This window comes from Acidovorax sp. 22279, assembly GCF_052045435.1.
In the GTDB taxonomy this organism is placed as follows: Bacteria; Pseudomonadota; Gammaproteobacteria; order Burkholderiales; family Burkholderiaceae_C; genus Acidovorax; species Acidovorax delafieldii.
This window is the reverse complement of the sequence record NZ_JBQEOV010000018.1, coordinates 55554-112779: the sequence shown is the minus strand read 5'-3', so window position 1 is coordinate 112779 and position 57226 is coordinate 55554. Positions and strand designations below refer to the sequence as shown.

51 protein-coding genes (2 of these 51 only partly in view) are annotated in these 57226 nt (G+C 63.1%); 37 read left to right on the top strand and 14 right to left on the bottom strand.

Translation table 11 applies throughout. The features are described 5' to 3' along the window. The 3 genes from ACTJKQ_RS20900 to ACTJKQ_RS20890 form a co-directional block, all read right to left on the bottom strand. Positions 1 to 213, bottom strand: partial view of an NAD(P)H-hydrate dehydratase gene (locus tag ACTJKQ_RS20900; RefSeq protein ID WP_440597953.1) — the 5' portion only. Its footprint begins 1317 nt before the window's first position; 213 of the gene's 1530 nt are visible here — the first part of the coding sequence; it begins with the start codon at positions 211 to 213; its stop codon lies beyond the left edge, outside the window. 100 nt (positions 214 to 313) lie between these two features. Then, complete coding sequence (locus ACTJKQ_RS20895; protein WP_440597952.1) at positions 314 to 1546, bottom strand: FAD-dependent oxidoreductase; 1233 nt, start codon at positions 1544 to 1546, stop codon at positions 314 to 316. 52 nt (positions 1547 to 1598) lie between these two features. Continuing rightward, positions 1599 to 2954, bottom strand: coding sequence for an amidase (locus ACTJKQ_RS20890; protein ID WP_440597951.1), 1356 nt, complete (start codon positions 2952 to 2954; stop codon positions 1599 to 1601). A 187-nt stretch (positions 2955 to 3141) separates the two neighbouring features. Here ACTJKQ_RS20890 and rpsB point away from each other — a divergent pair, with 187 nt between their 5' ends. The 20 genes from rpsB (at position 3142) to ACTJKQ_RS20790 (ending at position 24056) form a co-directional block, all read left to right on the top strand. Then, entirely contained in the window at positions 3142 to 3894 is a 753-nt protein-coding gene (gene rpsB, locus ACTJKQ_RS20885; protein WP_056067188.1) for a 30S ribosomal protein S2, read from the top strand. A gap of 106 nt (positions 3895 to 4000) precedes the next feature. Beyond that, on the top strand, positions 4001 to 4927 hold the full coding sequence (tsf, locus tag ACTJKQ_RS20880) for a translation elongation factor Ts (protein ID WP_015013552.1): 927 nt from the start codon (positions 4001 to 4003) through the stop codon (positions 4925 to 4927). Between the two features lie 56 nt (positions 4928 to 4983). Next, entirely contained in the window at positions 4984 to 5706 is a 723-nt protein-coding gene (gene pyrH, locus ACTJKQ_RS20875) for a UMP kinase (protein ID WP_008906712.1), read from the top strand. A 49-nt stretch (positions 5707 to 5755) separates the two neighbouring features. Continuing rightward, complete coding sequence (gene frr, locus ACTJKQ_RS20870) at positions 5756 to 6316, top strand: ribosome recycling factor (protein ID WP_056067192.1); 561 nt, start codon at positions 5756 to 5758, stop codon at positions 6314 to 6316. 23 nt (positions 6317 to 6339) lie between these two features. Then, the gene (uppS, locus tag ACTJKQ_RS20865) at positions 6340 to 7071 is read left to right on the top strand and encodes a polyprenyl diphosphate synthase (RefSeq protein WP_056067194.1); all 732 of its coding nucleotides are present in this window, start codon (positions 6340 to 6342) and stop codon (positions 7069 to 7071) included. Positions 7072 to 7098: 27 nt separating this feature from the next. Then, complete coding sequence (locus ACTJKQ_RS20860; RefSeq protein ID WP_440597950.1) at positions 7099 to 7953, top strand: phosphatidate cytidylyltransferase; 855 nt, start codon at positions 7099 to 7101, stop codon at positions 7951 to 7953. Next, the gene (gene ispC / locus ACTJKQ_RS20855) at positions 7953 to 9131 is read left to right on the top strand and encodes a 1-deoxy-D-xylulose-5-phosphate reductoisomerase (RefSeq protein WP_395458284.1); all 1179 of its coding nucleotides are present in this window, start codon (positions 7953 to 7955) and stop codon (positions 9129 to 9131) included. Before ACTJKQ_RS20860 ends, ispC begins: the two co-directional genes overlap by 1 nt. A 29-nt stretch (positions 9132 to 9160) precedes the next feature. After that, the gene (gene rseP / locus ACTJKQ_RS20850) at positions 9161 to 10525 is read left to right on the top strand and encodes an RIP metalloprotease RseP (protein ID WP_146872335.1); all 1365 of its coding nucleotides are present in this window, start codon (positions 9161 to 9163) and stop codon (positions 10523 to 10525) included. A gap of 45 nt (positions 10526 to 10570) precedes the next feature. Then, positions 10571 to 12868: an outer membrane protein assembly factor BamA gene (bamA, locus tag ACTJKQ_RS20845; RefSeq protein WP_440597949.1), complete on the top strand. Its 2298-nt coding sequence runs from the start codon at positions 10571 to 10573 to the stop codon at positions 12866 to 12868. Next, a complete protein-coding gene (locus tag ACTJKQ_RS20840) occupies positions 12868 to 13389 on the top strand; it encodes an OmpH family outer membrane protein (protein WP_056067203.1) in 522 nt (173 codons plus the stop codon). The genes bamA and ACTJKQ_RS20840 overlap by 1 nt, the downstream gene beginning before the upstream one ends. A 24-nt stretch (positions 13390 to 13413) precedes the next feature. Beyond that, positions 13414 to 14397 (top strand): UDP-3-O-(3-hydroxymyristoyl)glucosamine N-acyltransferase, encoded by a 984-nt coding sequence (lpxD, locus tag ACTJKQ_RS20835; protein WP_440597948.1) that lies wholly within the window; start codon positions 13414 to 13416, stop codon positions 14395 to 14397. Positions 14398 to 14413: 16 nt separating this feature from the next. Continuing rightward, positions 14414 to 14854 carry a 3-hydroxyacyl-ACP dehydratase FabZ gene (gene fabZ / locus ACTJKQ_RS20830; RefSeq protein ID WP_056067207.1) on the top strand — a complete coding sequence of 147 codons (441 nt, stop codon included), beginning with the start codon at positions 14414 to 14416 and terminating at the stop codon, positions 14852 to 14854. 21 nt (positions 14855 to 14875) lie between these two features. After that, positions 14876 to 15664: an acyl-ACP--UDP-N-acetylglucosamine O-acyltransferase gene (gene lpxA, locus ACTJKQ_RS20825; protein ID WP_056743616.1), complete on the top strand. Its 789-nt coding sequence runs from the start codon at positions 14876 to 14878 to the stop codon at positions 15662 to 15664. A gap of 10 nt (positions 15665 to 15674) precedes the next feature. Beyond that, positions 15675 to 16838 (top strand): lipid-A-disaccharide synthase, encoded by a 1164-nt coding sequence (gene lpxB / locus ACTJKQ_RS20820; protein ID WP_260666978.1) that lies wholly within the window; start codon positions 15675 to 15677, stop codon positions 16836 to 16838. Then, on the top strand, positions 16804 to 17436 hold the full coding sequence (gene rnhB, locus ACTJKQ_RS20815; RefSeq protein WP_056067211.1) for a ribonuclease HII: 633 nt from the start codon (positions 16804 to 16806) through the stop codon (positions 17434 to 17436). Before lpxB ends, rnhB begins: the two co-directional genes overlap by 35 nt. Before the next feature lie 20 nt (positions 17437 to 17456). Beyond that, positions 17457 to 18230 (top strand): TrmH family RNA methyltransferase, encoded by a 774-nt coding sequence (locus tag ACTJKQ_RS20810; RefSeq protein WP_440597947.1) that lies wholly within the window; start codon positions 17457 to 17459, stop codon positions 18228 to 18230. 265 nt (positions 18231 to 18495) lie between these two features. Further along, positions 18496 to 19659, top strand: coding sequence for a glutamine-hydrolyzing carbamoyl-phosphate synthase small subunit (carA, locus tag ACTJKQ_RS20805; RefSeq protein WP_056067215.1), 1164 nt, complete (start codon positions 18496 to 18498; stop codon positions 19657 to 19659). Then, positions 19659 to 22904 carry a carbamoyl-phosphate synthase large subunit gene (gene carB / locus ACTJKQ_RS20800; protein ID WP_116749504.1) on the top strand — a complete coding sequence of 1082 codons (3246 nt, stop codon included), beginning with the start codon at positions 19659 to 19661 and terminating at the stop codon, positions 22902 to 22904. Before carA ends, carB begins: the two co-directional genes overlap by 1 nt. A 200-nt stretch (positions 22905 to 23104) precedes the next feature. After that, positions 23105 to 23581, top strand: coding sequence for a transcription elongation factor GreA (gene greA, locus ACTJKQ_RS20795; protein WP_056067220.1), 477 nt, complete (start codon positions 23105 to 23107; stop codon positions 23579 to 23581). Positions 23582 to 23609: 28 nt separating this feature from the next. Beyond that, on the top strand, positions 23610 to 24056 hold the full coding sequence (locus tag ACTJKQ_RS20790; RefSeq protein WP_288852765.1) for a DUF4149 domain-containing protein: 447 nt from the start codon (positions 23610 to 23612) through the stop codon (positions 24054 to 24056). A gap of 79 nt (positions 24057 to 24135) precedes the next feature. On the opposite strand, the gene ACTJKQ_RS20785 is transcribed toward ACTJKQ_RS20790, so the two are convergent. Then, positions 24136 to 24867, bottom strand: coding sequence for a glycosyltransferase (locus ACTJKQ_RS20785; protein ID WP_369882150.1), 732 nt, complete (start codon positions 24865 to 24867; stop codon positions 24136 to 24138). A 44-nt stretch (positions 24868 to 24911) separates the two neighbouring features. Then, entirely contained in the window at positions 24912 to 25385 is a 474-nt protein-coding gene (locus ACTJKQ_RS20780) for a YhbY family RNA-binding protein (RefSeq protein ID WP_056067223.1), read from the bottom strand. 105 nt (positions 25386 to 25490) lie between these two features. Between ACTJKQ_RS20780 and ACTJKQ_RS20775 the strand changes: the two genes are divergently transcribed. The 4 genes from ACTJKQ_RS20775 to glmM all read left to right on the top strand — a co-directional run bounded on the left by ACTJKQ_RS20775 (position 25491) and on the right by glmM (position 30626). Then, on the top strand, positions 25491 to 26156 hold the full coding sequence (locus tag ACTJKQ_RS20775; RefSeq protein ID WP_056067225.1) for an RlmE family RNA methyltransferase: 666 nt from the start codon (positions 25491 to 25493) through the stop codon (positions 26154 to 26156). A gap of 171 nt (positions 26157 to 26327) precedes the next feature. Further along, on the top strand, positions 26328 to 28247 hold the full coding sequence (gene ftsH / locus ACTJKQ_RS20770) for an ATP-dependent zinc metalloprotease FtsH (RefSeq protein WP_056067227.1): 1920 nt from the start codon (positions 26328 to 26330) through the stop codon (positions 28245 to 28247). A gap of 123 nt (positions 28248 to 28370) precedes the next feature. Next, on the top strand, positions 28371 to 29201 hold the full coding sequence (folP, locus tag ACTJKQ_RS20765; protein WP_056743713.1) for a dihydropteroate synthase: 831 nt from the start codon (positions 28371 to 28373) through the stop codon (positions 29199 to 29201). Between the two features lie 90 nt (positions 29202 to 29291). Beyond that, positions 29292 to 30626 carry a phosphoglucosamine mutase gene (gene glmM / locus ACTJKQ_RS20760; protein WP_116749507.1) on the top strand — a complete coding sequence of 445 codons (1335 nt, stop codon included), beginning with the start codon at positions 29292 to 29294 and terminating at the stop codon, positions 30624 to 30626. A gap of 62 nt (positions 30627 to 30688) precedes the next feature. Here the strand turns inward: glmM and ACTJKQ_RS20755 are convergent, their stop codons facing one another. Together ACTJKQ_RS20755 and ACTJKQ_RS20750 are read right to left on the bottom strand one after the other, a co-directional pair. Then, positions 30689 to 32920, bottom strand: a complete 2232-nt coding sequence (locus tag ACTJKQ_RS20755) for a sensor domain-containing protein (protein ID WP_121943257.1) — start codon at positions 32918 to 32920, stop codon at positions 30689 to 30691. A gap of 188 nt (positions 32921 to 33108) precedes the next feature. Beyond that, a complete protein-coding gene (locus ACTJKQ_RS20750; protein ID WP_440597946.1) occupies positions 33109 to 36060 on the bottom strand; it encodes a bifunctional diguanylate cyclase/phosphodiesterase in 2952 nt (983 codons plus the stop codon). A gap of 196 nt (positions 36061 to 36256) precedes the next feature. Between ACTJKQ_RS20750 and ACTJKQ_RS20745 the strand changes: the two genes are divergently transcribed. The 5 genes from ACTJKQ_RS20745 to sixA all read left to right on the top strand — a co-directional run bounded on the left by ACTJKQ_RS20745 (position 36257) and on the right by sixA (position 41753). Continuing rightward, a complete protein-coding gene (locus tag ACTJKQ_RS20745) occupies positions 36257 to 37096 on the top strand; it encodes a GNAT family N-acetyltransferase (RefSeq protein WP_056067235.1) in 840 nt (279 codons plus the stop codon). 3 nt (positions 37097 to 37099) lie between these two features. Beyond that, positions 37100 to 37969 carry a UDP-2,3-diacylglucosamine diphosphatase gene (locus ACTJKQ_RS20740; RefSeq protein WP_440597945.1) on the top strand — a complete coding sequence of 290 codons (870 nt, stop codon included), beginning with the start codon at positions 37100 to 37102 and terminating at the stop codon, positions 37967 to 37969. After that, a complete protein-coding gene (locus ACTJKQ_RS20735; protein WP_440597944.1) occupies positions 37966 to 39057 on the top strand; it encodes a glycosyltransferase family 4 protein in 1092 nt (363 codons plus the stop codon). The genes ACTJKQ_RS20740 and ACTJKQ_RS20735 overlap by 4 nt, the downstream gene beginning before the upstream one ends. 174 nt (positions 39058 to 39231) lie before the next feature. Then, positions 39232 to 41292 carry a polyphosphate kinase 1 gene (gene ppk1, locus ACTJKQ_RS20730; RefSeq protein WP_440597943.1) on the top strand — a complete coding sequence of 687 codons (2061 nt, stop codon included), beginning with the start codon at positions 39232 to 39234 and terminating at the stop codon, positions 41290 to 41292. Then, positions 41289 to 41753: a phosphohistidine phosphatase SixA gene (gene sixA / locus ACTJKQ_RS20725; protein ID WP_056067241.1), complete on the top strand. Its 465-nt coding sequence runs from the start codon at positions 41289 to 41291 to the stop codon at positions 41751 to 41753. Before ppk1 ends, sixA begins: the two co-directional genes overlap by 4 nt. A gap of 64 nt (positions 41754 to 41817) precedes the next feature. Here the strand turns inward: sixA and ACTJKQ_RS20720 are convergent, their stop codons facing one another. Beyond that, a complete protein-coding gene (locus ACTJKQ_RS20720; protein WP_056067243.1) occupies positions 41818 to 42345 on the bottom strand; it encodes a hypothetical protein in 528 nt (175 codons plus the stop codon). 52 nt (positions 42346 to 42397) lie between these two features. Then, a complete protein-coding gene (locus tag ACTJKQ_RS20715; RefSeq protein ID WP_440597942.1) occupies positions 42398 to 43876 on the bottom strand; it encodes a Ppx/GppA phosphatase family protein in 1479 nt (492 codons plus the stop codon). Between the two features lie 264 nt (positions 43877 to 44140). On the opposite strand from ACTJKQ_RS20715, the gene pstS reads away from it, so the two are divergent. From pstS to phoR, 7 genes are all read left to right on the top strand, one after another. Continuing rightward, positions 44141 to 45163 (top strand): phosphate ABC transporter substrate-binding protein PstS, encoded by a 1023-nt coding sequence (pstS, locus tag ACTJKQ_RS20710; RefSeq protein ID WP_260666986.1) that lies wholly within the window; start codon positions 44141 to 44143, stop codon positions 45161 to 45163. A gap of 109 nt (positions 45164 to 45272) precedes the next feature. Beyond that, positions 45273 to 46262 (top strand): phosphate ABC transporter permease subunit PstC, encoded by a 990-nt coding sequence (gene pstC, locus ACTJKQ_RS20705; protein WP_369804293.1) that lies wholly within the window; start codon positions 45273 to 45275, stop codon positions 46260 to 46262. A 41-nt stretch (positions 46263 to 46303) separates the two neighbouring features. After that, positions 46304 to 47158 (top strand): phosphate ABC transporter permease PstA, encoded by an 855-nt coding sequence (gene pstA / locus ACTJKQ_RS20700; protein WP_056067253.1) that lies wholly within the window; start codon positions 46304 to 46306, stop codon positions 47156 to 47158. A 67-nt stretch (positions 47159 to 47225) separates the two neighbouring features. Next, positions 47226 to 48008 (top strand): phosphate ABC transporter ATP-binding protein PstB, encoded by a 783-nt coding sequence (pstB, locus tag ACTJKQ_RS20695; protein ID WP_056067255.1) that lies wholly within the window; start codon positions 47226 to 47228, stop codon positions 48006 to 48008. 11 nt (positions 48009 to 48019) lie between these two features. After that, the gene (gene phoU, locus ACTJKQ_RS20690) at positions 48020 to 48721 is read left to right on the top strand and encodes a phosphate signaling complex protein PhoU (RefSeq protein WP_010457902.1); all 702 of its coding nucleotides are present in this window, start codon (positions 48020 to 48022) and stop codon (positions 48719 to 48721) included. Positions 48722 to 48742: 21 nt separating this feature from the next. Further along, on the top strand, positions 48743 to 49450 hold the full coding sequence (phoB, locus tag ACTJKQ_RS20685) for a phosphate regulon transcriptional regulator PhoB (RefSeq protein WP_015013590.1): 708 nt from the start codon (positions 48743 to 48745) through the stop codon (positions 49448 to 49450). 154 nt (positions 49451 to 49604) lie between these two features. Further along, entirely contained in the window at positions 49605 to 50948 is a 1344-nt protein-coding gene (phoR, locus tag ACTJKQ_RS20680; RefSeq protein WP_440597941.1) for a phosphate regulon sensor histidine kinase PhoR, read from the top strand. Here phoR and ACTJKQ_RS20675 read toward each other — a convergent pair. From ACTJKQ_RS20675 to trxA, 5 genes are all read right to left on the bottom strand, one after another. Beyond that, complete coding sequence (locus ACTJKQ_RS20675; protein WP_440597940.1) at positions 50902 to 52269, bottom strand: MATE family efflux transporter; 1368 nt, start codon at positions 52267 to 52269, stop codon at positions 50902 to 50904. The two genes, phoR and ACTJKQ_RS20675, sit on opposite strands and share 47 nt — an antisense overlap. Beyond that, positions 52269 to 53969, bottom strand: a complete 1701-nt coding sequence (locus tag ACTJKQ_RS20670) for a hypothetical protein (protein WP_440597939.1) — start codon at positions 53967 to 53969, stop codon at positions 52269 to 52271. Before ACTJKQ_RS20670 ends, ACTJKQ_RS20675 begins: the two co-directional genes overlap by 1 nt. 109 nt (positions 53970 to 54078) lie before the next feature. After that, positions 54079 to 54333, bottom strand: a complete 255-nt coding sequence (locus tag ACTJKQ_RS20665) for a type B 50S ribosomal protein L31 (protein ID WP_015013594.1) — start codon at positions 54331 to 54333, stop codon at positions 54079 to 54081. 92 nt (positions 54334 to 54425) lie between these two features. Then, a complete protein-coding gene (gene rho / locus ACTJKQ_RS20660) occupies positions 54426 to 55688 on the bottom strand; it encodes a transcription termination factor Rho (protein ID WP_056067265.1) in 1263 nt (420 codons plus the stop codon). 277 nt (positions 55689 to 55965) lie between these two features. Beyond that, entirely contained in the window at positions 55966 to 56298 is a 333-nt protein-coding gene (trxA, locus tag ACTJKQ_RS20655) for a thioredoxin TrxA (RefSeq protein WP_008906761.1), read from the bottom strand. A 110-nt stretch (positions 56299 to 56408) separates the two neighbouring features. Between trxA and ACTJKQ_RS20650 the strand changes: the two genes are divergently transcribed. Continuing rightward, a protein-coding gene (locus ACTJKQ_RS20650; protein ID WP_440597938.1) for a PD-(D/E)XK nuclease family protein crosses the window boundary here: on the top strand, positions 56409 to 57226 show its 5' portion. It continues 1801 nt past the right edge of the window; the window shows 818 of its 2619 coding nt (coding positions 1-818); the start codon lies at positions 56409 to 56411; its stop codon lies beyond the right edge, outside the window.

Here is a 57226-nt window from a genome sequence, read left to right as displayed (position 1 = left end):
CTCCAACCCGTCACCCCCGTTGTTACCGGGGCCGCAGGCAATCCACACGGTGCGTGCGTGGGGTGCCAGCGCCTGGGCCAGTTGCGCGATGGCCAGGCCGGCGCGCTGCATGAGCGTGTGCGGGGGCAGGGCGGCTGCCGCCGCTTTTTCCAGGCGGCGTGTGGCGGCCGCGTTGAACAGGGGATAAGGCTGGTGGGCGGTGATGCGGTGCATGGGCTGCAGGGGGCAAGGGCTGCTGCCAGCGGCAGCGCGCCTGCCATTGTGCGCCGATGCCCCGTGCGGGCAAAGCGCAGGCGGGCCTGTGAACAGGCTCTTAGAACCGCCGCATGCCCAGCCCGTCCAGCGACACCTCAGGTTCCCGCTGCGCGATCAGGTCGGCCAGTGCCCGCGCGCTGCCGCAGGCCAGGGCCCAGCCGCCAGCGCCATGGCCGGTGTTGAGCCACAGACCCGGCACGCCGCTGGCGCCCACCACCGGGGCAGCGTCGGGCAGCATGGTGCGGGCACCTCGCCAGATCTGCAGGTTGGATGAGAGCTGCGCGCCCCCGGGGAACCAGTCGTTCAGCGTGCGGTACAGGCGCTGCAGTGTGGGGGTGTGGTGCTCGGCATCGGCCCCGGCCAGTTCAGCGCCACCGGCAATGCGCACGCGCTGGCCCAGGCGGGTGATGGAGATTTGCTGGCCCGCATCCACCACGCTGGCGCGGGGGGCGTGGGTGGAATCGCGCAGTGGGGCGCTCACGGAGTAGCCGTACACAGCCGCCATGGGCAGCCCCAGGCCCAGTGCGGGCAGCAGCGTGGCCGATGCCATGCCGGCGCACAGCACCACGGCATCAAAGCGTCGCAGGTCCGTTTCGCCCTGCAGCACCACGCCCGTGGAGCTGGTGCCGACGCGGTCTACGCGGGTGTTGAACACAAACTGCACCCCCGCACCCTGGATGCCCTGGCGCAGCAACTGTGCAAACAGACGGCAGTTGCCGGCGCGTGCATCGGGCAGGTGGATCGCGCCGGCCAGCGGGGCTTCGGGCGAGAGGCCAGGCTCGATCTGGCGCGCCACATCGGCGTCGATCTCACGCAGGGCCACGCCGCTGTCGCGCAGCACTTGCAGCGCGGGTTGCAGGCGGGTGCGGTCTTCTTCGGTGCGCAGCAGCACCAGGCGGCCGTCGCTGGCTTCAAAGTCCAGCTCATGCTGGTTCGCAATGGCCTGCAGTCGAGCTTGGCTGTATTGCGCCAGGCGTTCGACCGCGGCGGCCGGGGCGCTGTGGCTGCGCGCGGTGCTGCGCCAGCGCCGCAGCCAGGCCCAGTTGGCGCGGGTCAGGCCGCCAGCCAGCCGCAGGGTGGCCTGTGTCCCCATCAGTCGCAGCGGCTGGCCGAAGCCCGGCAGCGCCCAGGGGCTGAGCAGGTGGGGCGCTAGCAGCCCGGCGGTGGCAAAGCTGGCCTCTTCGGCGGCCGCACTGCGTTGTTCAAACACCGTGACTTCGTGGCCGTCGCTGGCCAGTTCGTACGCGGTGGTGACGCCGACAATGCCGGCGCCCACGATAGCAATCTTCATGAATTTGGGTGTTTTTGGCTTGTAGCGCTAGTGAATCATGCGCTGGTAGCTATTATTTTTGTAGTGTTTGCTCGATCTGCAGGCTGATGTTGAGCACCGTGTCATCCCTGAGCGCCCCGTGCCAGACCATCAGCCCGACCGGGAGTTCCCCTTGCACGTGGCAGGGGAGCGACAGCGCACAGCCGTCCAGCAGATTGACCACACTGGTGTTGCGCAGCAGCAGGTTGTTGACGCGGAAGAACTCGGCATCGCGGGCGGCGTCCCGGGCCTTGTCCACGCCATCTGCGGGGGCAACATCGGACAGCGGTGGCGCCAGGATGGGCACGGTGGGGGACAGCAGGGCGTCGTACGGCTCCATGTCGGCGATCATGCGTGCAATCCATTGCTGGCGCGCCTGCAGCAGGTCGATGTATTCCCAGGCCATCAGCGTGGCCCCTTTTTCGATGCGCATGCGCACTCGGGGGTCGTAGCGGTCGCCTGCGCGCTGCAGCAGCTCGCGGTGCCAGGCGTAGGCTTCGGGGGCGGCAAAGCCGTAGGCGGGCTGCTCCAGCACGGCGGGCAATGCGATGGTGTCGATCTGTGCGCCCGCTTGGCGCAAAGCTTCCACACTGCGCTCAAAGGCGCGCGCCACGGGGGCGTCGAGCCTGTCCAGGAAGAGGGTGGACGGCACCGCCAGCCGGTATTGGGACAGCGGCGCCAGGCTGCGCGTCACGCGCCGGGCGGCCAGCACCTCGTGCGCCACGATGGCGTCGCGCACGGTGCGCGTCATGGCGCAGGCGGTGTCCAGGGTGGTGGACAGCGGCACGGCGCCGGCGGTAGGCACCTGCCGGGCGGTGTTCTTGAAGCCCACGATGCCGTTGAGCGCTGCAGGAATGCGGATAGACCCACCGGTGTCCGATCCCAGCCCGATGAACGCCGCGCCAGTGGCCACCGATACCCCGGCGCCGGACGAAGACCCGCCGGGCACGCGGGGCGCGCCGGGCAGGGCTCCAAAGCGAGCATCCCAGGCAGCAGGCGTGCCGTAGTGGGGGTTGACGCCCACGCCAGAGAACGCGAACTCCACCATGTTGGTGCGGCCGATCAGGCTGGCGCCCGCTGCGCGCAGGCGGGCCACGGCCGGGCAGTCCTCGGCTGCTGCGGGAGCGTCTGCGAGCGCGGTAGAGCCCGCCGGGGTGGGTTGGCCGGCCACGTCAAACAAGTCCTTCACCGACACCGCCAGCCCGGCCAGGGGCAACTGGGCCACACCCGGCTGCACCGCCGCGGTGCGTGCCTCGTCAAAGAGCGTGCGCACAAAGCTGTGGGTGTTGGATGCGGCCTGGGCGGCGTCGATGCAGCGCTCGAGCTCGGCGGGCGCGGTGGTGGCGCCGTCCCGCAGTTGCTCACGGGTGGCGATCAGGTCAGGGAGCATGGGTGTGCTAGAATCTTTGGGTTTTGCTGGGAGCAGTAGCGCAGTGGTGCAAGGTTTGCACAACCGGCGTGGCCGCTGCGGCAAGACCAATCGCAAAGCAGCCCTGTCAAGGTGTTGCAGTGTTCGTGAGGATCACGGCACTGCAAATATTGGGGCTGATTTTAGACCTAACCTTTGGAGTATTTTTATGTCCGTTACCATGCGCGAAATGCTGGAAGCCGGTGTCCACTTCGGTCACCAAACCCGCTTCTGGAACCCCAAGATGGCCCCCTACATCTTCGGCCATCGCAACAAGATTCACATCATCAACCTGGAAAAGTCGCTGCCACTGTTCCAGGAAGCCCAAAAGTTCGCCAAGCAACTGGCTGCCAACCGCGGCACGATCCTGATGGTCGGCACGAAGCGCCAAGCCCGTGAAATCCTGGCCACCGAAGCGCAACGCGCTGGTGTGCCTTTCGTGGACCAGCGCTGGCTGGGCGGCATGCTGACGAACTTCAAGACCGTGAAGACTTCGATCAAGCGCCTCAAGGACATGAAGGCTCAGCAAGAAGCTGGCCTCGAGAACCTGAGCAAGAAGGAGCAACTGACGTTCTCCCGCGAAATCGAAAAGCTCGAAAAGGACATCGGCGGCATCCAGGACATGGCTGCTCTGCCCGACGCCATCTTCATCATCGACGTGGGTTTCCACAAGATCGCCGTGGCCGAAGCCAAGAAGCTGGGCATCCCGCTGATCGGTGTGGTTGATACCAACCACTCGCCCGAAGGCATCGACTACGTGATCCCTGGTAACGACGACTCGGCAAAGGCCGTGACGCTGTACGCCCGTGGCATCGCTGACGCGATCATCGAAGGCCGTGCCAACGCCGTGAATGAAGTCGTGAAGGCTGCAACCGCCGAGAGCACCGACGAATTCGTGGAAGTGCAAGAAGCCGCTGCCTAATAGCCCGGCTGCGCGATCCGTCGCGAACAAAAGCGGGGCCCCTGGTGAGCCCCCTTTTTTTTAGCCCGAATCTGAACTGACTGAACTGAATACTGAAGGAATAAAGATGGCTGCAATTACCGCAAGCATGGTGGCTGAACTGCGTGGCAAAACCGACGCCCCCATGATGGAATGCAAGAAGGCGCTGACCGAAGCCGACGGCGACATGGCCAAGGCAGAAGAGCTGCTGCGCGTCAAGCTGGGCACCAAGGCTGGCAAGGCCGCATCGCGCGTGACTGCTGAAGGCGTGGTCGCCAGCTACATCGACGGCACCACGGGTGCTCTGGTCGAAGTCAACAGCGAAACCGACTTCGTTTCCAAGAACGACAGCTTCATTGCCATGGCCAACGCCGCTGCCAAACTGGTGGCACTGCACAACCCCGCCACGGTGGAGGCCCTGGGTGCACTGCCCTACGAGCAAGACAGCTTCGGCCCCACGCTGGAAGATGTGCGCAAGGGCCTGATCGGCAAGATCGGCGAAAACATGTCGTTCCGCCGGTTCAAGCGCTTCAGCGGCTCCAACCTGGCAGCCTACCTGCACGGCTCGCGCATCGGTGTGGTCGTCGAGTTCGACGGTGACGCCACCGCCGCCAAGGACGTTGCCATGCACGTGGCCGCCATGAAGCCCGTGGCCCTGACCAGCGCCGACGTGCCTGCCGACCTGATCGCCAAGGAGCGCTCGGTCGCCGAAGGCAAGGCTGACGAAGCCAACAAGGAACTCGTGGCTGCCGGCAAGCCTGCACAAAGCGCTGAAATCACGGCCAAGCGCATCGACGGCGCGGTGCAGAAGTACCTCAAGGAAGTCTCTCTGGCCGACCAGGTCTTCGTGAAGGCTGCCGACGGCAAGCAAACCGTGGCCCAGATGCTCAAGGCTGCCAACACCAACGTGAAGGGCTTCACCCTGTACGTGGTGGGCGAAGGCATTGAGAAGAAGGTGGACGACTTTGCTGCCGAAGTGGCTGCCCAGGTGGCTGCTGCCAAGGCTGCTGCCTGATCGTTCCCTGTAACCACCCCACCAAAGCCTCGTACCACTTACTGGAGAAATTTCCCATGTCCAACGCTGCACCAGCCCACAAGCGCATTTTGCTCAAGCTGTCTGGTGAGGCGCTGATGGGGGATGACGCCTTCGGTATCAACCGCGCCACCATCGTGCGCATGGTCGAGGAGATCGCCGAAGTGACCCGCCTGGGTGTCCAGGTGGCCGTGGTGATCGGTGGGGGCAATATTTTCCGTGGTGTCGCCGGGGGCTCGGTCGGTATGGACCGTGCCACCGCAGACTACATGGGCATGCTGGCCACCGTGATGAACGCCCTGGCCTTGGCCGACGCCATGGACAAGCAGGGCCTGGTGGCCCGTGTGATGTCCGCCATTGCCATCGAGCAGGTGGTCGAGCCCTATGTGCGCCCCAAGGCGCTGCAGTATCTTGAAGAGGGCAAGGTCGTGGTCTTCGCGGCCGGTACGGGCAACCCGTTTTTCACCACCGACACAGCAGCTGCCCTGCGTGGCGCGGAAATTGGCGCCGAACTGGTGCTCAAGGCCACCAAGGTGGACGGCGTTTATACTGCCGACCCCCAGAAGGATCCCACGGCGACGCGCTACACCAAGCTCAGCTTTGACGAGGCCATGTCCCGCAATCTGGGCATCATGGACGCGACTGCCTTCGCCCTGTGCCGTGACCAAAAGCTGCCCGTGAAGGTGTTCTCCATCATCAAACACGGCGCCTTGAAGCGCGTGGTGATGGGCGAAGACGAAGGTACGCTGGTTTACGCTTGATCACGATGGAAAGGCCTGCATCGCATGCAGGTCGGCCCGAGGAGAAAACATGACGATTGCCGACATCAAGAAGACTGCTGAAACCAAGATGGACCAGTCCATCACCGCGTTCAAGAACAACCTGCAGAAGATTCGCACCGGTCGTGCCAATCCGGCCCTGCTGGATACTGTGCAGGTCGAGTATTACGGCTCCCTGGTTCCGCTGAGCCAGGTGGCCAACGTGGCGCTGATCGATTCGCGCACCATCAGCGTGCAGCCCTGGGAAAAGGGCATGGGCGCCAAGATTGAAAAGGCCATCCGCGAAAGCGACCTGGGCTTGAACCCGGCTTCCATGGGCGACCTGATCCGCGTGCCCATGCCCCCCATGAGCGAAGAGCGCCGCAAGGAAATGACAAAGCTCGCGCGCAACGAGGGCGAGAGCGCCAAGATCGCCGTGCGCAACCTGCGCCGTGATGCCAACGAATCCGTCAAAAAACTGGTCAAGGACAAGCTGGCGTCCGAAGACGACCAGAAGCGCGCCGAAACGGAAGTGCAAAAGTTCACCGACAAGCACATCGCCGAGATCGACGCGCTGGTGGCCGCCAAAGAGCAGGAAATCATGGCGGTTTGAGCCCCCAGGGCTTGAACATTCCCATGTCTGTATCTCCGGTGGTGCCACACCACATTGCCATCGTCATGGATGGCAACGGCCGCTGGGCTACGCGTCGCTTTTTGCCGCGTCTGGCCGGCCACAAGCAAGGGGTTGACTCACTTCGCCGCTGCGCACGCGCTTGCGTGCAGCGCGGCGTTGGTGTGCTCACGGTGTTTGCGTTCTCTTCCGAAAACTGGAACCGCCCCGCCGACGAGGTCTCCGGCCTCATGGAGCTGCTGGCGATGGCGCTGGCGCGCGAGGTGCCCCAGCTCAAGAAAGACGGCGTGCGTCTTCATTTTGTGGGCGAACGTGGCAGCCTTTCGCCCAAGGTGCGAGACGGCCTGGGTCAGGCAGAAGCCGCCACGGCGGACAACACCCGCCTGGTGCTCAACGTCTGCTTCAACTACGGAGGCCGCTGGGACATCGCGCAGGCGGCTGCATCGCTGGCTGCCCGTGGCGAGCCCATCACCGAGGCCAGTCTGCACAATGCGATGGGATTGGCCCACGTGCCCGACCCCGACCTCGTGATCCGCACCGGGGGAGAAATGCGGATCAGCAACTTTTTGCTCTGGCAATCGGCATACTCCGAGTTCTTCTTCAGCGACCGACTGTGGCCCGATTTCGATGAGTCCGCCCTGGACGAGGCCATCGACGCCTTCAGCCGCCGCGAGCGCCGTTTTGGCAAAACCTCTGAACAGATTCTGTCCGCGCATCCTGATCCGATGCCGGGTTGAGAACCTGAACAGGTTCTGAAAGCCCCCATGCTTCAACAGCGCGTCATCACAGCCCTTGTTCTGCTGGCCATCTTGTTGCCCGCGCTTTTCTACGCCAACACCATACCGTTCACGCTGGTCGTGCTGGTTCTGATGGCTGCCGGGGCTTGGGAATGGGGTCGTCTGAGCGGCTTTGGCCAAGCAGGCTCCGTGGCGGTGGGTGTGGCCTGTGTGGCCTTGTGCGCCGGGTCGTGGGCGCTGGGCTGGGTCGATCGCCCGTTGACTGCCCTGTGGGTGGTGGGCGGCGGGCTGTGGGTCCTGGCGGCTGCCTGGCTGCTCAAGGCCGGAGTGCCCGGCTGGCCCCGCATACCAGCCGGTGTGCGTCTCGTGGCTGGCGTGCTTGCCTTATGGCTCGCGTGGCTGGCCGTGGTGCAGGCCCGCAATGTGGGCATCAATTTTTTGCTGTCGGTGCTGCTGCTGGTGTGGGTGGCCGACATCTTTGCCTACTTTGCGGGGCGCGCATTCGGATTGCGGTTTACCAAGGGCAAGCTGGCGCCCTCGATCAGTCCCGGCAAGAGCTGGGAAGGTGTCTGGGGCGGCCTGGCAGGGGTGATGGTGATGGCTTTGGTTTGGGCGGCAGCGGATGCCCACTGGCAGGCGTCAGTGCCCAGTTTTTACAGCCGCATGGCGCAGCAGGGCTGGTGGTTGCTGGTGATTGCGGCGTTGTTCATGGTGGCCATGAGCGTGTCGGGTGACCTGGTGGAGTCGCTCATCAAGCGCAGTGCCGGTGTCAAGGACAGCAGTGGCCTTTTGCCCGGACACGGCGGCGTGCTTGACCGCGTGGATGCCTTGCTGCCCACACTGCCCCTGGCCATGATGCTCACGAGCCTGACGACCCCATGATGAAACAACGACTCACCGTTCTCGGCTCCACCGGCTCCATTGGGACCAGCACGCTGGATGTGGTGGCACGCCACCCGGAGCGCTTCGAGGTGTTTGCCCTCAGCGCTGCGACGCAAGTGGATCTGCTGCTGCAACAATGCGCGCAGTTTCGCCCTCGCTACGCGGTGATGGCCAGCGCATCCCATGCGGCGAAGCTGGCAGAAAAATTGCAGGCCAATAGCCTCCCGACACAAGTGATACAAGCGCAAGATGCTCTTGAAATCATAGCGTCCCATGATGAGGTCGACGCCGTAATGGCGGCTATCGTGGGGGCTGCCGGTCTGGCTCCGTGTCTGGCTGCGGCGCGCGCGGGCAAACGATTGCTGTTGGCCAACAAGGAGGCCCTGGTGGTGGGTGGCGGGCTGTTCATGCAGACCGTGCGCGACGGCGGTGCCACACTGCTGCCTATCGACAGCGAACACTCTGCGATCTTCCAGTGCCTGCCAGAAGACCCTGCCACTTGGTCTGACCGGGTGGACAGCATCCTGCTCACAGCCTCGGGCGGTCCCTTCCGCCAGCGGGATCCGGCCACGTTGGCGCAGATCACCCCTGACCAGGCCTGTGCGCATCCCAACTTCTCGATGGGACGCAAGATTTCCGTGGATTCGGCCACGATGATGAACAAGGCCTTGGAGGTCATTGAGGCGCGTTGGCTGTTTGATCTGCACCCAGACCAGATCAAGGTGGTCATCCACCCGCAGCAGATCATCCATTCGATGGTTCAGTTCAAGGACGCCTCCATCCTTGCACAGCTGGGTACGCCCGACATGCGAGTGCCCATTGCCTGCGGCCTGTCCTGGCCCGAGCGCATTACCAGCGGGGCCAGCAAGCTGGATTTCTCGACCCTGAGCGCCCTCGCGTTTGAAGACGCGGACGCCATTCGCTTCCCGGGCCTGCACCTGTCCTGGCAGGCGCTGAAGGCGGCCGAGGGGACCACTGCCGTGCTGAATGCGGCCAACGAGGTGGCGGTGGGCGCCTTTTTGTCGGGTCGGCTGCGTTTTGACCATATTCATGCGGTCAACCTTGCAACTTTGGATGCAGTTTCGCCCTCCAAGCCCGATTCGCTCGCCGCGTTGCTGGATCTGGACACCCAGGCCCGCCATGCGGCTGAACATGTGGCGGGCCGTCTGGCTGCCTGACTGCCGGCCCACTCAGGAACCAACCATCCATGCTGCTTACTATCGCTGCCTTCATCGTCGCCCTCGGTCTTTTGATCGCAGTGCACGAATACGGGCACTACCGCGTGGCGGTGGCCTGTGGGGTCAAGGTATTGCGGTTCTCTGTGGGTTTCGGCAAGCCGCTATTGCGCTGGCAGCCCCAGGGGTCTCCCACGGAGTTTGTGCTGGGAGCCTTCCCATTGGGGGGCTATGTGCGCATGCTGGACGAGCGAGAGGCACCCGTTGCCGCAGAGGAGCGGCATCTGGCCTTCAACACCCAGCCCCTGCGCTCGCGAGCAGCCATCGTTGCGGCTGGGCCCATCGCCAATTTGTTATTGGCAGTGCTGCTGTATTCGGTGGTGAACTGGAACGGTGTCGAGGAGCCCCGAGCCATTCTGGCAAGCCCGGTCGCAGGCTCTGTCGCACACAGTGCCGGTTTGCGGGGCGGTGAACTGGTAGAGCAAGCCGCGTTGGGGGCAGAAGACCTGGAGCCAGTTCGTTCGTTTGAAGACCTGCGGTGGCTGCTGACCCGCGGTGCGCTTGAGGGGCTGAACGTGCGTCTTGACGTCCAGTCCGCCCATGGTGCGGGCCATCGTGAGGTTGTGCTCGACATGTCCCGGATCGACAGCCGTGAGGCTGATGCCCAGCTGTTTCGCAAGGTCGGCATCCTGGGACCTTGGACCCGCCCTGTGTTGGGCGAGGTCATGGCGCAAAGCGCGGCTGAGCGCTCTGGCCTGCGCCAAGGTGATGTGGTGCTCAAGGTGGGGCAGACCGATGTGGTGGATGGGCAGCAACTGCGCGAGTTGATCCGGCAGTCTGTGCGGGGGAACGAGCCATTGGCGCAGCCTTGGCGCGTTGAGCGCGGTGGTCAGGTGATGACACTGGACGTGTTGCCCGAGGCTGTGACCGAACCGGCTAATACGGTGGGGCGCATTGGCGCCTACGTGGGAGCTGCACCAGAATTTGTCACGGTGGACTACGGGCTGGTCGATGGTCTGTGGGGTGGTGTGGTGAAGACCTGGGATGTGTCGCTGCTGACCCTGCGCATGATGGGTCGCATGGTGATCGGCGAGGCGTCGCTCAAGAACCTCAGTGGCCCCTTGACCATTGCCGACTACGCAGGCCGCTCAGCCAGCATGGGGCTGACGCAGTACCTCATCTTTCTTGCTCTGATCAGTGTGAGCCTGGGGGTGCTGAACCTGCTTCCGCTGCCAGTCTTGGACGGTGGGCACCTGATGTATTATCTTTGGGAGGGTGTCACGGGCAGGGGTGTGTCGGACGCATGGATGGAGCGATTGCAGCGTGGAGGCGTTGCTGTCCTGCTTGTCATGATGTCCATAGCTCTGTTCAACGATATCACCCGGCTCTTTGGCTAACACTTTTGCCGCGCTTGCCCTGCAATTGCGGCTCCCGCTTCATTCATGAAAAAACACATCAATCGCCTGGGCGTGCGTACCGCATCGGCCGTTGCAGCCATGATTTTTGCCGCCAATGCGGCATGGGCTCTGGAGCCATTCAAGGTGCAGGACATTCGCGTGGAGGGCTTGCAGCGTGTGGAGCCGGGTACCGTGTTTGCATCCATGCCCCTGCGGGTGGGTGACGACTACAACGACGAAAAAGGCGCCGCAGCAATTCGTGCGCTGTTCGGTCTGGGACTCTTCAAGGATGTGCGCCTGGAGGCCAGCGGCAACGTTCTGGTGGTGGTGGTCGAAGAGCGCCCCACTGTCGCCGACGTGGACTTTGCCGGTGCCCGTGAATTCGACAAAGATGCGCTCAAAAAAGCCATGCGCGAAGTGGGCCTGACGGAAGGGCGTCCTTATGACAAGGCGCTCACCGACCGCGCCGAACAAGAGCTCAAGCGCCAGTACATCAACAAGAGCCTGTACGGCGCGGAGGTGGTGACCACGGTCACACCCATCGAGCGCAACCGCGTGAACCTGACCTTCACGATCACGGAAGGTGAGCCCGCACGCATCAAGGAAGTGCGCATCGTGGGCAACAAGGCGTTCAGTGAATCGACGCTCAAGGGCCTGTTCGACCAGGACACGGGAGGCTGGCTGAGCTGGTACACCAAGTCCGATCGCTACTCGCGCACCAAGCTCAACGCCGACCTTGAAACCCTGCGCTCGTATTACCTGCAGCGCGGCTACCTAGAGTTCCGTGTGGACTCGACGCAGGTCGCCATCTCGCCGGACAAGCAGGACATCTCCATCACTGTCAATGTGACGGAAGGCGAACGGTATGTGGTGTCGGGCGTGAAACTCGAAGGCAACTATCTGGACCGCGAGGACGAGTTCAAGTCGCTGGTGACCATTCGCCCAGGTGAGCCCTACAACGCGGACCAGGTGACTGAGACCACCAAGGCGTTTTCCGAGTACTTTGCCCGCTTTGGTTTTGCATTTGCCCGCGTGGAGGCTGTGCCCGAAATTGATCGTGAGAACAATCGCGTCAATTTTGTGCTGCAAGCCGAACCAGCACGCCGCGCCTACGTGCGCCGTATCAACGTCAGTGGCAACAACCGCACGCGTGACGAAGTCATTCGCCGTGAGTTCCGCCAGTACGAAGCCTCCTGGTACGACGGCGACAAGATCCGCCTGTCCCGCGACCGCGTGGACCGTCTGGGCTTCTTCACGGAAGTGAACGTGGAAACCCAGGAAGTGCCCGGCTCGCCCGACCAGGTCGATCTGGTGATCAACGTGGCAGAAAAGCCCACCGGCTCGTTGCAACTGGGCGTGGGTTTTTCCAGCGCCGAAAAGGCGTCTCTCTCGTTCGGTATCAAGCAGGAAAACATCTTTGGCTCGGGCAACTACCTGGGCATCGACGTCAACACGAGCAAGTACCGGCGCACACTGGTGTTCAGCACCACCAACCCGTACTTCACGCCCGAAGGCATCTCGCGCACGCTCGATGTGTACTACCGCACCGACAAGCCCTATGAAGACCAGGGGGGCAATTACCAGCTGGTAACCACCGGGACCTCCGTGCGTTTTGGCGTGCCTTTCAGTGAGACCGACACGGTGTTCTTTGGCGGTGGGCTGGAGCAGACCCGCATCAAGCCCGGCACGAACATCCCGGCCACCTACCTGTTTTACGCAGACAAGTTCGGCTACAACAGCACCTCGATTCCGTTGACTGTGGGCTGGTCCCGTGACGACCGGGACAGCGCCTTGGCGCCCAACTCCGGCCGTTACCAGCGCCTCAATTCCGAATGGTCTGTGGCGGGCGATGCCCGCTACGTGCGGGCCAACTATCAGTACCAGCAATACATCCCCCTCAACAAGCGCTTCACCATTGCGTTCAACGGCGAGGCCGGTTATGGCAAGGGCTTGAACGGCCGTCCGTTCCCGGTATTCAAGAACTTCTACTCGGGTGGTCTGGGCTCGGTGCGTGGTTTCGACCAGGGCACCCTGGGACCACGTGATGTGACCGGGGCCTCGTTGGGTGGGCCCAAGAAGATCACGCTGAACACCGAGCTGATTGCTCCTTTCCCGGGTGCTGGCAATGACCGGACCCTGCGTGTGTTCACGTTCCTGGACGTGGGCAATGTGTACGGCGAGAACGACAAAGTTACCTTCAGTGACATGCGTGCCTCCGTGGGCCTGGGGCTGAGCTGGATTTCGCCGCTCGGTCCCTTGCGTTTGGCGTTTGCGCAGCCAGTGCGCAAGTTCGCCGGCGATAGAATCCAGAAACTGCAATTCCAGATTGGAACGTCTTTCTAATGAAATCCTTTTCTCGCCATCTCTCTGTGGCCTTGCTGCTCGGCACCGTTGCCATCGCAGCCCCTGCACAAGCGCAAGAGTTCAAAGCCGGTTTCGTCAACACCGATCGCATCTTCCGAGAAGCCACCACAGCCAAGGCTGCGCAGGCCAAGCTGGAGCAGGAGTTCTCCCGTCGCGAGAAAGAACTGGTGGATCTGGGCAACACCCTGAAGACTGCCAGCGACAAGTTTGAGCGTGAAGCACCCACCATGGCGGAGAGCCAACGCACCGCGCGCCAGCGCCAGCTGGTGGACCAGGACCGCGACTTCCAGCGCAAGCGCCGTGAATTCCAGGAAGACCTGAGCGCCCGCAAGAACGAAGAGCTGTCGCAAGTGCTGGAACGCGCCAACAAGGTGGTCAAGCAGGTGGCCGAGGCCGAAAAATACGACGTGATCCTGCAAGAGGCCGTCTACATCAATCCCAAGCACGACATCACCGACAAGGTGATCAAGGCCCTGAATGCCGCTGCTGCTGCAAAGTAAGCCGCTGCGCAAGACAGGTGGCGCGTGAGCAGCTTGCTTCTCGGGCACATTGTTGATGCGCTCGGTGGTTCGCTGGAAGGGGGCGCGCGGGAAACCGTCATCGCCCGCATTGCGCCACTGGAGGTCGCGGGCCCGGGAGACCTCAGTTTCCTGAGCAATCCCCGCTACCAACAGCAACTGGCCGCCTCCCGGGCGGCCTGTGTCATTGTGGCGCCTGCCATGCGCGACGCCGCATTGGCACGGGGCGCCTGCATCGTGGCCGACAACCCCTACGTGTACTTCGCCCGCGCTACCCAGTTGTGGCGGCAGCGCAATACGCTCGCGCGGTCGTCCGGTGTGCACCCCAGCGCAGTGGTTGATCCCTCGGCGCAGGTCCACCCCTCGGCCACCATCGGTCCACTGTGCGTGATTGAGCGGGGGGCCTCAGTGGGCGCAGATACCGTGCTCAAGTCGCGCGTCACCGTGGGCGAGGGCTGCAGCATCGGCGCGCGTTGCATCGTCCATGCGGGTGTGGTGATCGGCGCCGATGGTTTCGGTTTTGCGCCGGAAAACGGGCAGTGGGTCAAGATCGAGCAACTGGGTGCCGTGCGCATTGGAGATGACGTCGAGATTGGCGCCAACACCTGCATCGACCGGGGTGCGCTGCAGGACACGGTGATCGAAGACGGCGTGAAGCTCGACAACCTGATCCAGATCGGGCACAACGTGCGCATCGGCAAGCACTCGGCCATGGCTGGGTGTGTAGGCGTGGCGGGCAGCGCCACCATCGGGGCGCATTGCACGGTGGGCGGTGGTGCCATCGTGTTGGGGCACCTGGAGCTGGCTGACAACGTGCACATCTCGGCCGCGACGGTGGTCACCCGATCTCTCACGCGGCCTGGCCAGTACACCGGCATGTTCCCCATCGACGACAATGCGCGCTGGGAAAAAAACGCTGCCACACTCAAACAATTGCACAGCCTGCGCGAGCGCATCAAGGCGCTGGAGCTGGCCCTCAAGGCAGCATGAACGGAAGAACAACTCGATGATGGATATTCACGCAATTCTCAAACAACTGCCCCACCGCTACCCGTTTTTGCTGGTGGACAAGGTGATCGAGTTAGAGAGCAACACCCGCATCAAGGCCATCAAGAACGTCACGTTCAACGAGCCCTATTTCATGGGGCATTTCCCTGGCCGTCCGGTGATGCCGGGCGTGTTGATCCTGGAAGCACTGGCCCAAGCTGCGGGCCTGCTGGCGTTCGATGCCATGGGCAAGGTGCCCGATGAAAACAACATTTACTACTTTGTCGGTATCGATGGCGCGCGGTTCAAGCGCCCTGTGGAGCCCGGCGACCAGTTGATCCTGACCATCACCATCGACCGCGTGCGCGGTGGCATCTGGAAGTTCAAGGGCGTGGCGAGCGTGGGCGAAGAGGTGGCCTGCGAGGCCGAACTCATGTGCACCATGCGCAACGTCGGTTGACCGGTTCAGGCCTGTTGGATCGTGAGCAATATTCACCCCACAGCCATTGTTGCGGACGGCGCCCGCCTGGACCCTACGGTCACGGTGGGGCCCTACACGGTCATTGGCGAGCATGTGTCCATCGGCGCGGGCACCACAGTTGGCGCGCATTGCGTGATCGATGGGCGCACCACGATTGGCGCTGACAACCGCATTTTCCAGTTCAACTCCATCGGCGCCATCCCGCAGGACAAGAAGTACGCAGGCGAGCCGACCGAGCTGGTCATCGGTGACCGCAACACCATCCGCGAATTCTGCACGCTGAACCTGGGCGTGCCCCAGGCCGGCGGCATCACCACTGTGGGCCATGACAACTGGATCATGGCGTACACCCACATCGCGCACGATTGCCATGTGGGCAACCACACCACGCTGGCGAACAACACCACGCTGGCAGGGCATGTGCACCTGGGCGACTGGGTAACGGTGGGCGGACTCACGGGCATTCACCAGTTCGTCAAGATTGGTGCGCACGCCATGGTGGGCTTTGCCAGCGCAGTGTCGCAGGACGTGCCGCCTTTCATGCTGGTGGATGGCAACCCCTTGGCCGTGCGCGGTTACAACGTGGTGGGGCTGCGCCGCCGTGGCTTTTCGGCCGAGCGCATTGCCGCGGTCAAGCAGATGCACAAGCTGATTTATCGGCAGGGCCTGACGCTGGAGGCCGCGCGTGCCGCTATTGCAGAGTTGGCGCAGTCCGCACCGCAGGCCGGTGACGATGCGGCGATGATGGAGCGGTTCCTGGCCGACGCCACGCGCGGCATTGCGCGCTGAGGGCTTGGCGATGGCAGATTCCCCCCGCGTCGCCATGGTGGCGGGCGAGACGTCGGGCGACTTGCTGGCGGGCTTGCTCATCGATGGCATGCAGGCGCATTGGCCCGGGCTGCAATCCAGCGGCATTGGCGGGCCGCAGATGGCGCGCCGCGGTTTTACTGCCTGGTGGCCCAGCGACAAGCTGGCAGTGCACGGCTACAGCATGGAGGTTCTGCGCCGGTTGCGCGAGCTGCTGGGCATTCGCAAACAACTGCGCGAACGCCTGCTCAAGGACCGCCCCGACGTGTTCATCGGCGTGGACGCTCCCGATTTCAACCTGGGACTGGAGGCCGATTTACGCGCTGCGGGCATCAAGACCGTGCATTTCGTGTGCCCGTCCATCTGGGCCTGGCGTGCGGATCGCGTCGACAAGATCCGCCGCAGCGCGGACCATGTGCTGTGCATCTTCCCGTTTGAGCCAGAGCTGCTCGCGCAGCACGGCATTGCCGCCACCTACGTAGGTCACCCGCTGGCGGGCGTGATTCCCATGGTGCCGGACCGTGCAGCAGCGCGTGCGCAATTGGGCCTGAAGGATGAGGACGAAGTCCTGGCCATCCTGCCTGGGAGCCGCTCCTCCGAGATCCAGTACATTGCCCAGCCATTCTTTGAGGCTGCAGCGCTAGTACTTCAAGCGCGACCAGCTATTAAATTGATAGTGCCTGCAGTGCCCGCACTGCGTGATCGCATCGAGCAGTTGGCGCGCGCGTGCGGTCTGGGCGATGCCTTGCAAATCACCACGGGCCAGTCGCACACGGTGCTCGCAGCGTGTGATGCCACGTTGATTGCCAGCGGCACCGCGACGCTGGAGGCCGCGCTCTTCAAGCGGCCCATGGTCATCGGCTACCACATGCACCCGCTCAGCTGGTGGCTCATGCGCCGCAAGCAGTTGCAACCCTGGGTGGGTCTGCCCAACATCCTATGCCGCGAGTTTGTGGTGCCCGAGCTGATCCAGGACGCCGCTACGCCCCAGGCGCTTTGCGCAGCCACGCTGGACTGGCTGGACGCAAAGCGCCAAGATCCCCGAAAAATTGCAGCCCTGGAGCAGCGCTTTACGGCGCTGCACGAGAGCCTGCTGCGCAACACCCCCCAACTGGCTGCCGATGCGATCCAGAAAATCCTCGCTCCCGCTGCCTGAGCAGGCCTGCCTGCCCTGGCACCCGCCCGGCCTCGTGGCTGGCGTGGATGAGGCTGGCCGTGGCCCCCTGGCCGGGCCGGTGGTGGCGGCGGCCGTGATCCTGGACGACCTGCACCCCATTGCTGGCCTGGCCGATTCCAAGAAACTCACGGCCGTGCGGCGCGAGAAGCTCTACGACGAGATCCGCGCCAAGGCCCTGTGCTGCAGCATTGCCGAGGCCAGCGTGGAAGAGATTGACCAGCTCAACATCCTGCAGGCCACGCTGCTGGCCATGCGCCGTGCCGTCATGGGGCTGCGGCTCAAACCGGCCATGGTGCTGGTGGATGGCAACCGGCTGCCCGTGCTGGACGTTCCTGCGGAGGCCATCGTCAAGGGCGATGCGCTGGTGCCTGCCATCTCGGCGGCCTCCATCCTCGCCAAGGTGCACCGCGACCGCTGGTGCGCGCAGGTGCATGACGAGTTTCCGCAGTACGGCTTTGCCGGCCACAAGGGGTACGGTACGGCCGTGCACATGGCAGCCTTGCGCGAGCACGGTGCCTGCATTTACCACCGGCGCTCGTTTGCGCCGGTGGCCCAGAACCTGCGCGCCGGATCATGACCGCGCGCTGAAAATTTGCCATGACCTCCTCGTCCGTGACCGCCATCCATTCCCGCGATAACACCTTCGTCAAGGATTTGCGCCGTTTGGCCCAGGATACGACGGCGTACCGCAAGCAGGGCCGTGTCTGGCTTGAAGGCGATCATTTGTGCCGCGCTGCGCTCGCACGGGGGCTGCGGGCATCGGTGGCGGTGTTTTCGGAGTCTTTTTGGCCGCAAGCGAAGGTGGAATATGCTGGTGCAGCTACAAAATTCATAGTCCTTGCCGATACACTGTTTGCGGACGTGAGCGGGCTGGAGTCGCCCGCCGCGATGGGCTTCATCCTGGACCTGCCCGCACCGGCGTCACTCCGTCCCGATGCCGCCACCGTGGTGCTGGACAGGGTGCAGGACGCGGGCAATGTGGGCTCCATCCTGCGCAGCGCCTCGGCGTTCGGGTTCCGCCAGGTGGCCGCCATCAAGGGAAGTGCCGCGCTGTGGTCGCCCAAGGTCTTGCGGGCTGGCATGGGGGCGCATTTCGCGCTGGACCTGATCGAGGGGCTGGCGCTGGATGATCTTGCCGCGCTGCAGGTGCCGCTGCTGGTCACCAGCTCGCATGCGGGCGACTTCCTGCATCGTGCTGCCTTGCCCTGGCCCTGCGCCTGGGTGATGGGCCACGAAGGGCAGGGCGTCAGCCCGGCTCTGGAAGATAGGGCTTCGTTGCGCATCCGCATCGCCCAGCCCGGTGGCGAGGAGTCGCTGAACGTGGCGGCGGCTGCGGCCATCTGCCTGCACGCGAGCGGAGCAGGGCGCTGAGCCTGCCCGCGCCCGCCGCGGTGCCATGGGCGCTCGGGGTGAGTCTTGGTCCTGCAGCTCATAGACGTTGGTATCAGGGTTATGCAAGGCGTGCATTGCGGAGGTGTCAGCGACGGAAGGTATAATCGGGAGCTTTTCTCGCAACAGCGTCGCCCGACCGCACCCAAAGCAACAACCCATCTGAGAGCAGCCATTGGCACCATCGCGCTTCGAGTGTGCGAGTGGTCTGCAGGCGCCGGGCGACCGTAACCATCCGGAGAACCCAGTGCTTTTGTCTCTCAAGGGAAACTTCCCGCCCGCCATCCTGGCGCTCGCAGACGGCACGGTCTTTATCGGTAACTCGATCGGTGCCACCGGCACCACGGTCGGTGAAGTGGTGTTCAACACCGCCATCACCGGCTACCAGGAAATCCTCACCGACCCCAGCTACTGCCAGCAGATCGTCACCCTGACGTATCCGCACATCGGCAATTACGGCGTCAATGCGGAAGACATCGAAGCCGACAAGGTCCATGCTGCAGGCCTGATCATCAAAGACCTGCCTCTTCTGGCCAGCAACTTCCGATCCACCGAAACGCTTTCGCAGTACCTCGTGCGCGAGAAGACGGTGGCCATTGCCAACATCGACACCCGCAAACTCACCCGCCTGCTGCGCGACAAGGGCGCGCAGAACGGCGCCATCCTGGGCCTGGCGGCTGGTGAGGCTGTGACGCAGGCGCGCATCGACGAAGCCCTGGCGGCTGCCAAGGCCGCGCCCAGCATGAAGGGTCTGGACCTCGCCCAGGTGGTGACCACCCCTGCGACCTATACCTGGGACCAGACCGAGTGGAAGCTGGGCGAAGGCTATGGCACACAGGCTGCCCCGCGCTTCCACGTGGTGGCATACGACTTCGGCGTCAAGAAGAACATCCTGCGCATGCTGGCCGAACGTGGCTGCAAGCTCACCGTGGTGCCCGCCAAGACGCCCGCGGCCGACGTGCTGGCCATGAAGCCGGACGGTGTGTTCCTGTCCAACGGCCCTGGCGACCCAGAGCCCTGCGACTACGCCATCGAAGCCACCCGCCAGATCGTTGATGCAGGCGTGCCCACCTTCGGCATCTGTCTGGGCCACCAGATCATGGCACTGGCCAGCGGCGCCAAGACCTTCAAGATGGACAACAGCCACCATGGTGCCAACCACCCGGTGAAGGACCTGGACAACGGCCGCGTGAGCATCACCAGCCAAAACCACGGCTTTGCCGTGGACATGGCCTCGCTGCCCGCCACGCTGCGCCCCACGCACATCAGCCTGTTCGACGGCACGCTGCAAGGGCTTGAGCGCACCGACAAGCCTGCGTTCTGCTTCCAGGGCCACCCCGAGGCATCGCCCGGCCCGCACGACATCGCCTACCTGTTTGACCGCTTCACCGCGCTGATGGAGAAGAAATAATGCCAAAGCGCACAGACCTCAAATCGATCCTCATCATTGGTGCTGGCCCGATCATCATCGGCCAGGCCTGCGAGTTCGACTACTCCGGCGTGCAGGCCTGCAAGGCCCTGCGTGAAGAAGGCTACAAGGTCATCCTGATCAACAGCAACCCTGCCACGATCATGACCGACCCGGCCACCGCCGACGTCACCTACATCGAGCCCATCACCTGGCAGACGGTCGAGAAGATCATTGCCAAGGAACGCCCCGACGCCATCCTGCCCACCATGGGCGGCCAGACTGCGCTGAACTGCGCGCTGGACCTGTGGCGCAACGGCGTGCTCGACAAGTACAAGGTCGAGTTGATCGGCGCCACACCCGAAGCCATCGACAAGGCCGAAGACCGCCTAAAGTTCAAGGACGCCATGACCAAGATCGGTCTGGGCTCCGCGCGCTCCGGCATCGCCCACAGCATGGACGAAGCCTGGGCCGTGCAAAAGACCGTGGGTTTCCCCACCGTGATCCGCCCCAGCTTCACGCTGGGCGGTACCGGCGGCGGCATTGCGTACAACCCCGAAGAGTTCGAGACCATCTGCAAGCGCGGCCTGGAAGCCTCGCCCACCAACGAGTTGCTGATTGAAGAGTCGCTGCTCGGCTGGAAGGAGTACGAGATGGAAGTGGTCCGCGACAAGGCGGACAACTGCATCATCATCTGCTCCATCGAGAACCTGGACCCGATGGGCGTGCACACAGGGGACTCGATCACGGTGGCCCCCGCGCAGACGCTGACCGACAAGGAATATCAGATCATGCGCAACGCGTCGCTCGCGGTGCTGCGCGAGATTGGCGTGGACACGGGCGGCTCGAACGTGCAGTTCTCGGTCAACCCGAAGGACGGCCGCATGATCGTTATCGAGATGAACCCGCGCGTGTCGCGTTCGTCGGCGCTGGCCTCCAAGGCCACGGGCTTCCCGATTGCCAAGGTCGCGGCCAAGCTGGCCGTGGGCTACACGCTCGATGAGCTCAAGAACGAAATCACCGGCGGCGCCACGCCTGCCTCGTTCGAGCCTTCGATCGACTACGTGGTCACCAAGATCCCACGTTTTGCGTTCGAGAAATTCCCGACGGCCGACAGCCGCCTGACCACCCAGATGAAGTCTGTGGGCGAGGTCATGGCCATGGGCCGCACCTTCCAGGAGTCCTTCCAGAAAGCCCTGCGCGGTCTGGAAGTGGGCGTGGATGGCATGAACGAAAAGACCCAGGACCGCGAAGTGCTCGAAAAGGAACTGGGCGAGCCCGGTCCCGAGCGCATCTGGTACGTGGGCGACGCGTTTGCCATGGGCCTGTCGGTGGACGAGGTGTACGACCTCACCAAGATCGACAAGTGGTTCCTGGTGCAGATCGAAGAGATCGTGAAAATCGAACTCGAACTCGACCAGCTGGCCGCCGACAAGGGTGATGCGGCATTGGCTACGCTGGATGCCGACACGCTGCGCACGCTCAAGAAGAAGGGTTTCTCCGACCGCCGCCTGGCCAAACTGCTCAAGACCACCGAGAAATCGGTGCGCGAAGCACGCCGCGCGCTGAACGTTCGCCCCGTGTACAAGCGCGTGGACACCTGCGCTGCCGAGTTCGCCACCAACACGGCCTACATGTATTCGACCTACGAGGAAGAGTGCGAAGCTGCGCCGACGGACAAGAAAAAGATCATGGTGCTGGGCGGTGGCCCGAACCGCATCGGCCAGGGCATCGAGTTCGACTACTGCTGCGTGCATGCCGCACTGGCCATGCGCGAGGATGGCTACGAAACCATCATGGTCAACTGCAACCCTGAAACGGTTTCGACCGACTACGACACCTCCGACCGCCTGTACTTCGAGCCGCTGACGCTGGAAGACGTGCTCGAGATCGTGGACAAGGAAAAGCCACACGGTGTGATCGTGCAGTACGGTGGCCAGACGCCGCTCAAGCTGGCACTGGGCCTGGAAGCCGAAGGCGTGCCGATCATCGGCACCAGCCCCGACATGATCGACGCGGCCGAAGACCGCGAGCGTTTCCAGAAGCTGCTGGGCGACCTGGGCCTGCGCCAGCCGCCCAATGCCACGGCGCGTACCGAAGCCGAGGCTTTGGAAAAGGCCGCCACGCTGGGTTACCCCCTGGTGGTGCGTCCTAGCTACGTGCTGGGCGGCCGCGCGATGGAAATCGTGCACGAGCAGCGCGACCTGGAGCGCTACATGCGCGAGGCCGTCAAGGTGAGCAACGACTCGCCCGTGCTGCTGGACCGCTTCCTGAACGACGCCATCGAGTGCGATGTGGATTGCCTGCGCGACCCCGAAGGCAAGACCTTCATCGGTGGCGTGATGGAGCACATCGAACAAGCCGGCGTGCATTCGGGCGACTCGGCCTGCTCGCTGCCGCCGTACTACCTCAAGCAAGCCACGGTGGACGAGCTCAAGCGCCAGTCTGCTGCCATGGCCGAAGGCCTGAACGTGGTGGGCCTGATGAACGTGCAGTTCGCCATTCAGGAAGTGGATGGCAAGGACGTCATCTACGTGCTGGAGGTCAACCCCCGCGCCTCGCGCACGGTGCCGTTTGTCTCCAAGGCCACCGGCATCCAGCTGGCCAAGGTCGCAGCGCGCTGCATGGCGGGCCAGTCGCTGGCTTCGCAGGGCATCACCAAGGAAGTGACACCGCCTTACTTCAGCGTGAAGGAAGCCGTGTTCCCCTTCGTCAAGTTCCCGGGCGTGGACACCATCCTCGGCCCCGAGATGAAGTCCACCGGCGAGGTGATGGGCGTGGGCAAGACCTTTGGGGAAGCGTTCGTGAAGAGCCAGCTGGGCGCGGGCACCAAGCTGCCGACGTCGGGCAAGGTGTTCCTCACCGTGAAGAACAATGACAAGCCCCGTGCGGTGGACATTGCTCGCCAGCTGGTGGCGCTCGGCTTCGACCTGGTGGCGACCAAGGGCACCGCTGCGGCCATCGCCGAGGCGGGCGTCCCGGTAGTGGTGGTCAACAAGGTCACGGAAGGCCGTCCGCACATCGTGGACATGATCAAGAACAATGAGATTGTCATGGTCATCAACACGGTGGAAGAGCGCCGCAATGCGATTGCAGACTCTCGCGCGATCCGCACCTCGTCGCTGCTGGCCCGCGTGACCACCTTCACCACCATCTTTGGTGCCGAGGCGGCCGTCGAGGGCATGAAGTACCTCGACAAACTCGACGTGTATTCCGTGCAGGAACTGCACGCTCAACTGGCTGCCTGACCGGGTTTTTGCGGTGGCTTTTGCCACCGCAAACACGGCATAATTGCAGCCGACTAACACCGCCGCGCGGCAACGTGCGGCGGTTTCCTTTTGTAGATGTGCCACGTGCACCCGCCAGTGTTTTGCGGGGCGCAGCGTGGCGACAGATCGGTGGAAGTGCATTGCACTTTCACCGTTTTGACTTGTGGAGACTCAATCTCATGGCCACCATTCCAATTACCAAGCGCGGCGCCGAAATGCTCAAGGAAGAGCTGCACCGACTCAAGACCGTGGAGCGTCCCGCTGTGATCTCGGCCATTGCCGAAGCGCGTGCGCAGGGCGACCTGAGTGAAAACGCCGATTACGACGCCGCCAAGGACCGCCAGGGCTTTATCGAAGGCCGCATTCAGGAGATCGAGGGCAAGCTCTCGGTGGCCCAGGTCATCGACCCCAGCGCGGTGGATGGTGGCGGCAAGGTGGTGTTTGGTGCCACGGTCGAACTGGAGGACGAAGAGTCGGGCGACACGGTGAAATACCAGATCGTCGGGGAAGACGAGGCGGACCTCAAGCGAGGCCTGATCAATATTTCCAGCCCCATCGCGCGTGCCCTCATTGGCAAGGAGGAGGGCGACACCGCTGAGGTGCAGGCCCCCGGTGGCATCCGCCGCTATGAAGTGGTGGCGGTCAGCTACCAGTGATGGTGTGATGGCAGCTATGTGGCTGGGCATGCGCCCGCGACTTCCCGTTCTGGTGGCGGCCTTGTGGTGGGGCAGTCTCACCACCATCGGCTTTCTGGTGGTGCCGCTGTTGTTCGCCTATCTGCCATCCCCTTCCCTGGCGGGACAGATGGCGGCCCGGCTGTTTGCGGCGCAAACCTGGGTGGCTGTGGTGTGCTGTGTGGTGCTGCTGCTGCTGTCCAGACCTCGGCATGGGGTGACCCAATATCCGTGGGCACGCGCTGCCATGCTGTTCGTTCTGGGCGGCCTGCTGCTGGCGTTGCTCAACCAGTTTGGTGTGGCGCCCCGCATTGTGGCCCGGCAGGACTTGCGTCTGTGGCACAGCGTGGGGACAGTGATGTACGCGGTGCAATGGGGCTGCGCCTTGGCAGTATTCTGGCAAACGCTTCGGCCAGGATCGCACACGGCAGTGGAAGAGCGGTCCGCCAGCGATTGACGGTCAGGCAAGCGACTCGCTGACAGACCTACTGCGGCGTAGACTTTTCTCTTGAGGGCAAGCCTGCCCGCCGCCGCGCCTATTCGTGCCAGTGTTCCGCCACCCAGGTAGCTGGGCGGATGTAGCGGAACCGGCGGTTGCGTCTCCCCGCCAGCGCATCCGGGGGATTGCATTCCCCGTGAAAAATCACGATGCGTGCGCCGTCGGGCACAAACGGAGCGCGCCAGTAATTGGTGGGCCACGGCGGTATCCCGTGGTACTTGAAACTGGGGCACCATGCAGCGGGCCAGTATTGCAGCTTGCCCTGCTTGTGCAAGAAGTCGGACAGGTAGGCCTGTTCGTTGCGAAACTGTGCGCGGATCTCCGCGAAGTGTTCGCGAAAATACGCCAGCACATCAGGATGGGCGCCAAGCTCGAAGCGGTAGACCGACGAGTTTCCCGTGATGCGCCATGGGCGTTTGTAGTCGTGAATGATCAGGAATTCGCCGGGCTGGGTGAAAAAATCATCCAGGCTGCCGGTGACGACCACATCCACGTCCAGAAACAGGGCGGTGCCCCGCAGGCCATGCAAGTCTGCGCTGAACGTGGCCAGCTTGGTCCAGCCCCGCTCGGGAATGCCGGGCGGTAGATCCAGTGCAGGAATGGGCAGGCATTGCACTTCGCTACGGATTCCGGTGCTGTCATCGGTGAGGCAGACAAAACGGAAGTCTCCGCTCAGATGCCGGCGCACCATGGCGTACAGCCGGTTGACGTATTCGGGGCCGTATTTCGTGCCCCATTTCATGCAGAGGATGTGGCGCGTCGGCGCCATGCCGGCAGGTGCTGCAATGGTTGCAGATGCTGCTTCAGCGGTCATCAGTCAGCCTGGCGCTTCTTGATGGATTTTTGCTTGGGCTTGGCGCGCTTGATTTGGCCGCCTGACGTGAGGCGCTGGTTGCCGAGCACACGCAACTGCTTGATCTCGGGGCGCTGACCACCCCGTTTGCTGTACTTCAGCACCTTGACATCGCGTGGGCCGGGCATCCGGTCTTCGTCGATGGTTCGCTCTTTGACAGGCTGGGGTCGCCATAGCACCAGCAGTTTGCCGATGTGCTGAATGGGTGCAGCGTTGAGTTCGGCGGTCAGCTCCTGGTACATCAGCTCGCGCGCCACGCGGTCGTCGTTGAAAACACGCACCTTGATCAGGCCATGGGCGTTGAGGGCGGCGTCGATTTCCTTCTTCACGGCAGGGGTGAGGCCATCGCCGCCGATCAGGACCACGGGGTCCAAGTGGTGGGCATTGGCGCGTTGTTCCCGGCGCTCGGCAGGAGTCAGTTGAATTTGGGGCATACCCGTATTATGTCTGCGGCCCGTGGTGGGGTGACTCCACCTCCCAAGTGCGGCAAGGCTTTCAAGTCACCAGCTACAGCGATTGTCGAGAGACAATACCGCCATATGAAAGTCAAAACTCAGAGCAAGAAGGTGAACAAGGCGTGGCTTAACGACCACGTGAACGACACCTATGTCAAATTGGCACAGAAGGAGGGTTACCGCGCCCGTGCCGCCTACAAGCTCAAGGAGATTGACGAGCAACTGGGCCTCATTAAGCCTGGTTATACGGTGGTCGACCTGGGCTCCACACCGGGGGCGTGGAGCCAGTATCTGCGCAGGCGCATGTCGCCCGCTGGCGCCGCTGCGGGGCAACTCAACGGGGTGATCATTGCGCTGGACATTCTGCCCATGGACCCCATTGAAGGCGTTACCTACTTGAACGGAGACTTTCGCGAGCCTGAGGTGCTGGAGCGCTTGGAGCAGGCGCTCGACGGCCGGGTGGTGGACGTGGTGGTGTCTGACATGGCGCCCAACCTGTCGGGTATCGAGTCGGCCGATGCAGCACGGATTGCGCATTTGGTGGAGTTGGCTGTGGATTTTGCGTGCAACCATTTGAAACCGGAAGGCGCCCTGGTGGTCAAGCTGTTCCATGGCAGCGGATACAGCGATCTGGTCACCCTGTTCAAGCAGACCTTCAAGGTCGTCAAACCCTTGAAACCCAAGGCGTCGCGCGACAAGTCGTCAGAAACCTTCCTGGTGGGCATGGGGCTGAAAAAGCAGCCTGTCTAGACTTGCCTCAGGTCAAGAATCCGTGAACTTTGGCTGCAAAGCCCGTGCTGATTCCATGGGCGTGAGGGGGAATAGAGCTGGTCCCGTGGCTTGAAAGACCTAAAATGGGCCGCACATGCGTGCCATGACGGCAGTGTGTCCGTTTTCTGTTCCCTGCAACTGGAGCCCCGCTTGAACAATCAGTGGTTTTCAAAAATTGCCGTATGGCTGGTCATTGCCATGGTGCTGTTCACGGTGTTCAAGCAGTTTGACACTCGCAGCGGCGCCAGTGCAGGCCACGTCGGGTATTCCGAGTTTCTGGACGAAGTCCGCAACAACCGCATCAAAAGCGCCACCATTCCCGAAGGGCTGAGCGGTGGCGAGATTGTTGCGGTCACCACCGATGATCGCAAGATCCGCACAAACGCTTCGGTGCTGGACCGTGGTCTGGTGGGTGACCTGCTGAATCACAACGTCAAGTTCGACGTGAAGCCTCGTGAGGAAGGCTCCTTGCTCATGACCCTCTTGGTCAGCTGGGGGCCAATGTTGCTGTTGATTGGCGTGTGGGTGTACTTCATGCGCCAGATGCAAGGTGGCGGCAAGGGCGGCGCCTTCAGCTTTGGCAAGAGCAAGGCTCGCATGCTTGACGAGAACAACAACCAGGTCACGTTCGCTGACGTGGCCGGCTGCGACGAGGCCAAGGAAGAAGTCAAGGAAGTGGTGGACTTCCTCAAAGACCCGCAAAAGTTCCAGAAGCTCGGCGGCCGTATTCCCCGTGGCCTGCTGCTGGTGGGGCCTCCCGGTACTGGCAAGACCCTGCTGGCCAAGTCCATCGCTGGCGAAGCCAAGGTGCCGTTCTTCAGCATCTCCGGCTCCGATTTCGTGGAAATGTTCGTTGGCGTGGGCGCGGCGCGCGTGCGCGACATGTTCGACAACGCCAAGAAGAACGCTCCCTGCATCATCTTCATCGATGAAATCGACGCGGTAGGCCGCCAGCGTGGCGCTGGCCTGGGCGGTGGTAACGACGAGCGCGAGCAGACCCTGAACCAAATGCTGGTCGAGATGGACGGCTTTGAAACCAACCTGGGCGTGATCGTCGTGGCAGCCACCAACCGCCCTGACATTCTGGACGCCGCCCTGCTGCGTCCAGGCCGTTTTGACCGCCAGGTGTATGTGACGCTGCCCGACATCCGTGGCCGCGAGCAGATCCTGAACGTGCACATGCGCAAGATCCCGATTGGTCAGGATGTGGCGCCTGGCATCATCGCCCGTGGTACCCCCGGCATGAGTGGTGCCGACTTGGCCAACCTGTGTAATGAAGCCGCCCTGATGGCTGCCCGCCGCAATGCGCGCACCGTGGAGATGCAGGACTTCGAGAAGGCCAAGGACAAGATCCTCATGGGTCCCGAGCGCAAGAGCATGGTCATGCCCGAGGAAGAACGCCGCAACACGGCTTACCACGAGTCAGGCCATGCGCTGATCGGCAAGTTGCTGCCCAAGTGCGACCCCGTGCACAAGGTCACCATCATTCCCCGCGGCCGTGCTCTGGGCGTGACGATGAGCCTGCCCGCACAGGACCGTTACAGCTATGACCGCGAATACATGCTCAACCAGATCAGCATGCTGTTCGGTGGCCGCATTGCCGAAGAAGTGTTCATGAACCAGATGACCACCGGCGCCAGCAACGACTTCGAGCGCGCCACTCACATCGCCCGCGACATGGTCACGCGCTACGGCATGACCGATGCCCTGGGGCCGATGGTTTACGCCGAGAACGAAGGCGAAGTGTTCCTGGGCCGCTCGGTCACCAAGACCACCACCATGAGCGAACAGACCATGGAAAAGGTGGACATGGAAGTGCGCCGCATCATCGATGAGCAGTACAACCTCGCCCGCCGCCTGATCGAAGAGAACAGTGACAAGATGCACGCCATGGCCAAGGCCTTGCTCGAATGGGAAACCATCGATACCGAGCAATTGGACGACATCATGGCGGGCAAGGAACCTCGTCCTCCCAAGGACTGGACGCCACGCACCCCTCCCTCTGGTGGTGATAACTCTAGTGGCGGCACTCCAGCTGTAGCCACGGATACTGCACCGACGGCGGCCTGACCAGGCTCGCGGTCCAGCCGTTTGAACGGGGCCTTGTGCCCCGTTTTTCATGGGGGCCATCGGTTTTTCTTGCGGAATGCTTTGTCGAGCCGCTATTTCGAAATCTGCACGGGTGTGATCGGCATGATCTGGCAAACCTCTCGCTTCGCAATTGACTTGGTCCGTCCCCAGGTCATGGGCATCGTCAACGTCACTCCCGATTCTTTCTCCGATGGTGGGCGCCATGGCTCCACGGCTGCTGCGCTACGGCATTGCGAACAGCTGTTGAAAGAGGGCGCAGATATCCTGGACATCGGTGGTGAGTCCACCCGCCCAGGCAGCCCTGCTGTGCCGCTGGATGAGGAGCTGTCTCGTGTCGTTCCCTTGGTGCGTGAGGCTGTGGCGCTGGGTGTCCCGATTTCGGTGGACACCTACAAGCCGGAGGTCATGCGCGCTGTGTTGGATCTGGGGGCTGACATCGTCAACGACATCTGGGCCCTGCGGCAGCCAGGAGCTGCGGCAGCGGTGGCTGCGCACCCGCAGTGTGGTGTGTGCCTGATGCATATGCACCGCGACCCGCAGACCATGCAGCAGGCGCCTATGGGGGGAGATGTGGTGCCCCAGGTGCTATCATTTTTGCAGCTGCAGGCGCATAATCTACTAGCGCTTGGGGTCGAAAAGGCTCGTATCCTGCTGGATGCGGGCATTGGGTTCGGCAAAACGGTGGAACAGAACTTTGCGTTGCTGGCACGACAGTCCGAGCTCTTGGCTGCTGGCTACCCGCTGCTGGCGGGATGGTCGCGCAAGTCATCGCTGGGCACGATCACCGGGCTGGAGGTGAGCCAACGCATGGTACCCAGTGTGGCCGCCGCCTTGCTCGCGGTGGAGCGGGGCGCGTCGGTAGTGCGTGTGCACGATGTACGCGAGACGGTGGCGGCACTGGCAGTGTGGTCTGCGATGCAGCGATCTGGCTGAGGGGCCAGTGATTCGAGAGCAGGTAGTGGGGCGCCAAGTCCTCGCCTTTGACAACAACATACTGAGATCCGTACGAGGAGACGCCAGAACATGACACGCCAATACTTTGGAACCGACGGCATCCGCGGCACCGTGGGGCAGCCGCCCATCACACCGGATTTCGTGCTGCGCCTTGCCCATGCTGTGGGTCGCGTTTTACGCCGCACGGAAGAGCGGCCCACAGTGTTGATCGGCAAGGACACCCGCATCTCTGGCTACATGCTTGAAAGCGCGCTGGAGTCTGGCTTCAACTCGGCAGGGGTGGATGTGGTGCTGCTGGGGCCGTTGCCCACGCCAGGCGTGGCTTACCTGACCCGCGCCCAGCGCGCCAGTCTGGGCGTAGTCATCAGCGCCAGCCATAACGCCTACCCTGACAACGGTATCAAGTTCTTCAGTGCGCAAGGCACCAAGCTGTCGGACGCCTGGGAGCTGGCGGTGGAAGCCGCACTGGCCGAACCACCCGTCTGGGTCGATTCGGCTAGCCTGGGCAAGGCCCGGCGCCTGGATGATGCGGCCGGGCGCTACATCGAGTTTTGCAAGAGCACGTTTCCCCAGGACCTGACGCTCAAGGGCCTGAAGATTGTGGTGGACGCTGCCCACGGAGCCGCCTACCAGGTGGCGCCCAAGGTATTCCACGAGCTGGGTGCGGAAGTGCTGTCGATTGGCTGCGCACCCGATGGCCTCAACATCAACCACGAGGTCGGTGCGACACACCCCGACGCGTTGGTACGCGCTGTGCGCGCGAACCGTGCCGACTATGGCATTGCCCTGGATGGGGATGCAGACCGACTGCAGATTGTGGATGCCACTGGGCGGCTGTACAACGGTGACGAGCTGCTGTACCTGATGGCCGCAGACCGCATGGGCCGTGACGAGCACGTGCCTGGCGTGGTGGGCACGCTGATGACCAACATGGCGGTAGAGGTGGCGCTACTGGCCAAGGGAGTGAAGTTTGTACGCGCCAAGGTCGGTGACCGGTACGTTCTGGAAGAACTGGCGCGCCACCACTGGGTGTTGGGCGGGGAGGGGTCCGGGCATCTGCTGGCCCTGGACCGACACACCACCGGCGACGGTTTGGTCAGTGCCCTGCAGGTGCTGCAGGCTTGTGTGCGCAGTGGCCGCACGCTGGCGCAGCTGCTGGCAGGCATCACGCTCTACCCGCAGGTCTTGCTCAACGTCCGACTGGCGCCAGGGCAGGACTGGAAGGCCAACCGTTTACTGGCAGAGGCCACGCAGGCGGTGGAGCAGCAGTTGGGCTCCTCGGGCCGCGTACTGATCCGCGCCAGTGGGACCGAGCCTCTGCTGCGTGTGATGGTGGAGGCGCGCGACGCGCAGTTGGCCAGCTCTTGCGCTCAGCGCCTGGCCGACGCAGCCCGCGCGGGTTGAGGTCTTGGTCTATCGGCGGAGCGCAGCAGCGTCCGTCGCGCTGGAAGGGGTCTTGAGGCCGCTCAGTGTGCTGGTGTGTGTTGCCGCATGAAGCGTTCCAGCTGCTCCGCGGGCAGTGGCGTGCTGAAGTGGTAGCCCTGCGCTTCGTCGCAACCTTGTTCGTGCAAAAAGGCCAGTTGCCCCTCGGTTTCCACACCTTCGGCGGTAGTACGCATGCCCAGCGCCTGCGCCATGCGGATGATGGCGCTGACGATGGCGCGGTCGTTGCTGTCGTTGCCCAAGTCGCGCACAAAGGATTGATCGATCTTGAGCTTGAAGATCTGGAACCGCTTGAGTTGGCTGAGTGACGAATAGCCCGTGCCGAAGTCGTCCATCGACATCCGCACTCCACGCGCATGCAACTGGTCCATGGTGGCCACCGCCGCATGGGGGTCGTCCACTGCCACCCCCTCCGTCAGCTCCAGTTCCAGCGAATCGGGGGGCAGGTCAAACTCCGCGAGCACCCGGCTCACCAGCTCTGGCAGCTGTGGCTGGCGAAATTGAATGGCTGACAGGTTCACTGCCATCGTGAGTTCGGGAAACCCGCAGCTGCGCCATGCCTTGAGCTGGGCCAGCGCTGTGCGCAGCACCCACTCGCCGATCTGCAGAATCTGGCCGCTGTCTTCGGCGATGGGGATGAACTCTCCCGGCGAAATCGCACCGAGCTGGGGGTGTTGCCAGCGCAGCAGGGCTTCCACACTGCGCACAGTACCCGTGGCCAGGTTCATCTGTGGCTGGTAGTGCAGGTGGAACTGTTCGCGCTCCAGCGCACGGCGCAATGCGTTTTCGAGCTGCAGGGCCCGTACCGACTGGGCCTGCATCTCGGGGGTAAAGAAGCGAAAGGTGTTGCGTCCGTCCAGCTTGGCGCGGTACATGGCCACGTCTGCCGACTGGGTCAAAGTATCGAAATCGTGTCCGTCCTGGGGGAACAGCGCAATGCCCATCGACGGGGCCATGGTCAGCTCGTGGTGATCGATCTGGTACGGCTGACGGGATGCCTCCTGCAACTTGCTGGCGACACGGGCTGCACCCCGTGCATCGGCGCCTGGCAAAAGCAGGATGAACTCATCCCCTCCGAGGCGCGACACCGTGTCCTTGTCGCGCACCACCGCACGCAGGCGCTTGGCAATTTCGACCAGCAGCACATCGCCCACCCGGTGGCCCAGAGAGTCGTTCACATGCTTGAAGTGATCCAGGTCCAGGAAGATGACGGCCAGCGGCGTCTGGTTCTCCTGCGCCACCCGAATGGCCTGCTGCGCACGTTCTGCCAGCAGGGCTCGGTTGGGCAGACCGGTCAACGCATCGTAGTGGGCCAACCAGTAAATGCGCTCCTGGTCGGCCTTGCGGTCATTGATTTCACGGTGCAGGTTTTCCACTGTCTCTCGCAGCTCGCGCGTGCGGTCTTGCACCTGCCGCTCCAGCTCCTCATGGGCCTGGGCCAGCACCGCCTGCGCGCGTTTGCGGTCGGTGATGTCCATGGTGATCCAGATGGTCCCCTGGGCAGGATCGGCGGGATCGATGCATTTGCTGCGCACTTCGCAAATCACAGGGGTGCCGTCCTTACGGCATAGCTCCACCTCGCCCTCGTACGACTGTCCGGCCACCAGCGAGGGGTAGCAGCGGTCGCCCACTTCTTGCCAGGCAGCATCGCTGGCGTACCAGCGACGCGACGAGCTGCCCATGAGTTCGCCCGGCTCAAAGCCCAGCATCTGTTCAAAATGGTGGTTGCAGCGGGTCAGATGCCGGTCTCGCAGAAAGACGATGCCGACCATCGCGCTGTCAAACAGCAATTGCTTTTCCCGCACAGCGGCATTCAGCGCGGCGTGGGCACGCTTTTGCTCATCGATGTCGTCCACGATCCAGATCGAGCCTTCTCCGGTGTCGTGCGGGTTGATCAGGCGCCCCGTGAGGCTGCCCCAGAACAGTGTGCCGTCCTGGCGACGCAACTGGCGTTCAATCCGGAATGACTGCCCTTGGGCCAGCGCGGGATAAGCCGTGCGCCCGAGGTCGCGGAATGCATCCCGGTCTGGATAGAAGGCTTCGGTGTTGAGCCCTACCAAGTGGGCGGGGCTGGCATACCCAAAGATTTCGGCATACCGCTGGTTGCATCGCACCACGCTGCGCTGGCGCAGGAACACGATACCCACTCCGGCGCTGTCCAGGAGGGTTTGTTGTTCACGCAAGGTGCGTTGCAGGGGGGTGTCAGGGGGCACTCCGGCGCGCTGCGAGGGCGGAGTGCTGAACAGCGAATACATAAGACCAGAACAGGCGGCAGGGCCAGATGGCCTCAGAAAATTGTGCCAAAGTGTAGCAGCGGCAGCTTACACGCCGTTTGAGGGTATGCCTCAGGTACAGCGCTGCCGGTTCTGCCGTACGGCTGATGCAAGTGCAGTCGCCAGGAGCTCTGGCGCGAGAGGGTGCAGAGACACGTTGCCCGGCTTTTTTAGCGTCCCAAGTGTTCCCGCAGATAGGCCTCAAAGGCATCGGCTGCCAGGGGGCGACTGAACAGGTAACCCTGGCCTTCGTCGCAGCCCTGCGCGCGCAGAAACTCCAGCTGGCCATCGGTCTCCACCCCCTCGGCGGTCGTCTGCATGCCCAAGGCCTGCGCCATGCGGATGATGGCGCTGACAATGGCCCGGTCATTGGCGTCGTCGTCCAGGTCGCGCACAAACGACTGGTCGATCTTGAGCTTGTAGATCTGGAAGCGCTTAAGGTAGCTCAACGACGAATATCCCGTGCCAAAGTCATCCATCGAAAGCCGCACGCCCCGGTCGTGCAATTGGTCCATCATGGCCAGTGCAGCAGCGGGGTCGTCTACCGCAGCCCCCTCGGTCAGCTCCAGCTCCAGCCGACGCGCAGGCAGTCCGGCTTGTTGCAGGCAGCGTGTCACCATCTCGGGCAACTGGGGGTGGCGGAACTGCACCGCCGACAGATTGACTGACACAGCCCGCAGTGGCAATTGCAGGTCCAGCCAGCGCTTGGCATCATGCACGGCAGTGTTCAGCACCCACTCGCCAATTGCGACGATCATGCCGCTGCTTTCTGCCACAGGGATGAACTCCGCTGGGGACACCATGCCCAGCTCGGGGTGGCTCCAGCGCAGCAGCGCCTCGGCACCGACCACTTGGCGCGTGGTGAGTGACACCTGGGGTTGGTAGTGCAGCTCGAACTGGTTGCGTTCCAGTGCCCGGCGCAGTGCGTTTTCGATCTGCAAGGCTCGGGCGGTCCGTGCCTCCAGGTCGGCGGTGAAAAAGCCAAAGCGGTTGCGCCCGCTTTGCTTGGCACGGTACATGGCGGCATCAGCGCGCTGGTACAGGGTGTCGAACGAGTCTCCGTCCGCCGGATACATGGCAATGCCTACGGACAGGGTGGTGGTGAGTTCGTAAGGCTCCACCTGAAACGGTTGCGCCACGGCCATCAGCAAACGGTTGGCTACGTCGGCCGCTTGCAGGGCCGAGGCAGCGGGTAGCAGCAGCAAAAATTCATCCCCTCCCAGGCGCGATACGGTGTCCTGTGCGCCCAGAAGGGACTCCAGCCGTCGCGCTACTGCCACCAGCAGGATGTCGCCAATGCGGTGCCCCAGCGAGTCGTTGACGTTCTTGAAGTGGTCCAGGTCCAGGAACAGCAAGGCCAGCGTTCCGCCCCGCGTTTGCTCTTGTTCGATGTGGCGTTGGGCGCGCTCTGCCAGGAGCGCACGGTTGGGCAGGTCAGTGAGGGGGTCGAAATGCGCGAGGCGCTGGATGCGGTCCTGAGCCTCGCGTTGCTGGGTGATGTCGCGGAACAGCGTGATGGAGTGGGTGGTGCTGCCATTGCCATCGCGCACGCGGCTGACGGACAGCCACTGGGGGTAGGTCGATCCGTCCTTGCGGCGGCCCCAGGCTTCGCCTTCCCAGTGCCCTTCTTTGGTGAGATGGGCGTACACCAGGTCGGCGTCGAAGTCTCGGGTGGACTCTGCCACCGTGAGCAGGCGCATCGACTGACCTACGGCCTCCGCTTCGGAGTAGCCAGTGATGCGGCTGAATGCCCGGTTGATGCGCACGATGGTCTGGGCTGCGTCGGCAATCACGATGGCCTCGCCGCTCTGGTCAAACACCTGGGCCGTCAACTGCAGTTGTTCTTGCGACCGCTTGCGTTCAGAAATGTCGCGGGACAGCACGATGAACCTGGGTTTTCCTCCCGCTGATCCCGCCTTGCGGGCCGCAGAAAGTTCGAACCAGGTGGCCCCCAGGCCAGGCAGGTCCAGCATGATCTGGCGTCCAGTGGACCATCCCTGGGATTGCGCTTCATTGAGCACATCCATCACCGTCAGTGCAGCCAGGGCAGGTAACACCTCGGTGACATAGCGGCCGATCAATTGCTCAGCAGGGCCCATGAGCAACTCGGCACGAGGGCTGTGCACGCTGCAATAGCGGCCGTCCTGGTCGATTTCAAACAACGGATCGGGAATTGCATCGATGGTGGCGCGCAGCTGCTGCTGTGTGGCCTGGATCTCGGAGGTCCGCTGGGCCACCTGTGTCGCCAGACCGCGCTCGTGCGCCTTCAATTCGACGAGCAAGCGCGCCAGGTAGCCCATCAGCAACGCAAACAGCAAGCCCAAGGCACAGCGCAGAGCCAGCACATCTGGCGCGCCCCATCCCTTGGCGGGTGTCAGGCTGAGCGTCCACTGGCCATTAGGCAGGGTCAGGGACCGGCCAACAGCGTCACCGGTGGGCGGAGGGTCAGACATCGCGATGGTCTGCTCCTGGTTGTTATCCGGGCGGACACGCCACAATCGATAGTGAAAACCCCGTTCCTTGAGCTGGGGCAGCCGGGCGGTGGCCAGCACGTCGGGCAGACGGATGGTGACATAAGTAAAACCCCAGAAGCTCCGGCGCCCCAGGTCATCTTCTAGGTACACCGGTTGGCGCCCCACGACGCCCAGGCCGCCCTGGACCAACTCCATGGGCCCCGCCAGCGTCAACACGCCGGACTCGCGGGCGCGGGCTGACTCCGCCCCTTGGCGGGGGTCGTTGAGCTGGTCAAAACCAATCGAATTTTCGTTGCCTGCACGGGGAACAACCTGTTGCACTACCCCTCCAGGGGACAGGCCCATGGCCGCGATGCCCGGGTAGAAAGGCAGCATCTGCACGCCGATTTCTTCGAACTGGGGAACGTTCCCGTGGCCCTGGCGCACCAGCGCCACCAGAGTGTTGTTGGCAGACAGTGCCAACTCGATGGCGCGCTGCAGGGCCTGGACATGATCGCCCGCCACATCGGCGGCTTGGGTGCGCTGCTGCGCACGTTCCTGGCGTTCCAGCGTCCAGATCAAAGCACCAGCGCAGGCGGCTGCCAGCACAAACACAGCCACAAAGGCTGCGATGGGGCTGCGTGTGGGGGGCAGGGCGGGGGACGGCACGGCGGAGTTCCTCAGTCAATTATGCAGGCCATCGGTGAGGGCCCGTGCCAATGGAAAGCGCGCATTGTCATGGCGTTGACACGCCGAAGACATGGGCATGTCATGCGCGGCTTTCACACTCCCAGCCAGGAAAGCGGATTCCCGCTCTGTTTGGAAATTCCAGCTGTGCCCGTTCTTACCGAAGGAGACGTTGTCCATGAACGACCTGCCCACTTTGATGCAGTTGTCCACATCGCCGGAGGCTACAGGTACCGGTATTGTTCAGCCTTCTGGTGTTGTGCCGGGTGCTGTGCATGCTATCCCGGCGCGTGGTGCTATCGAGGTGACTTGGGCCAGGCATCTGGATGAGGTCCGTGAGGCACAGCGCTTGCGGTTTGAGGTGTTCGCGGCAGAGATGGGCGCTCGATTGACGACCCCCATTCCTGGCCACGACGTGGACCTGTTTGACGACTATTGCGAGCATCTTCTGGTGCGCGACGCTCCGAGCCAGCAAGTCATTGGGACTTACCGGGTGCTGACGCCCGCGCAGGCCAAGCGGGTGGGCGGAACTTACAGCGACACCGAATTCGACTTGACGCGCTTGCGCACGCTGCGCCCGCGCATGGTGGAGCTGGGCCGCAGCTGTGTGCATCCCGACCACCGCCACGGCGGCGTGATCATGGCGCTGTGGAGCGCGCTGGCGGACTTCATGGTGCGCAACGAACTCGACACGATGATCGGCTGTGCCAGCATTCCCATGCTTCACAATGGCGTGGTTAGCGGCGACGCTGCGGCCAGCATCTGGCAGCAAGTGCGAAAGACCCATCTGGCACCCATCGAATACCACGTGCTGCCGCGCCTGCCGTTGCCCGTGGAGCATCTGGACGGATCCATTGCCGTGGACCCACCGGCCTTGATCAAAGGCTATCTGCGACTGGGCGCCCGTGTACTGGGTGCACCGGCGTGGGATCCGGACTTCAATACCGCCGACCTGCCCATGCTGATGCGGCTGGCCGACCTGCATCCCCGCTACCGCAAGCATTTTCTGGGGGCCTGACCGGTGCGTGCCGCGTTCAACGCCCTGGGCCCTTGGTTGAACGAGTCCCAGGTGCCGCAGGATGCAGAGCCCGAGGCCCTTGCGGCGTTTGCCGGTCAACGCCGGTTCCGTGCGGTATTCATTTCGGATTTGCACCTCGGCACGCCTGGGTGTCAGGCTGAAGCGCTTCTGGATTTTCTGAAGCACCATCCCAGCGACCATCTGTACCTGGTGGGAGACATCGTGGATGGGTGGCAGTTGCGCCGCCGTTGGTTCTGGCCACAGGCGCACAACGATGTGGTGCAAAAGCTGTTGCGCCGCGCGCGCAAGGGGTGCCGCGTAGTGTTTGTTCCTGGTAACCACGACGAATTTGCCCGAGCCTTTGTGGGGCATTCTTTTGGCGGTATCGAGGTGGTGTCCGATGCTGTGCACACCACTGCAGATGGGCGCAGCCTGTGGGTCACGCATGGTGACCACTTTGATGGTGTGATCCAGTGTGCCAAATGGCTCGCCTACGTGGGTGACAACCTCTATGAATTCACGCTCAAGCTGAACCGCCATCTCAACATCTTTAGGGCGCGGATGGGGCTTCCGTATTGGTCTTTGTCAGCTTACCTGAAAGGCAAGGTAAAAAAGGCGCTCAACTACGTCACCGATTTTGAAGTGGCGGTGGCCGCAGAGGCCCGTCGCCGCGGGCATGACGGAGTGGTCTGCGGACATATCCACCGCGCAGAGATGCGCGAGATTGGTGGCACCTTGTATTGCAACGATGGCGACTGGGTGGAGAGCCACACAGCACTCGTCGAGCACCTTGATGGTCGGCTGGAGCTGTTGCAATGGCCCGCTGTGCCCGCAGCCAATCTGTCCAGCCAGGCCACACGGGTGTCCGCATGAAGATTGCGCTGCTGACTGATGCATGGCTGCCGCAGGTCAATGGCGTGGTGACCACTTTGGTCGAGTTGGTGCGAGAGCTGGAAGATGCCGGGCATGACGTGCAGGTGCTGCATCCTGGTCAGTTTTCTACCCGTCCTTGTCCCGGTTACGCTGGCATTGATCTAGCGGTGCGACCCTACAAGTTACTCACCCAGAAGTTGGACGCCCTGCAGCCCGATGCCATTCATCTGGCGACCGAGGGGCCTTTGGGCTGGGCGGGGCGTCGTTACTGTCTCAAGCGTGGCCTGGCATTCACCACAGCCTTTCACACAAGGTTTCCCGAGATTCTTCAGGCAGCCTTGCGCATACCACTGGGTTGGGGTTATGCGCTTTTCAGGCATTTTCATCGCCCTTCGTCGGGGGTGATGGTTCCTACGCAGGGTGTCTTGCAAATGCTGCAGCAGCGGGGCTTTCGCCAACTGCGGTTGTGGACGCACGGTGTGGACACCCAGGCGTTTCGCTTTCATGGTGAGGTCTTTCAGAGTCCGCTCACTGGCGTTCTGGCGCATCCTGTGGCGCTGTATGTGGGGCGCATTTCATATGAAAAGAACATCGATGCTTTTTTGCAGATGGACATGCCGGGCACGAAGGTGGTGTGTGGTGTAGGTCCGCTCGAGGCACGGCTGAAAGCCAAGCACCCGCAGGTACGCTGGCTTGGCATTCTGGACCGGGAGGCGCTGGCACAGGTCTACGCCTCGGCCGATGTCTTTGTGTTTCCGAGCCGCTCCGAAACCTTTGGGCTGGTCATGCTGGAGGCAATGGCTTGCGGCACGCCGGTCGCTGCCTTTCCTGAAGACGGTCCGCGGGAGGTCTTGGGTGCAGGGGACGGCAGGGTGCCGATGGGCGGCGTGTTGCACGCGAGCCTTCTGGCGGCCACGCAGCAGGCCTTGTCCATACCGAGATCCGAAGCACGAAGCCGGGCGCTGGAGTTCACCTGGGCACATGCGGCCAGGCTGTTTCAACAGTACCTGGTACCAGCCCGCTCCAGCTCGCAGGGAGTTTTCGTGTCTGTCACAAAGTCTGTCACGCAGTTGTCATCTGGGCGTTAAATACTGCAGCGATCCCGCAATTGCTGTACGCGCGTATCCATGCTGCCCCTGCCTCCTGTTGATTCCATCCCTTTGCAGCGCGAGCACCCCGATGCTGTCGGGGACTCCTCGCACGCCGTGTCACATGACAACGATTTTGCGGCTGTGGGGGCTGTCACGGGCGTTGCCCCCCACATGTTTCTGGACCGCGACCACAGCATCCTGGCATTTAACGAACGCGTGTTCGACTGGGCGGTTCGCACAGATGTCCCGCTGCTGGAGCGGCTGCGCTACCTGTGCATCGTGTCATCCAACCTCGACGAGTTTTTCGAAGTACGTGCTGCAGCGCACATCACGGCGGCCAAGAAGGGCGAGACCAAGGGGCTCTACACCGCAGCGTCGTTCGAGGCCCTGTCCGCCCAGGTCCACGACCTGGTAGAGCGGCAATACGCGCTGTACAACGACGCACTGGTTCCCGCATTTGCAAAGCATGGGATACGTATCGTGGCGCATGGTGACCGCACCGCAGAGCAGAGGCGGTGGGTGCACGAGTATTTTGCGCGCGAGGTCCGTCCCTTGTTGATTCCGGTGGGACTCGACCCGGCCCACCCTTTTCCGCAGGTGGCTAATAAGTCGTTGAACTTCATAGTGCGTCTCAAGGGGCATGATGCCTTCGGCCGCGAGAACGAAATCGCCATCGTTAAGGTGCCGCGTGCACTGCCCCGCCTGATCCGCATGCCAAAGAAGGTTGCGTCCGACGGGGCGTTGTTCGTCAGCTTGTCCAGCATCGTGCGTGCCCATTTGGAAGACCTCTTTCCTGGCCGCGAAGTGACGGAGTTTTCCCAGTTTCGTGTCACACGCCACTCCGATCTGGCACTGGACGAAGAGGATGTGCGTAACCTGCGCACCGCCTTGCGGCAAGGCCTGCAGCACCGCCATTACGGGCAGGCTGTGCGCCTGGAAGTCTCTGCGGGTTGCTCTCGCTTCCTGTCCGACTTCTTGTTGCAGCAATTTGATCTGCCCAACGCGGCCTTGTACCGTGTACATGGTCCTGTGAACTTGGTGCGCCTCAATCAGCTGGTGGACTTGGTGAACGATCCCGCGTTGCTGTTCCCGCCATGGAGTTCCGCTTGGCCACGTCAGCTCCAGCCAGGGGTGTCCATCATGGGCCAACTGCGCGAGCGCGACGTGTTGATCCACCAGCCGTTCGAGAGCTTTGATGGTTTGCTTGCGTTCCTGCGGGAGGCTGTGAATGACCCGGACGTGCTGGTCATCAAACAGACCATTTACCGCACGGGCGCCGACTCCGAACTCATGGACCTGCTCAGCGAGGCGGTACGCCGAGGCAAGGAGGTGATGGCGGTGGTGGAGCTGAAAGCACGCTTTGACGAGGAGGCCAACATCAATTGGGCAGAGGCGCTGGAGTCGATTGGGGCGCAGGTGGTCTATGGCGTCGTGGGCCTCAAGACCCACGCGAAGATGCTGCTCGTCACGCGCCGTGAAGGGAGGCAGTTACGCCGTTACGGCCATCTCTCCACTGGCAACTACAACGTGCGCACGGCCAAGCTGTACACCGACCTGAGTTACCTCACGGCAGATGAAGAAACCACTGCCGATATGGACGGTGTTTTCAATCACCTGGCCAGCCAGAACCGGCCTCCCAAGCTGCGCAAGCTCATGCTGGCACCGTTCCATTTGCATCGCCGCATGATCGAAAAAATCGAGCGCGTGGGATTGGCTGCCAGCCGCGGGGAAGACGCACGGATCGTTGCCAAGATGAATGCCCTGACCGACGAGGGATTGATGCGGGCGTTGATCCTCGCTGGGCAGCGCGGCGCACGCATCGATCTGATTGTGCGCGGGGCCTGCATGCTGGCTCCGCAGGTGCCGGGAGTGACGGACAACATCCGGGTGCGCTCGGTGATTGGTCGGTTCCTGGAGCACACGCGTGTTTTCTATTTCCGCGCGGGGGGCGAAGAAGACCTCTATCTGTCGAGTGCCGATTGGATGAACCGCAACATGATGCGCCGCGTCGAGCTGGCGTGGCCGGTGACTGACCCCAAGCTGCGCCAGCAGATCATTGATGAATGTTTGGTGGCCTACCTGTGTGATGACCGCGATGCCTGGACGTTGAATGCCGCAGGCGTCTACGACCGCGCTGTGCAGCCGGTGGACGGTAGTGGTGCCCAAAACGCGTTGATGGTGCGCTATGGGCCACGGCCTGCTCTGGGTCGCGAGGAGCCAGGGGTCGCATGATGGATTTGATCCTTTGGCGTCATGCCGAGGCGGAAGAGGCAGAAGACGGTAGCGATGATCTTGCACGCCCGCTCACGGCCCGGGGCGAGAAGCAGGCGGCGCGCATGGCGGCCTGGCTTGATCGTCAACTGCCGGAAGGCCTGAGGGTGGTGGCAAGTCCAGCGCGGCGGACTGAGCAAACTGCCCACGCTTTGGGCCGCAAATTCAAGATGCGCGCCGAGTTGTTGCCTGGCGGTACACCACAGGATTTGCTAGAGCTCGTGCAATGGCCGCGTGCCAAGGGCGCTGTTCTGGTGGTGGGGCATCAGCCCATGCTGGGCCAGACCGTTGCCCAGTTGTTGCAACTACAGGCCCCCGAGTGCCCTGTGCGCAAGGGCTCCGTGTGGTGGTTGCGCCAGCGCCAGCGCTGGGACCACAGCCAGACCGTGCTCATGGCAGTGCAGTCACCGGAGTTTCTTTAGCTTACCCGGCGATGTCCGAGAGCCCGAAGCCGTGCCCCTGGACACGCCGTGTCTCGGGACAGATTTACTTGCGTCCTGCTTTGCCGTTGGTCTTGGTCGTTGCCTTTGCAGTGACAGATGGCGCGGCTTCAGCTGTGTCGGCCTTTGGACGACCGGTCTTGATGGAAGGCACAGCTTGCAAAGCGCTGCGCAACGCGCTGTCTGACAGACCTGCCAGCACCTTGAGCCCTGCGCGCAACAGCTCGCTTTTCTTGACGGGGTGGGCCAGTGCTGTGGCACGGTCTTTCAGGGTGTCGAGCACCGCGTACTCGTCTTTGGGGATGGTGAAGCTGTCACGGACCAGCTTGGGCTTTTTGCCCTTGGGCTCGGTGGCCTTGGTGGGTTTCACTGCGGAAGCTGCCTTGGTCGCGGTGGCTGGCTTGGAGGCTGGCGCCTTTTCTGCCACGGCCTTTTTTGCGGGCTTTGCAGCCTTGGATGCCTTTGGAGCCTTGGGTGCCGTTTCCGGCTTGGTTGGCTTGGCTGCCTTGGCGGGCTGGGCAGCGGGCGCGGCGGGGGTGACGACGGGGCTGGGGGTTGTGGTGGCAGTGGTCATGACAGAAGATTGATAAACGGTATAAACAGTTTATATCGTTTATTGTTTTCCCTCAAGGCATGCCCACAGCCAGCTCCCAGGGGGTTTTTTGCCAGGCTTGAATTTCTTCGCGCAGAAGGTGGGCCGACTGTGGGTATGCCATGGCCCATCCCGGGCGAGCGCTGACCTCAAATCGCTGCCTGTCCAGCTGCAACAACAGTCCTTTGGTATCGGGCTCCCGGCGTGCATGGCAGAGCGCCACGGCCAAGCGCAAGCACAAGAGCTGCAGCACAAAAATCGGATCGTCGAGTTCCACCCCCAGCTTTCGTACCTTGCCCCGCTGCCCCTGCACCAGCACTCCCAGGCGGTGCAGTTCTGGCACCGCAAAACCAGCGGCGTCAGTGTTGTCGAGAATGTAAGCGCCGTGTCGGTGGTAGTCGCTGTGGGAAATGCGGCAGCCAATCTCATGCAGGCGGGCTGCCCAGTCCAGCTTGCGGCTGGCACGTTCGCTCCCGGGTGGAGCAGCCTGGTCAAACAGTGCGCAGGCGGTGCGCGCCACGCGGTCTGCATGCTCCATGTCCACGCCAAACCGCTGCATTAGCCCTTGGACGGTGGTGGTGCGAAGGTCGGTGCCGGGTTGCTCCCGATCCAGAAGGTCATACAAGGCGCCCTGGCGTAGTGCTCCTTGCGCTACCTGCATCTCATGGATGTCCAGCAGGTCAAACACGGCGCGCAGCACGCTGATGCCCCCCCCGATGACTGCACGGCGCTCTTCCTTGAGTCCGTCCATGCGCAGCCGGTCGGCACTCTGGGCGCGGAGCAAACGCTCCCGCAGCCAGTTCAGCCCATCGCGGGTGATCAGACCCGGCGAACCTCCTGCGGCGGACAGAATGTCCCCCACGGCGCCCGCCGTGCCAGACGACCCATAGGCAACATCCCATGCATCGGGGCGAAAAGTCTCCAGCGCCTCATCGAGTACCGCCTTGGCAGCAATCTCCGCCGCCAGGAAGGCCTGGGCAGAGAACTCTCCTTTGGCAAAGTACCGTTGTGACCAAGCGACGCTGCCAACCCGGAAAGAGGCCACCGCGTGGGGCGTGAACTGCTCGCCGAGGATCAATTCGGTGGACCGACCTCCGATATCCACCACCAGGCGGCGCTCGTCCGACTGAGGCAGCAATCGGGCTACGCCCTGGTAAATCAACCGGGCTTCTTCGGGGCCAGACACCACATCGATAGGGTATCCCAGCACCTCACTGCCGCGTGACAGGAATTCTTCGCGATTGCGTGCTTCACGCAGTGTTTGAGTGGCCACTGCACGCACCTGCGCGCGGGGAAAGCCCGCCAGGCGCTCGCCAAAGCGCGCCAGACAAGCCCAGCCGCGCTCCATGGCGTCGCGAGTCAGGTTGCGGTCTTCATCCAGCCCGTTGCCCTGGCGCACGGTTTCCTTGAGGTATTCCACCCGCTGGACGTGTCCGAACTCATAGCGCCCGATTTCCAGGCGAAAACTGTTGGAGCCGAGATCGACTGCGGCGAGGCGTGTGCCGTTCTGCATGTGTGTTTGGTGGGAGCTGCGTGCGGCATCGTACCGCGATGCGCTTGGCCTGACCCGAAGCGCGGGCCGCCATCGGCTGGGCGGGCAAGTGACCGGGAGATGGCGGGAGTGTGACGAGGTTGTGTGACGCATTCATGACGCCAGCGATGCCGCGTCATGAGGGGTGTTGCAATGGTCTGAGGATGGTCTTTTGTGTCACTGAATTGTCACGATAGGCCTCTAGAGTTCGCTCTGTTCCTGTTAACCCCTGCCGAAAGGTACCTCATGAAACGCGTATTTCTCAAAACCGTCGCAGTAGCTCTGGCCGCCCTGGCAGTGGGCAACGCCTTTGCGGCAGACATCACCGGCGCCGGCGCTACGTTCCCCTTCCCGATGTACGCCAAGTGGGCTGAAGCCTACAAGAAGGAAACCGGCGTGGGTCTGAACTACCAGTCCATCGGTTCCTCGGGTGGTATTCGCCAGATCCGCGCCAAGACCGTGGCTTTTGGCGCTACCGATGCCCCCCTGTCGGGCGCTGAACTGGAAAAAGACGGCATGGTGCAGTTTCCTGCCATCATCGGTGGCACCGTGCCTGTGGTGAATCTGGACGGTTTCAAGCCAGGCGAACTGCGCGTGACCGGCGCCGTCCTGGCCGAAATGTATCTGGGCAAGATCACCAAGTGGAACGATGCCAAGCTGGCAGCCCTGAACCCCGGCAAGACGCTGCCCGACCAGAACATCACCATCGTGCACCGCGCCGATGGCTCTGGCACCACGTTCAACTGGACCGACTACCTGAGCTCTGTCAGCAAGGAATGGGCTGATACGGTGGGCAAGGGTGCTGCAGTGAAATGGCCTGCTCAGTCTTCGGTGGGAGGCAAGGGCAATGAAGGTGTTGCGGCCAACGTGACCCGTGTAAAGGGTGCCCTGGGCTACGTGGAGTACGCCTACGTCAAGAAGAACAACATGACGTTCCTGCAACTGCAGAACGCTGATGGCAAGTATGTGGCGCCCGACGATGCCACCTTTGCAGCGGCTGCTGCGAGCGCTGACTGGTTCAGCGTGCCTGGCATGGGTATTTCGATGGTGAACGCCAAGGGTGCCAACAGCTGGCCCGTGAGCACGGCATCCTTCATCCTCATGTACGCCGACCCCGCAGACAAAGCCCAGTCAGCCGAAGTCCTGAAATTCTTTGACTGGGCCTTCAAGAACGGCAAGACCATGGCTGCTGACCTGGACTACGTGCCGCTGCCTGACGCTCTGACGGCGCAGATCCGTTCCAAGGTCTGGTCGCAAATCAAGAAGTAAGCGGTTTGCCCCAGAATAGTGCCCATCGGCCGGCTGGTCTGACCGATGGGCGCTGGTTTGTGGGGTCTCCAGAAGCCAGATGGGAGTCAACATGAGCGTGGGAACCACCATGAGTTCGCAACCCGTGTCCGTCAAGATGACGGACGCCCCCACACCGTCCATGGTGTCGATTGCCAAGCGGCAGCGCCTGCAGGACATCGTTTTCCATCGGCTGACCCAGAGCCTGTCGCTGCTGGTGCTGGTGGCGCTGCTGGGCATCATCGTTTCGCTGTTCATCTACGCGTGGCCGGCTTTTCACAAGTTCGGTATCCAGTTCATCTGGCGCGCTGAGTGGGACATCATCAATGAAGAATTTGGTGCGGCGATTGCCATCGTCGGCACCCTGGCCAGCGCAGGCATTGCACTGCTGATCGCCGTTCCGTTGGCGTTCGGCATTGCACTGTTCCTGACCGAAACTTGCCCTGTTTGGCTGCGCCGCCCGCTCGGCACGGCGGTGGAATTGCTGGCAGCCGTTCCGTCCATCATCTACGGCATGTTCGGCCTGTTCGTGTTTGCGCCATTGTTTGCAGACCATTTCCAGGTACCCGTGCAAAAGCTGCTCGGCTCCATGCCGCTGGTCGGCTTCCTGTTTGGCGGCAGTACCAACGGCTTTGGCATCCTGGCCGCGGGCATCGTGCTGGCCTTCATGGTGTTGCCTTTTGTGGCTGCTGTGATGCGCGATGTGTTCGAGATTGTTCCCCCCATCCTGCGCGAGTCCGCCTATGGCCTGGGTTGCACGACCTGGGAGGTGGTGCGTCGCGTGGTGCTGCCCTACACGCAGAAGGGCGTGATTGGCGGAGTGATGCTGGGCCTGGGCCGGGCCTTGGGCGAGACCATGGCCGTCACTTTTGTGATCGGCAATGCCAACCGCATGCCCACCTCGCTGTTTTCGCCAGGTACTTCCATCGCATCCACGCTGGCCAATGAGTTTGGCGAGGCGGCGGACTTTCATTTGTCCACGCTGTTTGCCCTGGGCTTCCTGCTGTTTGTGATCACGTTTGTGGTGCTGTCGGCCGCCAAGATCATGCTGCTGCGCGCCGAGAAGGCCAAGGGCCTGTAAGCCCTGCAGCCCGCTCCCGACCCTCTTCAGAGACGAGCTCCATGGAATTCAATCAACAACTCTACAAAAAGCGTCAGCGCTCCAACGCCATTGGCCTGACCCTGTCACTGGGCGCCATGGCACTGGGCCTGTTCGTGCTGCTCTGGATCCTGAGCGTGCTCCTGTCCAACGGTTTTGCCGCTTTGGACTGGAACATGTTCACTCAGTCCACCCCAGCGCCCGGCTCCGACGGCGGTGGCCTGGCCAACGCCATCGTGGGCAGCCTGCTGATGGTGGGCTTCACCGTGCTGGTGTCCACGCCCATCGGCGTGCTGGCGGGGGTGTACCTGGCCGAATACGGGGACCAGAGCAAGACCGCCGAACTGACCCGCTTTGTGACGGACATCATGCTGTCGGCCCCCTCCATCGTGCTGGGCCTGTTCGTATATGCCATTGCGGTCGCTACCGTGGGCAACTTCTCGGGCTGGGCGGGCAGCCTGGCGCTCTCGCTCATCGCCGTGCCTGTGGTGGTGCGTACCACCGAGAACATGCTGCGCCTGGTGCCTGGCAGCCTGCGCGAAGCGGCCTTTGCCCTCGGCGCACCGCGCTGGAAGGTCTCGACCATGGTCACCCTGCGTGCTGCTCGCAGCGGCGTGATGACTGGCCTGCTGCTGGCTGTGGCCCGCATCAGTGGCGAGACAGCACCCCTGCTGTTCACCGCGCTCAACAACCAGTTCTTCAGCACCAACATGAATGCGCCCATGGCCAACCTGCCGGTCGTGATCTTCCAGTTTGCGCTGAGCCCGTACGAGAACTGGGTTCGCCTGGCCTGGGGCGGTGCGCTGCTCATCACGCTGTCGGTGCTGATCCTAAACGTCGTGGCGCGGGTGTTCCTGCGCGAAAAGAATCGCGTGTGATTCCCTTTGCTAATCCGGCCAACGCCAACGCCATCGACAAGACTGCCTCCATTTTCAGGAATTGACAATGAACGCCACTGCTACCGCCACTGCCAGCAAGAACGCGCTGGAGCTGCGTAACCTGAGTTTTTTCTACGGCAAGTTCCAGGGCCTGCGCAACGTGAGCCTGGACATCGCCGAGCACAAGGTCACTGCCTTCATCGGCCCCTCGGGCTGTGGCAAGTCCACGCTGCTGCGCACGCTCAACCGCATGTACAGCCTGTATCCCGGCCAGCGCGCCGAAGGCTCCATCAGCTTCTACGGCCAGGACATCCTGGACCCCAAGCAGGACATCAACCTGCTGCGCGCCCGCATCGGCATGGTGTTCCAGAAGCCCACGCCGTTCCCCATGTCCATCTACGACAACATCGCGTTTGGCGTGAAGCTTTACGAGACGCTGAGCAAGAGCGAGATGGACGACCGCGTGGAGTGGGCACTGTCCAAGGCCGCACTGTGGACCGAGGTGAAGGACAAGCTGCACCAGAGCGGCCTGTCGCTCTCCGGCGGCCAGCAGCAGCGCCTGTGCATTGCGCGCAGCGTGGCGGTGAAGCCTTCGGTGCTGTTGCTCGACGAGCCCACCTCGGCGTTGGACCCGTTGTCCACCGCCAAGATCGAAGAGCTGATCGACGAGCTCAAGCACGACTACACCATTGCGATCGTGACCCACAACATGCAGCAGGCCGCCCGCTGCAGCGACTTCACCGCCTACATGTACCTGGGCGAGATGATCGAGTTCGGTGCGACCGAGCAGATCTTCTTCAAGCCCGAGCGCAAAGAAACCGAAGACTACATCACCGGCCGTTTCGGCTAAGGAGACAGCAGATGCCCGATAAACATCTTTCCTCCCAGTTCGACAGCGAACTCAACAGCGTCTCTGCCCGCGTTATGGAAATGGGCGGCTTGGTGGAGTCGCAGATTCGCCAGGCGGTGTACGCGCTGTCGCAATTCAGCCTGGAGGCCGTGGAGACGGTGGCTTCGATGGAGACCCGCATCAATGCCATGGAGGTCGAGATCGACCAGGAGCTGTCCTCCATCATCGCCCGCCGCCAGCCCACCGCGCGTGACCTGCGCCTGCTGCTGGCTTTCTCCAAGGCCACGGCCAATCTGGAGCGCATGGGCGACGAAGCCAACAAGATGGCGCGCATGGTGCGCTCCATCATCGAAGGCGGCGCCCCGCGCTCGTTGCCATCGAGCGACCTGCGGGTGGCGGCCGAGCTGGCCTCGGGCCAGCTGCGCAAGACGCTGGATGCGTTTGCACGGCTGGACGTGAAGGCGGCGGTCGCCATCCTCAAGGAGGACGACCTCATCGACAAGGAGTTCGACGGGTTCGTGCGCAAGCTCATCACCTACATGATGGAAGACCCCCGCACCATCTCGCCCAGCCTGGATTTGCTGTTCCTCGCCAAGGCCATCGAGCGCATTGGCGACCATTCCAAGAACGTGGCCGAGCTCATCATCTATCTGGTCAAGGGCAAGGACGTGCGCCACACAGCCCTCGACGAGATCGAGTCGGCAGTGCTGTAAGTACGGGGCGCTGAAATCACCATGAGAAAGCTTCCCCGTGTCCTCATCGTCGAGGACGAACCTGCGATTGCCGAACTGATTGCAGTCAACCTGCGCCACAACGGTTTCCAGCCCTTCTGGGCGGAAGACGGCGACAGCGCGCAGCGCGAGCTGGATGCCGTGCTGCCCGATGTGATCCTGCTGGACTGGATGCTGCCCGGGCAAAGCGGTCTGTCGCTGGCGCGCAAGTGGCGTGCAGACAGCCGCACCAAGCCCATCCCCATCCTCATGCTCACCGCGCGTGGGGATGAGCCGGACAAGGTGGCGGGGCTCGACGCCGGTGCGGACGACTACATCACCAAGCCCTTTTCCACGCAGGAGCTGCTGGCCCGCATCCGCGCGGTCCTGCGCCGCCGCGCACCTGAGCAGGTGAGCGACAGCGTGAGCATTGGCGAGCTGGTGCTGGATGCTGCGACCTACCGGGTCACCTTCCAGGGGCAGCCCCTGAAGGTGGGCCCCACCGAGTTCAAGCTGCTGCATTTCTTGATGAAGCACGCCGAGCGTGTGCACAGCCGGTCGCAGCTGCTCGACAAGGTGTGGGGCGACCATGTCTTCATCGAGGAACGCACGGTGGACGTGCATGTCAAGCGCCTGCGCGAGGCCCTGGGTGCAGCCTCCGTGATGGTGGAAACGGTGCGCGGCGCGGGCTACCGGCTCACTGCACAACCCCAGGTGCCGCTGTCGGCCTGATGGGCAGGCGGCCTGCCGCCTGTGAGTGATGCGACGCGCTCGATGGCTGGCCACTGCGGTCGGCGTGCATCGGTGGTGGCGATGGATGGATGTGATGGATCAATGGGCGCGAGTGTCGCGCCCCTGGCGTTTCTGAGAAGGCTTTGCAATCCGCATGCTGTGGCGTATTTCGTTTTTCCTGCTGTGGCAGTTGGCGGGTGGTGGCCTGGGGTGGTGGCAAGGCGGGCCCTGGGGTGCCGCACTGGGGGCCGCCATTGCTGCCTGGGCGTGGTTCGTGTGGGACCTGCTGCGGGGCGTGCGGGTGCTGCGCTGGTTGCGCACGGGCGATCTGGCATCGGTGCCGTCCATGCGTGGCATCTGGGGCGAGGCGGCGGACCGTGCGCGGCGTCTGCTGCGCAAGCAGGAGGCGCAGATACGAGACAGCCAGGACCGTTTGCAGGAGATCCTGGCCGCCCTGCAGGCCTCCCCCAACGGCGTGGTGCTGCTGGACGCGCAGGGCCGCATCGAATGGTGCAACCAGATGGCAGCCAACCAGTTTGGCTTTGACGCGCAGCGCGACGTCATGCAGTCCATCGGCAATCTGCTGCGCAACCCTGAATTCACGGCTTACTTTGCTGCCAAGGATTTCACCAGCGATGTGGTCCTGGAGGGGCGCCTGAGCACGCCGTCGCGGCCCGTACGCATCTCGGTGCACCTGCACCCCTACGGCGATGGCCGCACGCTGCTGCTGTCGCGCGACGTGACGGCGCTGGAGCAGGCCGACGCGATGCGGAGAGACTTTGTAGCCAATGTGTCGCACGAGATCCGCACACCCCTCACGGTGCTCACTGGTTTTGTCGAAACCTTGCAGACCTTGCCGCTGAGCGCCGACGAGCGCTCGCGCTACTTGGGCATGATGGCGCAGCAGGCGCAGCGCATGCAAAGTGTGGTGCAGGACCTGCTCACGCTGTCGCGGCTGGAGGGCAGCCCGCTGCCCGGCATGGCCGAATGGACGCCTGTTCAGTCACTGATGCAGCGTTGCGAGGAAGAGGGCCGCGCCCTGTCGGCGCTGCTCACACAGAACCAGCAGCGTCCCCATGCGATGCGCTTTCCGGCGGCCGATCTGCTGCGGGCCGAAGGCGAGATTGCTGGTGTGCCTGCCGAACTGCAAAGCGCCTTGTCCAACCTCGTCAACAACGCGGTGCGCTACACACCCGGCGGGGGTTCCATCGAGGTGCAGTGGCTGCGCAAGGACGATGGCAGTGCCGTGTTCTCCGTGCATGACACCGGCCCCGGCATTGCGCCCGAGCACATCCCGCGCCTGACGGAGCGCTTTTACCGGGTGGACCGCAGCCGTTCGCGCGAGACCGGAGGCACCGGCCTGGGCCTGGCCATCGTCAAGCATGTGCTGCAGCGCCATGGCGCCACGCTGGACATCGCGAGCACGCTGGGCAAGGGCTCGGTGTTTTCGGTCACTTTCCCGGCCAACCGTTTGCGGGGTTTTTCCTTGCCGGGTTGATGGCTCGCCAGAGCATGGCGACGAACAGCAGTGCGGTGACTGCGAGCGCCGCTGCGCTGGCCGCCCAGAAGGGAGTGGGCGAAGCCACACCCGACCAAGGCCCGCTGCCCCCATACGCCAGCCAGTAGCCGCCCGTCAGGCCAGCCCCCCACAACAGCGCGCAGTACACCACCAGTGGCGCCAGCGTGATGCGGTAGCAGCGCAGCACAAACACGCACAGCGTCTGCACCGCATCGGCAGCGTGGTACGCCGCCACCCAGACCAGCACCGTGCCGGCCACGGCTGCCACGCTGGCGTTGTCTGTGTAGATCTGGCTGATTGAGTGTCTTGCTATCAATAATATAGCTGCCAAAGCAATACCCACTAGTGCAGCAAGCGAAAAACCCATCAAAACCACCTGGCGGGCTCGCTGGGGCTGCTGTGCGCCCAGCCAGTAGCTCACCCGCGCGCTGGTGGCGATGGAAAGCGACAGCGGCACCATGTAGAGCACGGCAGCCATGTTGGCGGCGATCTGGTGGGCGGCCGCGGAGGTGGTGCCCTGGCGCGCGATGAACAAGGCCATCAGGGTGAAGGAGGTCACCTCCACCATCACGGCCAGCCCTGCTGGAATGCCGAGCCTGGCAAAGCCTGCAATCGTGGGCCAGTGCGGGGGCTCCATGCGGCGCCACAGCCCCAGGGGGGTGTAGATGTCCTGCGTGCGCAGCAGCCACAAAGCGAGGGCCAGCATGCTGCAGTTGACGACCAGCGTGGCCCAGGCGCAGCCCACCACCCCCTGTGCAGGCAGACCCCCGCCGCCAAAGGTGAACCACACCGACAGCGGCAGCTTGATCAGCAGCGAGCCCACCTGTAGCCAGGTGACCAGACGCGGATGGCCCAGGGCCTGGTTGAGGGTGCTGTAGATGCGAAACAGCAGGGCGGGTGGGAGTGCCAGTGCCAGCACAGCCAGGTAGTTTTCTACCTGCGGGCGAAGCGCAGGGGGGACCTCCGTCCAGCGCAACAGCGCGCCTGGCGATAGCAGCACCGCCATGCCCACCACTGAAGCAGCAGCGCACAGGTACAAGGCCTGTCGCAGTGATCGGCCTACGGCCTCAGGCTGTTGCGCGCCGCGCTGTTCGGCCCACACGGGGAGGAGTGCCTGCAGCACGCCGATCAGTGCGACGTACACACTGATGAAGATGGCCGACCCCACGGACAGCGCGGCCAGTGACGATTCGCTGTAGCGCCCCGCCACGATGGTGTCCGTCACCCCGAAGGCCATGACCGCCAATTGCCCCGCCAGCACGGTCACGGCGTGCCGGGTGATGGTGGACAGCTCCGACATTAGCGGGCCGGGGCCGCACGGCGGAACAGCAGCAGGTTCTCGTTCTTGTCGGTGGGGCGGGGCAGAGTGGCCCGGGCTTCCCACAGCTCAGCGCGGACCATGCGCTCGGACGCGGGCCAGGAGGCGCTGTCCACCAGCAGCCACTGGCATTCATCCTGCAGACCCGCGCGCTGCAGCGACAGCTGTCCATGGAACTGCAGAGCCGCCACCTGAGCACGGTTCAGCCCCACGGTCTGAATGCACCCGGGCTCCGGCCCCAGGGCTGCCACCACACTGCGCACCTGCGGACCATAGCTGCGTGCGTAGTCCAGTAGGGGCAGCCACAGGGTCATCAGCAAAAGCCAGCCCAGGGCAGCACCACCTGCGGGCAGCACCAGGCTCTTCCAGATGGGGGCCCGGTTGCGGGACGCACGCCACCACGCCAGACCACACCAACCCACAGTGGCCGCCACGGCCACCAGCAAAGCCAGTGCAGAAAACTGCGGCACGAAACCGGGCGCCAGCTTGGCCACGTTGGCGGCAGGTTTGGCAGGCACCCCGGTCTGCATGGCAATCCAGATCACCCAGATTGCGAGGGCCGATGCGGTGAAGAACAGCAGAGTGAACCAGTCGATCAAGGCCCCCACGCTGCGGCGCAGCGTAGGCAGGGCAAAGGCTGCCAGCGCAGCCAGGGCGGGCAGGCCCAGCAGCAATGCCCGGTCGGCCGGCTGGGTGGTGATGGTGGCGCCAATCGACACCAGAGTGAACCACAGGGGCAGCAGCAGGTGCCGTTGGCCAGGGCGGCTGAAGATCTGCTGGCGCCAGCGCCACAAGGTCCACAGTGCCAGTGGCCAGGCCGGCCAGCCAAACCACAGCAGCAGGCGCGCCAGGCTCAGCCAGTCCTTGCCACCACCATCGAACCCCACAACACGCCAGCGCCACAGGTCCAGCCCTTGGGCCAGGGCGGCCGCTGCCAGCGTGGCTGCGGCCAGCACGGCGGCCCAGCGCCAGCGGCGGTCGGTGTTGCCAGCGGGCGCAAACAGTGCCAGCAACGCGCCACCCATGCCCAATAACGTCGTGAGTGCGGGGGCTCCGGACAGCGTGAGCCCGGCCATGCCCAGCACCAGGGCCACGGCGGGCGCCACGGTACGGTGGGGCATGGCGGCCACCGCAAAAAACAGCAAAGCGGTGCAGCCAAGCTGTGCCAGATAGCTCGTGACCTCATGCGAGAGCTGCGCCAGGCCCAGGCAGGCGATCAGCGCCAGCAAGGCGCCATCGGCAATCGCGCGCGCATAGTCGAGGGGAGAGGCCTCACCCCCAAAAGCAAACGCGACCGGTTGGGCGCCCGGGCTGCGGGCCAGGTAATACACGCCATACCAGGTGGCCATCAGGGTGATGACCAGGAGCGCAATGAACGGTATGCGGGCCGCCATCTCCGGCGACAGCCAGGCCGGTGCCATCTGCACGGCCCACGCCCCCAGCCAGTAAGGCAGCAGCCCTTCGGTTTCGGGGGGCATGCCACCGAGCAGCGGACTGAGCCAGGGAGTACGTCCCTGGGCGAGCTCCAGCATGTAGCCAAAGGCGGTGACGTCTGCGTTCTTCCACGGATCCCGGCCCACAAAGCCGGGCACTACGTAGGCAATGCACAGCAGCAGCAGAGCCCAGCGGGGCAGGGGGCTGACGGCGTTCTGGGTAACGATGGCGGGGGTGGGTGGAGTCACGCGGCAGTGGGTGGCTGGGCAAAGGAGCCACCGAGAATAAAGGCAAAACCCATGAAAAAAGGCAGCCCGGTTGCCCGGGCTGCCTTTTTGGCGGGATCGCAGGGGCGAATTACTTCGCTGCGGTCTTGCCGAAACGGTTGCGGAAGCGCTCCACGCGGCCACCCATGTTGTCCACGGACTTTTGCGTGCCAGTGTAGAAGGGGTGCGACTCAGAAGAGGTATCCAGCTTGAACAGCGGGTATTCCTTGCCTTCGTGGGTTTCGGTTTCCTTGGTGTTCACGCACGAGCGGGTCACGAACTTGAAACCGTTGGACAGGTCCACGAACAGAACTTCGCGGTAGTTGGGGTGAATGCCTTCTTTCATGATCTTCCTTTGAGTCAACTGCGGGAGCCGCACCGGCCAGTCCGATGTACTTTCCGCAAGAAAAAGCCCTCTATTATTGCACAGGCTGAGAATTAGCCCCCGCGACGCATCATGTCGAAGAAGTCCACATTGGTCTTGGTGGCCTTCATGTTCTTGATCATGAGCTCCATGGACTCGATCTCGTCCATGTTGTACATGAACTGGCGAAGGATGCGGGTCTTTTGCAGGATCTCGGGGGCCAGCAGCAGTTCTTCGCGGCGTGTGCCGCTCTTGTTGAGCTCGATGGCAGGGAACACGCGCTTTTCGTAGAGGCGGCGGTTCAGGTGGATTTCGCAGTTGCCCGTGCCCTTGAATTCTTCAAAAATCACTTCATCCATGCGGCTACCGGTATCGACCAGCGCCGTGGCGATGATGGTGAGCGAACCACCTTCCTCAACCTTGCGCGCAGCGCCAAAGAAGCGCTTGGGGCGCTGGAGTGCGGCGGCATCCACACCACCGGACAGCACCTTGCCGCTCGACGGCACCACGTTGTTGTAGGCGCGGGCCAGGCGGGTGATGGAGTCGAGCAGGATCACCACGTCCTTCTTGAGCTCGACCAGGCGCTTGGCGCGCTCGATCACCATCTCGGCCACGTGCACGTGGCGGGCGGCGGGCTCGTCGAAGGTGGAGGCGATGATTTCGCCTTTGACCGTGCGCTGCATTTCGGTCACTTCTTCAGGGCGCTCGTCCACCAGCAGCACCATCAGGTGCACGTCGGGGTTGTTGGCCGTAATGGCGTGGGCGATGTGCTGCATCATCACCGTCTTGCCGCTCTTGGGCGGCGCGACGATCAGCGCACGCTGGCCGCGGCCAATGGGCGCGATGATGTCGATGATGCGGCCGGTGATGTTCTCTTCACTCTTGACGTCGCGCTCCAGTCGCATCTGCTCCTTGGGGAACAGGGGCGTCAGGTTTTCGAACATCACCTTGTGCTTGTTTTGCTCTGGGGGGCCGTCGTTGACCTTGTCGAGCTTGGTCAGTGCAAAGTAGCGCTCGCCGTCCTTGGGCGTGCGCACTTCACCTTCGATCATGTCGCCGGTGTGCAAGTTGAAGCGACGCACCTGGCTGGGGCTGATGTAAATATCGTCCGTGCTGGCGGTGAAGCTGGTGTCCGGGCTGCGCAGAAAGCCGAAGCCATCAGGCAGGATTTCCAGCACGCCGTCTGCAAACACCTGCTCACCCGCCTTGGCGCGCTTCTTGATGATGGCAAACATCAACTCCTGCTTGCGCATGCGGCCCGTGTTTTCGATTTCGAGTTCTTCGGCCTGCTTCAGGACTTCAGACACGTGCAGTGCCTTGAGTTCGTTTAAGTGCATGGATTGACTCCTTGGCGGAGCTGGTATGAATCTTGGGGGAGGTGGGCTGATGCCGAATGGGCTGCTGTTTGCAGGTCCGGCTCGCCAGGGATCTTGGTCCGGCTGCCAATGCATGCAGCCCGGTGATCTGTGGGAATTATGACAGGAAAAAATGCGGGGGCCTCAGGGGCGCAAGGTGTGAGGTTGCGCAACTGCCAGCGTGTTGTTTCCCCGCAGGTCTATCGCTTAACAAAAAAGCCCCATCGGCATTCGTACCGAGGGGGCTCGGGGCAGTGGGTCAGGCCAGTTGTTGGTCGATGAAGGCGGTCAACTGGGCCTTGCTCATCGCGCCGACCTTGGTGGCTGCCAGCTGGCCATCCTTGAACAGCATCAGGGTGGGGATGCCGCGGATGCCGAACTTGGCGGGGATTTCGCGGTTCTCGTCCACGTTCATCTTGGCGATCTGCAGCTTGCCTTGGTAGGTGCCTGCGACTTCGTCCAGGATGGGCGCAATCATCTTGCAGGGGCCGCACCACTCAGCCCAGTAGTCCACCAGCACGGCGGAGCCCGGTTGGAGCACGTCGGCTTCAAAGCTGGCGTCGGAGACATGTTTGATGAGTTCGCTGGCCATGGCGGAATTCCTTGATTTTGGGCGGGTTGCGACCGGTGTACGTTTAAAGTCTGGGCATTGTGACAGAAACCAATCCCACGTTCACCGGTGTGGCCGGGTCTTGCGACGCTATGACAGTCATAGCGAAAAGCGATCAAACCAGTGGATTTGCGGCCGCAAGCACCGCCCTGTGGCAACGCACACTGGCCCGGGTGGCCGCGCATGCCCAAGCCCATGGTGCCCATTTGGCGCGCACGGTGGTGCTGGTGCCCTACGCCCAGCTCATGCCCTGGGCGCAGCGCCATTGGGTTCAGCAGTTTCCGCAGAGCTTTGCACCACGTTTTGAAACCACCCGCAACTGGGCCCGCCAGCTGCAAGCGTTTGAGCCCACGGGCGACGACCTGGCGGGCGACGTTGCGCGCGACACGCTCACGGCCCGCACTTTGCTTGACCGCGTGGGGCAGGGCGGGCAGCGCGAAGTGCTGGCCACGCCACTGCAGGAGGCCGCTGCCCAATTGGCCCCGGTGATTGCTGCCGTGCCCCCAGCCCTACGCGCTGCCTGGGGTGACGAGGCTAGGAAGCTGCTGGCCACGCCGGAAGAAGGTACCGCCCTGCATTACGAGGCCCTGGTGGCTCGCCTTGCGCTGGAATGGGCACTGGCATCGCGCTACGCGACCGATGTGCTGTTTGAGCCCAGCGTTCGCGGGGCGGTGGATGCGCTGGTGGTGTTGGAGGGATTTCAGTCTGACATGCTGACCCGGGCCCTGCAGGCGCATTGGGGCGAGCAAGGTGTGTGCATTGCGCTCCCCGCGTTGGTCGGTGATGCGGGTTCACCACCGCAGTGGGCCCTGCACGCCGCAACGGATGCCGAAGACGAGGCGCACCGTGCTGCGGCCTGTGTGCTGCGTCATGTCGAGCAGGGGCGGGTGCCCGTGGCCCTCGCGGCCAC

What these genes read in the sequence shown, in the direction of transcription:
- ACTJKQ_RS20755 (WP_121943257.1), bottom strand. Translation starts at nt 32,920, where the DNA reads ATGTATTCGCTGTTCAGCACTCCGCCCTCGCAGCGCGCCGGAGTGCCC.
- rnhB (WP_056067211.1), top strand. Translation starts at nt 16,804, where the DNA reads ATGCGATCCAGAAAATCCTCGCTCCCGCTGCCTGAGCAGGCCTGCCTG.
- pyrH (WP_008906712.1), top strand. Translation starts at nt 4,984, where the DNA reads ATGTCCAACGCTGCACCAGCCCACAAGCGCATTTTGCTCAAGCTGTCT.
- ACTJKQ_RS20665 (WP_015013594.1), bottom strand. Translation starts at nt 54,333, where the DNA reads ATGAAAGAAGGCATTCACCCCAACTACCGCGAAGTTCTGTTCGTGGAC.
- fabZ (WP_056067207.1), top strand. Translation starts at nt 14,414, where the DNA reads ATGATGGATATTCACGCAATTCTCAAACAACTGCCCCACCGCTACCCG.
- ACTJKQ_RS20790 (WP_288852765.1), top strand. Translation starts at nt 23,610, where the DNA reads ATGCGCCCGCGACTTCCCGTTCTGGTGGCGGCCTTGTGGTGGGGCAGT.
- ACTJKQ_RS20780 (WP_056067223.1), bottom strand. Translation starts at nt 25,385, where the DNA reads ATGCCCCAAATTCAACTGACTCCTGCCGAGCGCCGGGAACAACGCGCC.
- ACTJKQ_RS20745 (WP_056067235.1), top strand. Translation starts at nt 36,257, where the DNA reads ATGAACGACCTGCCCACTTTGATGCAGTTGTCCACATCGCCGGAGGCT.
- phoU (WP_010457902.1), top strand. Translation starts at nt 48,020, where the DNA reads ATGCCCGATAAACATCTTTCCTCCCAGTTCGACAGCGAACTCAACAGC.
- phoR (WP_440597941.1), top strand. Translation starts at nt 49,605, where the DNA reads ATGCTGTGGCGTATTTCGTTTTTCCTGCTGTGGCAGTTGGCGGGTGGT.
- pstB (WP_056067255.1), top strand. Translation starts at nt 47,226, where the DNA reads ATGAACGCCACTGCTACCGCCACTGCCAGCAAGAACGCGCTGGAGCTG.
- ACTJKQ_RS20890 (WP_440597951.1), bottom strand. Translation starts at nt 2,954, where the DNA reads ATGCTCCCTGACCTGATCGCCACCCGTGAGCAACTGCGGGACGGCGCC.
- ACTJKQ_RS20785 (WP_369882150.1), bottom strand. Translation starts at nt 24,867, where the DNA reads ATGGCGCCGACGCGCCACATCCTCTGCATGAAATGGGGCACGAAATAC.
- ACTJKQ_RS20720 (WP_056067243.1), bottom strand. Translation starts at nt 42,345, where the DNA reads ATGACCACTGCCACCACAACCCCCAGCCCCGTCGTCACCCCCGCCGCG.
- frr (WP_056067192.1), top strand. Translation starts at nt 5,756, where the DNA reads ATGACGATTGCCGACATCAAGAAGACTGCTGAAACCAAGATGGACCAG.
- ACTJKQ_RS20810 (WP_440597947.1), top strand. Translation starts at nt 17,457, where the DNA reads ATGACCTCCTCGTCCGTGACCGCCATCCATTCCCGCGATAACACCTTC.
- rpsB (WP_056067188.1), top strand. Translation starts at nt 3,142, where the DNA reads ATGTCCGTTACCATGCGCGAAATGCTGGAAGCCGGTGTCCACTTCGGT.
- pstC (WP_369804293.1), top strand. Translation starts at nt 45,273, where the DNA reads ATGAGTTCGCAACCCGTGTCCGTCAAGATGACGGACGCCCCCACACCG.
- ACTJKQ_RS20715 (WP_440597942.1), bottom strand. Translation starts at nt 43,876, where the DNA reads ATGCAGAACGGCACACGCCTCGCCGCAGTCGATCTCGGCTCCAACAGT.
- ACTJKQ_RS20895 (WP_440597952.1), bottom strand. Translation starts at nt 1,546, where the DNA reads ATGAAGATTGCTATCGTGGGCGCCGGCATTGTCGGCGTCACCACCGCG.
- trxA (WP_008906761.1), bottom strand. Translation starts at nt 56,298, where the DNA reads ATGGCCAGCGAACTCATCAAACATGTCTCCGACGCCAGCTTTGAAGCC.
- bamA (WP_440597949.1), top strand. Translation starts at nt 10,571, where the DNA reads ATGAAAAAACACATCAATCGCCTGGGCGTGCGTACCGCATCGGCCGTT.
- carB (WP_116749504.1), top strand. Translation starts at nt 19,659, where the DNA reads ATGCCAAAGCGCACAGACCTCAAATCGATCCTCATCATTGGTGCTGGC.
- ispC (WP_395458284.1), top strand. Translation starts at nt 7,953, where the DNA reads ATGAAACAACGACTCACCGTTCTCGGCTCCACCGGCTCCATTGGGACC.
- tsf (WP_015013552.1), top strand. Translation starts at nt 4,001, where the DNA reads ATGGCTGCAATTACCGCAAGCATGGTGGCTGAACTGCGTGGCAAAACC.
- glmM (WP_116749507.1), top strand. Translation starts at nt 29,292, where the DNA reads ATGACACGCCAATACTTTGGAACCGACGGCATCCGCGGCACCGTGGGG.
- uppS (WP_056067194.1), top strand. Translation starts at nt 6,340, where the DNA reads ATGTCTGTATCTCCGGTGGTGCCACACCACATTGCCATCGTCATGGAT.
- ACTJKQ_RS20735 (WP_440597944.1), top strand. Translation starts at nt 37,966, where the DNA reads ATGAAGATTGCGCTGCTGACTGATGCATGGCTGCCGCAGGTCAATGGC.
- folP (WP_056743713.1), top strand. Translation starts at nt 28,371, where the DNA reads ATGATCTGGCAAACCTCTCGCTTCGCAATTGACTTGGTCCGTCCCCAG.
- ACTJKQ_RS20860 (WP_440597950.1), top strand. Translation starts at nt 7,099, where the DNA reads ATGCTTCAACAGCGCGTCATCACAGCCCTTGTTCTGCTGGCCATCTTG.
- lpxB (WP_260666978.1), top strand. Translation starts at nt 15,675, where the DNA reads ATGGCAGATTCCCCCCGCGTCGCCATGGTGGCGGGCGAGACGTCGGGC.
- ppk1 (WP_440597943.1), top strand. Translation starts at nt 39,232, where the DNA reads ATGTTTCTGGACCGCGACCACAGCATCCTGGCATTTAACGAACGCGTG.
- greA (WP_056067220.1), top strand. Translation starts at nt 23,105, where the DNA reads ATGGCCACCATTCCAATTACCAAGCGCGGCGCCGAAATGCTCAAGGAA.
- phoB (WP_015013590.1), top strand. Translation starts at nt 48,743, where the DNA reads ATGAGAAAGCTTCCCCGTGTCCTCATCGTCGAGGACGAACCTGCGATT.
- ACTJKQ_RS20840 (WP_056067203.1), top strand. Translation starts at nt 12,868, where the DNA reads ATGAAATCCTTTTCTCGCCATCTCTCTGTGGCCTTGCTGCTCGGCACC.
- ACTJKQ_RS20675 (WP_440597940.1), bottom strand. Translation starts at nt 52,269, where the DNA reads ATGTCGGAGCTGTCCACCATCACCCGGCACGCCGTGACCGTGCTGGCG.
- rho (WP_056067265.1), bottom strand. Translation starts at nt 55,688, where the DNA reads ATGCACTTAAACGAACTCAAGGCACTGCACGTGTCTGAAGTCCTGAAG.
- ACTJKQ_RS20775 (WP_056067225.1), top strand. Translation starts at nt 25,491, where the DNA reads ATGAAAGTCAAAACTCAGAGCAAGAAGGTGAACAAGGCGTGGCTTAAC.
- pstA (WP_056067253.1), top strand. Translation starts at nt 46,304, where the DNA reads ATGGAATTCAATCAACAACTCTACAAAAAGCGTCAGCGCTCCAACGCC.
- pstS (WP_260666986.1), top strand. Translation starts at nt 44,141, where the DNA reads ATGAAACGCGTATTTCTCAAAACCGTCGCAGTAGCTCTGGCCGCCCTG.
- sixA (WP_056067241.1), top strand. Translation starts at nt 41,289, where the DNA reads ATGATGGATTTGATCCTTTGGCGTCATGCCGAGGCGGAAGAGGCAGAA.
- rseP (WP_146872335.1), top strand. Translation starts at nt 9,161, where the DNA reads ATGCTGCTTACTATCGCTGCCTTCATCGTCGCCCTCGGTCTTTTGATC.